The following is a 57,671-nucleotide window of genomic DNA, read 5'->3' on the forward strand; positions in this document are numbered from 1 at the left end:
GGGCTGCGCGGCGGACACGCCGACGTCACCGCAATGCCACGCCATTTTGCAGAACTTGACGCACACAACTGGCATCTTGTCGGCGTCGAGGGAGCTCCGTGCTCGCCTTACGCAGGCGCATAGCTCTGACATGACGTCCGGGAGACTGATGCCGGGCAGTCCATCAACAATACCCAACAACCATCCTGATCCGAAGCGCATCTAAGCACGTCCATTTCAGGCGTTAGTCGAGGCCGCATTGACCAGGGGTACCTTCTTGGTCCGCTGGAGGAGGGCGGCCGCCCGTCGACAACGGCTTCTTCAAGTGTCGCCCGTGCAGGGACGACCGGAAAAAAGGGCGCACGAGGCGCCCTTATTTCCGATCGGCTATCAGCAGCCGCCTTCACCTTTCGTTGTTAGAAGCGGTAGGTGACACCTGCGCCTATCAACCAGGGATCGAGCTCCGCCTTTCCCGTCAGCTTCGCGCCGTCGACCGTGACGTCGAAGTCTGGCTTGAGGAAAAGCTTCTTCACGTCAAAGTTGACGCCCCAGTGCTGATCCACCATGTAGTCGAATCCGACCTGCAGCGCGGTGCCGAACGTATTCTTAACCTTGAGAGCATCGGCACTGCCGGCACCCTGGTTATAGAAGATTGTGTAGTTCACGCCGGCGCCTAAATAGGGCTTGAACGCGCCTAAATCGGTAAAATGATACTGCAATGTGAGCGTGGGCGGCAGCAGCCAAACCTGGCCGATATTGCCCAGCCCGCCGATCGTACCTTGGCCCCCGATGTTTGCATAGGTGGTGCCGAGTATGAGCTCGGCGGCGATGTTGTCCGTGAAGAAATAGGAGATATCGAGTTCCGGCGTCACGGTGTTCGAATACGAAAGATCGGAGCCGGGCACTGCATTGACGTAGCCCGAATCCTCAGTGACGACCCCCAACGCACGCAGGCGGATCTGCCAAGGGCTTGGCGCTTCCGTGACCGAGACTCCCGCCTGCGGGACGCTCGCCGCTTGCGCAAGGTCTGCCGCGACGGCCTGCTGTCCCATCACAATGAGGACAACGGCCGCTGTTACTCCCCGCGCCGCGCGCATTTGGTTTCTCGCCATGATATTCTCTCCTTGCTCTTCAGAAATGTGGACTGAATTACGAAAAATCTTGCTCGAATTGCTTGATATTGGCGGAGCGCTCATGCCCAGTTTGCTTCGCGGCTGCGACCGCATGTTCGGCGCGCATGATCATGGGATGATTTCTCCTCTTTCCGTGCCGCAGCGCGTTTTGCGGGCTGCGCTGCAGGTGTCGTGCCAAATGAGAAAATCATTTCATCACAATGCGATCACCCTGATGGCGCTGTGTCTCATGTCCGACATCGTCGAAGATCCGACAACGAACGCAGCCGTGACCGCCTTATAGAACCTCCTGTGCCACTCGGTGGGCACTGCGGAATAAGCAGTGAAGCTCACCGCGAAACTGCCCGAGCTTCGGATCGACATCGGCGACGGGGCCATCGACGACCACTACGTCGCCGGTGTCGGGCGCGGCACAGCCTGAAGACTCCGCGGCGGCGATCATCGAATAGCTGCGTTTACGATGGCTCCATCTTGGCCCACCGTGGGCGCGCAAAAGGCTGCTTTGCGGCCTCATCCCTCCGCCTGGATTGAGTCCAGGGACCGACTGGCGCACGTGCTTTTGAAACCGGCAGAGTGGCCATAACGCAATTGTCTTCCGGCTATCTTTACAGAGATTCGACAATCCAGTTGAAGGTCCCATATCGCGCAAAGCATTGATGCACTTAGGTCTGGGCATACGCCCATCCGGAACCATTTCATCAAGAGCATCAATCCGACACCAACGTAGAGAATTGCTTCCCCCTGAGAGAGGCCTCGCGGCGGACATGAGATGCGTCACTCTTCATGATCGCGGCCTCCGAGGATGTCGGGATCGAGCCAGTGCAACGGCACGATAGGGCGAAGGATCTGGCAGCTCTTGCAACTGCCGACCTCGATGGGAGAGGCACATCGCGATCTGTCCGGCAGAGACACAAGGTTCTGCACTGTCCGTTCGTGAAGACCTCGTGCTGGTCTCCATAAGAGAAGTATTCTGGTGCAGAAAGTGCCCGATTAGCTATTCGGAAAAAGGCGACATCGACGTGCAAATCGGGCGTCGCCGTGAGGCGTCCCCCTCAATGTCGGATTTCCGACAGGATCGCAAATCCGCCAACCCATTGTTAAATAAAGTTTCCTTCTCTGGCACGGCCCATGCATTGGACTCTGCGAACGCATCAGCGAGACGTCGTCCATGATCATGCGCACCGAAAATGCCGTCGCCGCAGTGAAAACCGCGCTCTCGCCTGCCATCAAGCCGCCGAAAGGCCGGCGCGCCATGGTTGAGGCGGGCGATTGCGCCGGCTTCAAACACCTGAATGGGCTTGGAAAGCGTCTCGCGTGATGGCGACGCGGGCATCCAGACGGGCGGAAAGGACATACGTCGTTGCCCCACCTAGCCGGTATGACCCGTCGATTGTCACCGCGCTGGAATGCTCGGGTCTACATTCGACAACCCGAACGCGCAGGACAATTCTCGCAAATCCGGTCGGCACCGGGGCTCGAAAACGTCCGCGAGGGGGCCCAATGGCTATGGCCGATATTCGCCGCGAACAAGCCGCCTAGCGGGAAGACTCTATAGGAGGAAAGCAAGTGGAGTTATCTTGCGTTGGGGTGGGTGCTGGGCCGTCTAATTTGAGCCTTGCGTGTCAGATACACGAGCAAGTTGGGCAAGGGGCACTGTTCCTGGATCGGCAGGTCGACTTCCGCTGGCATCCAGGCATCGCATTCGATTCCTCGGAGCTCCAGGTCAGCCACTTCAAGGATCTGGTCACGCTGGTGAATCCGCGATCAGCCTACACTTTCGCAAACTTCCTGCACGAGAACGGGCGTCTGTATCACTTCCTGAACGCACGGTTCGAAGCCGTGCTCAGAGTTGAGTTCGAACAATACCTGAACTGGGCCTTCCACAGGAACCCACTTGTGCGTGGCGGCGAGACGGTGCGCGAAATCCGCTTTGACGGCGAGTTTCGGGTGCGGACGGATAAGGCGGTTCTCGGCGCCAGAAACGTCGTGGTCGGCATTGGCAAGCAGGCGCAAATTCCGCCTCAGTTTCAGGGCTGGACTGGGCGCAACCTGTTCCACTCATCGGTTTTACTGCACATCCATCCTGAGGTGCGGAGAAAGCATGTCTGCGTGGTTGGCGGAGGCCAGTCGGGAGCCGAGGTGATGTTGCACCTCGTCGGCCTGCCGAAAGAACGGCGGCCTGCCTCGATCACTTGGGTCTCGCAGCGTGAGAACTACCTACCTCTCGACGACAGCCCGTTCACAAACGAGTTGTTCATGCCCTGCTTTTCGGATCGTTTCGCGGCGATGAGCGAGTCGCAGCGTAAGCTGCTCCTGCGGCGTTTCGTGCTTGCCTCGGACGGCATTTCGGAAAGCACGTTGCGCGCGATCTATCAGGCGCTGTACCGCCACGCATTTTTCGAGCCAAACCGATCCTACATCACACTGCGGCCGGGCTGCACCGTCTCGCACTGCATCAACGCCGGCGCGGGTCACAGGCTGACCCTGCAGCACGGCATGGTCGAGGTCGAAGAAGTCACGGCCGACATCGTCATCCTGGCTACCGGCTACGAGAACGCGGTGCCAGACTTCTTGGAACCCATCGCGCACCGGCTGGAGCAGATCGACAATGAATTAGCTATTCGAGAGGATTTTTCGGTGAGCTGGGACGGACCGCGTGACAGACGCATCTTCGTACAAAACGCGAGCCTCGGGCAGCGCGGCCTGGCCGATCCGAACCTAAGCCTGCTGGCCTGGCGCGCGCGCCGCATCCTCGATAGCCTTCTTGGGCGCGCGCCATGCGCGAACCCCGAGCATCCTGGCTTCATCAGCCATACCTCGATCGAGAGCTGGCCCGCCCCCGCAGCCGAAGAAATGGGCAGCGGGATATGACTCGTAGACTTTTGATCATCGGCGGTGGCATCCTAGGAATGATGTCCGCCTCCGCTGCGGCGAAGGCCGGGGGCTTCTCCGAAATCATCGTGACCGAACAAGCGCTTGGACCAAGCGGCGCATCGCATTATTCTGGGGGCGTGCATGTCCCCTACGGTTGTCAAGACCGTACCAGGTCGCTCACTCGAAAGAGCGCCGTGGTCTTGGCGGCCGTGCGCTGGGTCGGCGGTCAGCGGATGGTGCCGGCCTTTAGCGATGCGTGTCGTGGCTGGACCGGGTGAAGCGATTGATCCAGCCCAGTTTACGGAACCCCTGGACCCGGCTGAGCCTGACATAGGCAGTCTCGCGCCGAGCTTCTGCGGACAATATCCGCCGGAGCGGAACGCATTTAGCATCGCCGTCCCACATGACGTGAGTCCGTCTCCGTGGACCCGCAACTTGAGCAGCGCCCGACTCCCTAATTGGGATGTCCGACCAACCAGTCTTTCCAACAGGAGGCTTTTCGCATGTTGACTGATGCACAAAGAGAAAAGTGGCAGAAAGACGGATACGTCAGGCTCGAAAGATTCTTCGCTCCAGCGGCTCAGGAAGATATCTCTACTTTTGCCGATGATATGTCACGCTGGGATGTCAGCGATGATAAATGGCTCATGTGGTTCGAGAAGACGACGGACAATCGAAAGATCATCTCCAAGATCGAGAATTTTATCGAGTTCCATGATCCATTGCGTCGTTTGCTCTTAGAAGATCAGCGCATAAAGTCAGCGGTCGAGGATTTGCTTGGCGAAGATTCGCGCAGGCTCAAGGAGTTGCTGATTTTCCACTACCCCGACAGCGGCGGCTATCTCCCGCATCAGGACATTTATCACATTCCACACAAACTCCCCGACCGGATGGTCCATGCGGTGGTTGCCATAGGCATCGACGACTCCGACCCGGAAAACGGCGGGCTTTTCTTCAGCCCCGGCAACCACAAGAAGGGGGTGTTTCCCATGGATGCCGGTGGGGTGATCGATCCTCAAGTCGCCGAAATGTTCTCCTGGGAACCCGTAGTATGGAAGGCTGGCGACATCTTCATCTTCGACGATTACGCACCGCACTACTCACGACCGAACAAAAGCAATCGTTCGCGGCGGACACTCTACTTGGTATTCCAGCGTGCTTCAACCGGTGGACCGACCCGCGCTGAATATAACGTGCTTAAGCGTGCCCTTAACCCGCCCGAGGGCAAAGTGGCCGATCTCGACAAACTCAAGCCCCCAAATGGCATTTTCTATCGCGATTGAGCTCACGCAGCCAGGCGGAGGCATGCACACGAAACTGATCGACCGCTCAAAAATGCGCAGAGAGTATGGCGTTCTGATTTGCGGGCTCGCGGAGCATCGACCGCAGCCCGTTACGACGCTTCGGCACGTGGATTGTGGAGGTGGTCGCAGGGCGGTCTTCTATGACGCCTACAGCCCGACTGGCGCCCCCCTCGTCGCCCGCCTGGCGGCCCAGAGCCGCATTATTCTGGCCGGGGCCGCCAACGGGTTGGGCTGCCGCTTCTCTGCGCAACTTGCACAAGAGGCTGTTGCGTTGGCATCGGGAGATGCCACTCTTTCAACTGCTATAGGTTTGTCATGCGGAAATCTGCGCTTTCTCGAACGACGCTGTCCCGGGCGTTCGGTATCAACATGGCCACGCTTGGAACGGGAAGCGCCGGCACGGGGTTTTCGTTCGGTAGGGTGGCACCGGGCGTTACATCCGAGCCCCATCGGCACGACGAAATCGAGGCCTTTGTGATCCTGTCAGGATCGGGCAAGGTCAGGACCGACCTTGGGGAAATCTCGGTCGAGGCGGGCGATGTCGTTCTGTTCCACCCTTTTGAAGCGCATGTGCTGCGCAACGACGGAAACGAAGACCTAGATTTCGTCGATGTCTACTGGCGAGACGGCGAGGCCGCCCTTGATGCCGCTGCAAAGACCACGGCTCCACGCGGGCCGATCTTCGTCTTCTCCACGCCGCCGACGCCTAATGGCGATCTGCATTTAGGGCATCTTTCTGGCCCCTATTTCGGCGCTGATGTCTATACTCGTTTCCTGCGCATGAAAGGAGTCGAAGCATATCACCTCACTGGAAGCGATGACAACCAGAGCTACGTCGCGACACGCGCCGATGCCGATCAATCGACGCCTGCAAACGTGGCGCACTACTACGCCGACGAGATTCGCGCCACGCTTGCACTTCTCGATTGTGACGTCCACAACTTCCAACCCACAATGGGCGATGACGGTTACGGCGAGTTTCAAGCCGCGTGTTTCCGCAGTCTTCTGAGCAGCACGGCGGTAGATCTGCGCCAGAGCCCTGCGCTTTTCGATGCTGTGACAGGCCACTATCTTTACGAGCCGGATGTTAGCGGCCTTTGCCCCGATTGCGGCGGCTCCGCCGGTGGCAACATCTGCGAGGAATGCGGCGCCCCAAACCTTTGCCACGACTTGGGCGCAGCCCGGTCACGGCAGTCTGCCGAGGCGCCGTTGGTCGGCTCCGTCCGCCGCCCGGAACTTGCCTTGGACCGATGCTACGACAATATCGACCGGCATCTAAGGGCGTCGGGCGTCCCGCTACGGATCTTGGATCTCTTCGCGCGCCTACGCCGACGTGGCAACTTTTCAGTGCCCATTACCCACCCCTCGGACTGGGGCCTGCCGGCCGAAGGGTTCCCGGGGCAAGTGATCTGGGTCTGGCCGGAAATGGCCTTCGGTTTTCTTTACAACATTCAGGCGCTCGGCCGCTTGCTGGGTCGCGACTGGAAGGCGGAGATGCCCGGCAACGACTGGCAGATTGTCCATTTCTTCGGCTTCGACAATTCGTTCTACCACGCGCTACTCTACCCCGCTCTTTACGCCGAGGTCCTCTCCAACTGGACGCCACGCATCCACTATCACGTCAACGAGTTCTACCTGCTCGACGGCAAGAAGTTCTCAACCAGCTGCCGCCATGCGGTCTGGGGCAAGGAGGTTCTGAGCCCAAAGACAGTCGACGTCGTGCGCCTCCATTTGGGCCTGACACGCCCGGAAGGTGAGCGGACGGATTTCACCCTGGACGCGCTGCGCCGCACCGAGAACGAGGTGTTCCAAGGGATCTGGCTGAACTGGCTCGATGCGTTGAACCAGGAAATCAAGCAGGATTTTGCCGGCCGTGTACCCGATGCAGGCGACTGGAGCCCGGTCGACCGCGCCTTCTTTGCTCGCATAGAGATCTATCGCGCCGCGATGGAGCGCGCCTATTCGGACGAAGGCTTCTCGGTCCGGCGCGCGGCCGCTCAGGTCTGCGATTTCGTGCGCGATTGCGTGATCTACCGTCGGGCGCAAGACTATGCGGCGGCGCGACGTTTCTATCCCGCCCGCAATCGGACTTCCCTAGCCCTTCAGACGACGGCCGCTGCGATCCTGGCACCGACACTCGCTCCGCTGATGCCCCGATTCGCCAGAACGCTGGCGCGAGGCATCGATGTCGTCTCAACCGAAACATGGCCCCGGTCCGTCCAGCGCCTTGCGCCCGGGACGCGCTTTGATCTCGGACCCGTGTTGGTGTTCTACGCCAAATCCGGCAATCCTCATCTGGATGAGGAGGAAGCACTATGAGCCCAAAGGTGCACCAGTGAGCTATCCCAATCTCGACCAGATCTGCGCGGTAATCAAAGCCGATGATGCCAAATATCTTTACTCGCTGTCACTGGCGACCGAAGCCGCTATCAGACGGTAGAGCCAGATTGGCGGACCTGAACCGACGCATCGTCGACACCCTGGCCCGCGCCTTCGAGGACCGTTCGGCCGATCGCTTCCCAGCCCTTGCTGTTTCGTGCCGCAAATGCCGTGTGGGCTCGACTTCGATGACCAACCTCTTCGGCATCGCGGGATTTCCGTCCTCCAGCCGGTCAAGACTGTCATGCCGTTCGAGGCGCTTGGTCAACCTGGCGCGCCCTGGATCGTGCGCCGATCACCGGAAATGTCGAATGCGAATGCCTGCCTGATGGTGTCTTCGATTCTGTCCGAGCCTGTACTGGCGCGGCAGTCGGCCGAAGAACAACTGAGCTACTGACAATCGGAAGGTAGCAGGTTCAAAATTCTGCCCCAGAAACCGGATATTGCGCACAACCAGCGTTCACGATCGCGATGGTGCACAAGCTTCCAACCAGACCCGCGCAACGACAGCCCGTCGCCTGAAGATACTCGGCGAGGGCCGCCAAATCCCTCGCAAGCGTATCCTCCGTCACATGCACGCCGTCGTCGCCGACAATGCAGACGCTTGTCTCGTCGAGAGATAAACCCAGCCAGGGTGCTCCTTCAGGATTGCGTGTTTGCTCGGGTACGGAGCCGCCCCTCAGTTCCCAATCGAGGAGCGATCCTACAATTCACAATTTGGAGATCGCTCGCTAGGTTACCCGGTCTGTGAACCCTGCAAGCCGAAAATTCAGATGCCGCCCATGCAGAGATATTTCATTTCGAGGTAGTCCTCGAGGCCATGGCGGGATCCCTCCCGCCCGATGCCGGACTGTTTTATCCCACCGAACGGCGCCGCTTCTGAAGACATCCGGCCGGTATTTACCCCGACCATTCCATATTCCAAGGCCTCGGCCACACGCCAGACACGCTTCAGGTTGGAGGCATAAAAGTAGGCCGCGAGGCCGTAAATCGTGTCGTTGGCCTCACGCACGACCTGATCCGCATCTTTGAAGCGAATAATCGGTGCCAGCGGCCCGAATGTCTCTTCTTGCGCGACGGTCATCTCGCTGGAGACACCGGTCAGGACTGTCGGTTGGAAAAACGTGCCATTCGTGCCGATACGTTTGCCCCCGCATTGAATTGCGCCGCCTTTGGCGACGGCATCGGCAATATGGGATTCGATCTTGGCCAAAGCGTGCTTGTCGATGAGCGGTCCGATGTCCACTCCGGGAGCGAAACCGTCACCAACTTGAAGTTGGCGAGCCCGTTGCACGAATTTCTCGACGAACTCGTCGTGAACGCCCGACTGGACGTAAAGGCGGTTCGCCGAAACGCAGGTCTGGCCGGCATTGCGGAACTTCGCCTGGATCGCACCGTCAACCGCGGCATCGATATCGGCATCATCGAAGACGATGAAAGGTGCATTGCCGCCGAGCTCAAGGCTGACTTTTTTGATCTGGTCCGAGCACTGGCGCATGAGAAGGCGCCCGATCTCAGTCGACCCGGTGAAGCTGATCTTGCGGACCTTGGGATTGGTACAAAGTTCGCGGCCGACCGCGTCACCTTCGGACGCATAGATCAGGTTGACGACGCCTTCGGGAAAGCCAGCCTGATGGGCGAGGGCGAACATTGCTCCCGCCACGAGCGGCGTCTGTTCAGCGGGCTTGAGGACGATCGTGCAGCCCGCCGCCAAGGCTGGCGAGATTTTGCGCGCCACCATCGAGGCCGGGAAATTCCATGGCGTTATCGTGCCAACAACTCCGATGGGCTGCTTGATTACCAGCATTCGGCGGTCCATCGATGGTGCGGAGATCGTCTCGCCATAGACGCGATTGGCCTCCTCGGCGTACCATTGCAGGTACGCCGCAGCATGGGATGTCTCCGACTTGGCTTCTGCAAGCGGCTTGCCCATCTCGGCGGTGAGGATCTCGGCGAGATCGTCGGCGTGGTCGATGATCAACTGATGCCATCGCCATAGAACGTCGCTGCGCTCACGTGCGGTCAACCCTGCCCATCCAGGCTGAGCGACATAGGCCTTGTCGATCGCAGCGCATGTCTCCTCGACACCCATGTCGGGTAGTTCTGCCAGCACTTCGCCAGTCGACGGGTTGAGGACCTCGAATATCCGCTCGCTAGTCCGCGTGCCAAGTGCCGGCAGGCGATCAATGGGTCCAAACAGGTCAGGGCATCTCAGGTGACGGATCATCGGCAGGCACAGGGGCAATACCGGATTCCTCCTCAACGCAGCAGGTATATATAGCAGGTGCGGTGTGTACTCCGCGACGTCCGGGTTCCTTATAGGGCCTCGGCCAGACAGCTGGTAGACCACGGTACCCAACTGGAAAGGGAGAATACCTGAATACGCTAGGAGATGCCTCGCGGTTCTACTAGTCGAACGATTGAACAACGGACATCGGCTTCGCCAGCCGCGCGGAGTGGATGCTGGTGGCCTGCGCCTACAATCTGCGGACCACGAATCGGCGACTCTATCGACTCGAAGAGAGGCTGGCCTGAGGAGGAGCGCACCCCAATAATGACGCCTGAACCGGCAAATGCCTGGCAAGGCCCGCGAAAACCGCTCCTCGCGGCTTTAAACAGATCCCGTTTAGCCGGCGAGCGCCCGCAAGACGAGAAAGAGGATGGAGAGGAACAGGGTGGCGAAGGCGCGCCGAGGGAAGACCGGCCGGCGCATTTGCATGGGGATGGAGCTCATGATCAATTCCCCGCCTGTTGCTGCGGCAAAAGATAGCCTGTGGTCGAATGGTCGAGCGCCAGATAACGCGCGGCGACCGCCTTGACCTCGTCGGTGGTGACCTTGCGGACGCGGTCCGGCCTCTCGAGCACGTCCTTCACATTGCCACCGGTGGTGAGCGTCTTGCCATAAATGTTGGCGATATGGTCCAGCTCGTCGTGCGCAAAAATCACCGAGCGGATATAGCGGTCTTTGGCCTTGTCCAGCTCGTCGCTGGTGACGCCATCCTTGGCGATCCGGGCGACTTCGGCAACGGCCGCCGCTTCGAGATCGACGAGCTTTGCATCGCCGCGCGGCGAGCCGGAGATGGTGAAATTGGTGTCGTCTAGCATGGTGCCCTGAAAGGAGGCGCCGGCCGCCGAGGCTATGCCTTGCTTGACGACAAGCTCCTGATATAGCCGGCTGCGGTTACCGCCGCCGAGGATCTCGGCCAGCAGGTCGAGCGCCTCGGCCTCGCCGGGCTCTGCCGTATGATAGGACGGCACCACCCATTGAGTGGAAAAGCTCGGCACCGAAACGCGCGCATCGGTCAGCGTCACTGTGCGCCTGGTGTTCTGCTCCGGCTCGACCGGACGGTTGCGCGGGGGCAGGTCCGGCCCGCGCACAACCTTGCCATAGGTCTTCTCGGCCAGCGCCTTCACCGTCTCAGGCTCTACGTCGCCGGCCACCACCAGCACGGCGTTGTTCGGTCGGTAGTATTTGTTGTAGATGGTGAATGCGTCGGTGCCGTTCAGCTTCTCCATCTCCTGCATCCAGCCGATGACCGGAATGCGGTAGGGCTGGTTCTGCCGCAACGTCGCGTTGACCTCCTCGTCCAGCAGAGCATGCGGGTTCGTCTCTCTGTGCCAACGGCGCTCCTCCAGGATCACGTCGCGCTCGGTCTTGATATCATCGTCGTTGAGGATGAGGTTGAACATGCGATCGGCCTCGAAGCCCATCATCTCACCCAACGCCGAGGGCGCCACCGTCTCGAGGAAGGTGGTGTAGTCATACGCGGTGAAGGCGTTATTGTAGCCGCCGATGGCTGAGACGGCTCGGTCGAACTCGCCGGCGGCGTGGTTGGTCGTCGCCTTGAACATCAGATGCTTGAGGAAATGGGCAAGGCCGGATTTGCCGGGTGGCTCGTCGGCGCTGCCGATCTTGTACCAGACCATATGAGTGACGATCGGCGCGCGGTGATCGGGGATGACGACCACTTCCATGCCGTTGTCGAGCAGAAAATCCGTCACCTTGCCGCCGGCAGTGGCGGCCAGAGCCGGAGCGGTCGTCACCAGGGCCAGCGCGGTGGCAATGAACGCGTTGCGCAGCCAGGCGGACGATCGATGGCTCCGGTTGTGGTGGCTGGTCGAAAGGCAAGGTTCGAGGCAAAGTGATTTGTCCCTAATTTTGATGAAGGCGCTGCGTCCCCGTCTCCCCGCGTGGGAGGATCGGCGGGTAGCGCCGAGCCAGATGAATAAGCTCTTCATGGAGCCAGGCCTTACCCGAGCCTCATCTTTGGATGGACCCAGGAGACCTGCGGCGGTATTTCTTGGTGAGGTGATCATGGGACGGATTCTCCTTGGTCCGCGACGCCTTGCGGATGACCAAGCATGCACCGTGCCAGATCAGAAAACCGTTCGAGGCAGTGGACAAATCGGGCTCTGCCATGTTGCGCATCCGACATTGTCGGACATCGGACAGGGCCGAACGCGACGCGCGCGGCTGAGAATATCTTCTTCGTTCGGAAGACGATTGGGCGCGCTGCCGGGGAGGGGTATAGGATGCGCTTCGAATGGCCGCTGCACTGACGGTGAGAATGGAGATGTTGGTCGCCGCAGCGGAACCCTGTCCTCGACAGCCAGACCGGGTCGATGCTGAAGGGCAGAGGCGTGAGCAGCCCAGCCAACTCGAGCGCGGAGCCTGCTCGCGCTAGGACGGATCTGATCCAAAAATCGGCAACTTGGGCGACATCGGCGAGGCGCTGGACAACGAAGATCGTAGGACTCGGGCGGGAAAAAACGATGCGGTCGCGCTTCTGGCGTAATGCGCCTGCCGCGAGGCCGTTGAGCCTGATGAGTTGCTGCGCGAAAGGAAAGGGGAGTGTTTGCGCGGGACCTTGGTCAGACGTAAGAAACAACCGTCGAGCTCGCCGTAGAGGGGCATGCAGGCACGTTTGTCGCTGGAGGACAGCAGCACGGAAGCTGTCCGCGCTTGCCGTCGTCGCTGGGTACCAAACAGGAGAATTTGGCGGTCGCGGTCGAATTCATCTGCGTAAATACCGACTGGCTGTGCTCGGTTTGCCGGCGAACAGATTTTGCCTTCTTTGCGGCTGCAAACGCATCCCTGGCGGCGTGGTCCCTTAGGTCAAGAGCATCGGGTGAGTAACAGCCTGATCCTGCTCAATCTGATACGCGCCAACCGCCTCGCCGGATTGTGGAATCCGCTCGCGGGTAGCTTCTACCACAAACAGCAAGGTCATGAAATCAAGTAGGAAGTCGTCGATCGCTTGGGCGATTGTTTCTGACTTGCCCTTGAACTGGTCCAGCAAAACGCGCGCGTTATCGATCGCTTCCACGCTGGTGGCATCGATCAACCCCTCGACCCTCTTGAAACAATCCAATTCGAAACTCCTTCAAGCGCTTGCCAAGCCGTTATGCACGAAGGTAGCTCCGTGAACTACCCGGCCTTTGACCTGGCGGCACGAGCAGCGGTCGGCCTTACGTCCCGTGCCTCCAAGCACCAGCCGTAGACGTGGGGCTGAGGAGCGTTGGAAGGATCCGGGCGCTTCCGGCCACGCTCGAGCGGTAGTGTAGGACAGTGCTTGCTGGCGACTTCGGCCAAAATGGAGTGCGCCAGATGATCGGGGTTTAACAATTTTTCGCTTTTTGCTGCGCCCAAGTCTCGGCTATGAGTCGGGCAGGCCTGATGGCCTGCCCACGTTGCAATTGTTAAGGAGGAACACGTATATGCCGACTGGAACGGTAAAGTGGTTCAACAGCACCAAGGGGTTTGGATTTATCCAGCCCGACAATGGCGGTCCGGATGTTTTCGTCCACATTTCCGCTGTCGAACGCGCGGGCCTCTCGACCCTCGCTGACGGCCAGAAGATCAACTATGAGATCGAGCAGGATCGCCGCACCGGCAAATCCTCCGCTGGCAGCCTCAGCAAAGCTGGTTGAAATTTTCTCCTGCGTCTTGGCAAGAGTGGGCGCGTAGGTCCGGAGGTCCTCACGGCCGCTCGATAGGAGCGAGCAAAAACTGAGGGCAGCAGATTGCTGCAGGCGTCGCGAATTCCTCATGAAACAAAGTTGTTTGAAAGGAAGGCGGGGTTGGCCCCGCCTTTTTATATGACGCGCAGATTAAGCCGATGGCTGCAACGCTCCAGAACGAATCTCAATTGCCGAAATCAAGCCGCGACCTTCTTGCGGGTTCGCTTCGTGGGCGCCGGCTCCGGCGCTTCCGGCGCTTTCGGTTTGCGGCCGAGCCCCATTGTCTTGGCCAATGACGAGCGCGCCGCGGCGTAGTTCGGCGCGACCATGGGATAATCCGCCGGCAGGCCCCATTTGGCCCGATATCCATCCGGCGTCAGCCCATAGTGGGTCGACAGATGGCGCTTTAACGATTTGAATTTCTTCCCGTCTTCAAGGGAGATGATGTAGTCCGGTGTCACCGACTTCCTGATCGGGACTGCAGGCGTAAGGGCAACCGGCTCTTTTGCAGAGACACCTTCCGCCGTCCCTTTCAGAGCCGCGTGCACTTGGCCGATGAGGGCAGGGAGATCCCCCACCGGGATCGGATTGTTGGAGACATAGGCTGAGACGACATCGGCCGTGAGCTCGATGAGGGTGTCGATGTTTTTTTCGGCTTCTTCTGTCATGAAACTCTCCAGGCGGCGTGAAACACAGTCGGCGAAGCGTCGCTTCATAGTGGCGGTCGCCGCTGAAAGCAACCAAGGTCTCGACAGGATTATTGCGATGCTCGTCCAGCAGCGAGATCTATAGCGCGGTATCGCGCCGTCATGACCGTTGATGCGTTCCATTGTTGGCGACCTGCCGCGGTGCTTGCGCATTTTCAGGCGCGTCTCGGCCGTAAGCTTTGCGCCAGACGACCAGTAATCTCGAAACGAAGCGGGCTGTTTCTGTTCGCCATCCTCTCTTTGGCTGTGAAGTCGGTGGCAGAGCAGTGGCCGCTTCCTGGTGGCGCGTGGAGGAACTATCAAGCGTTGATTCGCAATGGTCGAAACGATGTAGATTCATCCGGTGAGCCGCTCTCGCAGCAGGATGTTAGGGATTGGCCCGCTGGTAAACCGAGGACATCACGCCGCTGCTTTGCTATTGAACCGCTATCGCGGTGACAACACATTCCGCAATGGTGGGCGGGTGTAGAGGAGGCGCCTGTTCACGCAAAATAAGCAGGTCGGGAGGAACGAATGAGCTCAGGAACTTTCAGCAGCCCACTTTCGTAAGGCGTGCAGCGCACATCGTGCAAGAGATTGCCCGTCCTGCGGATGCTATCGATTTTCTCAACGAATGGCCACAAGATCGCAGAGACCGGATCCACGAAGCCGCCCTCAGGGCGTGCTTTGATGCATACAACGGAAGAAAACCTGCGAGCGCAGCGCGCAAGAGTTTTTTCCGCTTTGCGAAACAGGTCGTCATATTGGAAGATGCAACCTCCGCGATGCAATGGCTCGCTGCCTGCATGTCGGACAGTGGAAAAGCGCAAGTATAGGCGTCGCAGTCGTGTGAGGCTGGAGCGGGTAGGCCGACGAGGTTATTGTATCCAGATTTCGCCGGCATCTGGAGCGTACTATAGCGAACAAACAATATTTTGCGCCCTATGGCGATATTAATCATCTTGTTGTATTTGTAAATCAGCTTCTCGCGGCAGGACTGCAATGTTTTCGATGTGAAACCACTGCGTGGGACTTGGTTCTCTCAAATTCATGATGGTAAATTACCGTGTAATGATTGCAAAGCAGTTGTCCCATCGAAGCAAGATGATAAACGAAGCCAAAATTGTGCTCCGTCGTCTGCCAATATTCGCTCTATGGAGGCCTACAAGCTAATTAAAACAGCTACTCGGGCGCCTCTGAAATTCGTGTAATTCTGCTCACCCCAAACGGCCCTCTACAGTCGAAATAAGATCGTCCCGCAAAGGTGCTACAAGACACTATCGCGGATCGATTTGGGCCAAGGTCGATCTGGCGAAGGCAGGCGGAAGTCGAGCAGGACCTGCTGCGGAACAGATAACCGGCCCCAAACCGAATCCGACACGGTGGCCCCGATTTCTTCATAGTTGAAGGCGCAGAGAGAACCGGAGCACGGCTCCGGCGCCGCCGCTTGCCGAGCAGCGATCCTCCGCCTCCCAAAATCCAATCGAGAAGAGCGTTCAATTCCGGGACGGTCCAAGCTCTGCCGCAAAAACAGGTGTCAGACCCCCGGTCCTCTCCCGCAACTGATCTAGCGCAGGGCGTTCATGAGCCGCATATCCCAGAGTGGCTGCGTGCACGACGCAGCGAGATCATTTATGAAAATCCTATTCAGTACGATGGCTGTCCCCTTGCTGACGGCCACCGCCTTTGCTGCGGATTCGATCCCCGCAGACCTCAGAGAAACGGCAATGGCCACTTTCAAGGCTTTGCCACCCACCACGCCGGCAGTCGCCAACAACCCGATCACCCCGGAAAAGATCGCTCTCGGCAAGGCACTGTTCTTCGATCCACGCGTCTCTGCGTCAGGCGTCTTGTCGTGCAACTCGTGCCACAACCTGGCCACCGGCGGCGACGACAATCACGAAACCTCGATCGGCCATGGTTGGCAGAAGGGACAGCGCAACGCGCCGACTGTACTGAACGCTGTCTTCAACATCGCCCAGTTCTGGGATGGTCGTGCCGAAGACCTGAAGGCTCAGGCGAAGGGACCGGTCCAAGCCGGGATCGAAATGGCCAATACACCGGGCCAAGTCATCACCACGCTCAAGTCCATGCCGCAATATGTCGAGTGGTTCGATGCAGCTTTTCCGGCTGAAGCCGATCGGGTCACCTTCGACAACCTCGCCAAGGCAATCGAAGCCTTCGAGGCGACACTGGTCACGCCGGCCCCCTTCGACAGTTTCCTGAATGGCGATGACGCCGCCATGACTTCCGAACAGAAACAGGGCCTGGCGCTTTTCATGGACAAAGGCTGCTCGTCCTGCCATGGCGGTATCAACGTTGGTGGGCAAGCCTATTACCCATTCGGCCTCGTGGAACAGCCCAGCGCCGAGGTCCTGCCGGAAAAAGACAAGGGCCGATTTGCGGTCACCAATGCAGCCGACGATTCCTATGTTTTCCGCGTGGCGCCGCTGCGCAACGTTGCACTCACCGCGCCATACTTTCATTCGGGCAAGGTTTGGGATCTGAAACAGGCCGTTGCCATCATGGGAACCACCCAGCTTGGCGTGGTACTGGCGGACGAAGAAGTCGACCTGCTTGTTGCCTTCCTCAACTCGCTGACCGGAAAGGCACCCGAGGTCGCCTATCCCATCTTACCCGCCGAAACGGCGACAACACCCCGGCCTATAACGCAGATCTTAGGAAAATAAACGGCCGGCTGACTGCGGAACATCGCAATTGACAATGATTGCGACTTTTACTGGACGAGACGAGTCGCGACGTCCATGAGAACGCAAATGGCTCGTTTCCAAAGTGCAGACACTGCTTCCGTCACCAGCTCGTTGCGATGGAATCATGTTTGGGATCTGGCGTGCGACATGCCAAGGAAGGCGTCTGACGCATGAGGCTCGCGCGCTGTCGATACCGCGCGGCGGCCGGCCATCGCGCTGGCGGCCGAATTGCCGCGCGCCGAAGTGATCGGCCCCCTTAGGGCGAAGGGGCAGCCACTCCGTCCTCCATGTCCAGCGATTCTTCGACTGCTTCCGGATTCCGGGCGATGGTCCAAAGGAGAGTATTCGCCGCTGCATCCGGTTTCGAGCGACCTTGCTCCCAGTTTCGAAGCGTTGCCAGATCGAGGCCATACCTCACGGAGAATGCCTCCTGAGAGAGCTTCGTGCGATCCCGGACTTCGCGAACACTTATCGGCCGCGGCGCATGAACCTTCGCGATCACGCCTGCGGACGACAGTTCATTCTTCAGTGCCAATAGGTCGTCGACGCAAGGAACCGTCACGAACGCCTTGCCGTGATCGACCATCTCCGTGAGTATCGCGTGGGCCGTCCTGAGCGGCAGCTGTCTCTTAACGAGAATCCGGGCGGCCTCAGGAGTATTCGCGCCGTGAAGAAAACTGAGGCTCAGCCGGACGGGAGAGCCTGACGACACCGGGACGACGTCCCGGGTTCGCACCCGTTGTCCGTACCGCTCCATGAATTTCGATGTAGTCGACATTAAGCTTCTCCGCGATCACTCGACCGAGCTTGCGCAATTTGGACCATCCCCACTGGAGGCATCGCGATAAAAGTACGCCAAACAACGCTAAGGGAGAACAAGCAGTGATCTGATTTCGTTCGACGCTCGTTTTCGAGAGCCGTTCTGGGTCGTTCGCAATCAACTGTGTAGGCCAGCGGAGCGAGCAAGGAGCGCCAGATCCGGACAGGGCTGAGTGGGGTGTTTCTCCGAAAGATGGGGCCATGCCCTAAGGAACACGAGATGTAGTGGACTCGTCGATCCGCGCGGTTTCGATTCGCGCACCCGGGCACAACGCTTGGATAAGTCCCATCAGATGCTCTCCGGTGGCCGTCATCTGTTTAGCTGACATTGGGCCGAGGGCTTCCAGCACGAGCCACATGGCGCGGGTATCGACCGTGACCATGGTGCGCCGCCCCTGCCGCCAGTTCCAGCGGCGGCACGTGACACCGGCATCATCGCACCAGATGACTTCGCCCGGTTCAGGATGCTCGGTTACCATTTCACCTTGCTCGATCGTGTCGAATGGCTCCGCTCCCTTCGCAATTAAAAGTCTCGGGACCCCCTGGTAGAGATCGAGATCCTCCCCGCCAATCGGAACGCCATACAACACGCTGACGGCATTGTAGGCATCAACCAGTGGGGATATCCGCGGGAGAGAGCCATCTTTCCGCACCCGCTTGAGAAGCGCGGCGGCCGAGCACGGCGTTCGATTGGCCTTGTGCCGAAAGCCTCGTAGGCAACGGCCCACGCCGCAAGATGCGCGTCCCTTTGGGCGTCATCGCGAAGCGCCGCCTGTTCCGCCGCCGCAATCGTGTCGTTCAACGCCTGTGCATCCGGCACGTCGATTTCAGCGTTCCGCACCACAATGCTGATCAGATGAAAATCCCGGTAGCGGGCCTTGATCTCGGGGCAATCAATGGCGTGAAAGACATGGGATGCTCTTTTCTCATGGGGAGGCTTTGCGCTGGGCGGGTGGTTCGGGAAATGTTTGAAGAAAGGTGCTTGTCGAGCGTCCAGATCTTCTGGCATCGGCATGGTGCATGCCGCACCATGCGCTGGATAATTCCATCATTCGGCCGTGGACAAGGCCTGGTAGAGATCGTCGATTATCTCTTGCGGGTGCTCGAGCCCGCCTCGGCCGGCAACAAGCTACGCCTCCGCCAGATCCTCCATTTCATAAAAGGCAGCGGGCGCGATATGGATGTGAAGCAGCTTTCCTTGCCGGTTATGCATCGCTCTCGGAAATTCGTCTCGCACGAAAATCTGCCGCCAAACTGGCCTGATCAACAGCACCAGTTGCATAGCGTTTTCCCAGTCCAGTTTGACTTTGCAACGAAATGCGGTTCAGCCCAAGGGTCGGTTTCCTCGCCAGCACGCCACGTCCCCGCCGTTTTAGCCACCGTGTCCCGGCAACGCGTCTTGCACCTGCTTGATAACCGCTCGCAGGATCTCAACGCCCTTCTCGATTTGCCGAATGCTCAAGGCGGCATAGCCCATGACAAGCCCCACGCGATCGATGTGGCCTTCGTCCGATTGCCGCTCGTAGAGGGGCGAGATCAGGTGCAGCCCCAGGCCCGCGCGTCGGGCGGCTTCGACCAGTGCCGGTTCCTGCGATCGTGGCAGGTCTTTGAACCAAACGGCGACGTGCAGACCGGCCTCTGCTCCCTGGACAGCGATGCGATCTCCGAAGCTGCGCCGCAAGGCGCCCAACAACGTCCCCCGACGCTCGCCGTTCAGCCTGCGCACGCGCCGCACATGGCTTTCGTAGCCGCCACTTTCGATCAAACAGGCCAGAGCCTCCTGTTCAGCCACCGGCGAATGCCGGTCCGCGAATTGTTTGGCGGTTGCGAAGACCTCCTGCAATTCCGGCGGGACGACGAGGTAGCCGATACGCAGCATCGGCGAGAGCGTTTTGGAGATCGTGCCGAGGTAGATGACAGCCCCGTGGTCCTCGAGACTGTGCAGCGGAGGGACCGGATTGATGTCGTAGCGATATTCGCTGTCGTAGTCGTCCTCGATCACATAGGCGTTGTTGTGCCGCGCCCATTCCAGAAGCTGATGGCGGCGCGCGATCGGCATGACGCCGCCCAGCGGAAACTGATGCGATGGCGTGACATAGGCCAGTCGTGCCCCGATCCCCGCCAGCAACTCCGTCTTCATCCCGTCCTCGTCGACGGTGACCGGGACGGGCGAGGCACCCGTACTGGCAAAGACCTGACGCGCCATCCTATAGCACGGGTCCTCGATGACGAAGCGGTCGGCGGGATCGAGAAGCAGGCGAGCGCACAGATCTAGGCCCTGCTGCGAACCGTTGATGATGATGATCTGCTCGAGGTCGCAGCTCAGGGTTCGGGCGCGCCAGAGATAGCCCTGGAGCGCCTGGCGCAGCCGGCGCGAGCCGCGAGGATCGTCATAGGCAAGACGCAACGGGCGCTGCCCCATCGCCTTGCTCATCGCACGTTTCCAGACCAATGCGGGGAAGTCTGACGGCGCCAGGTCGCCATAGCGGAAATCGACCTTCAGCCCAGTCGGCAGATAATCCGGCCAGGGCGGCGTGACGCGCAGTCGTTCGCCATAGGCGGACAGATGAATCGGGCCGACTCGTTTCGCGACAGTGCGGCTCGTCTCAGGACCGATCAGCGAAGATGCAACGCGAGGTCGTGCGCCTTGACGGACTTCGATGAAACCTTCCGCAGCCAGTTGCTCATAGGCGACCGTCACCGTCGTTCGCGAAACCCCAAGGTCATTTGCGAGGCCTCGGGAGGACGGCAGCTGACTGCCGGTTTCATAGACGCCGCCGAGGATCTGCTCGCGAAGAGCCTCGTAGATCTGGCGTGCACCCATCGCGTGCGAGCGACCTGCAGAACCGGCACTTGAAGACTGGACCATTTCATTCATCGCTAACTGGATATTTCACATTGGCCAGTTTGCCGTCAATCTTTCGGAAACCCAAGAAAGATCTAGAGGCCGAATGACCCGTTCCTATCAATCCGAAACCGATGCTCTCACGCGGTCGCTCAACGACACCGGTCCCGGATTCGCCACTCGGGCGATCCATCATGGCTACGATCCCGCCGGCTTTTCCAATGCCGTTCAGCCGCCAGTCTTCTTGACCTCGACCTATGGATTCGAAAGCGTGGCAGCGAACGAGGCCGCCGCCGCGCTTGGCGGAAGGCTCTATGCGCGCGAATACAATCCGACGACGGCGATCCTCGAACAACGGCTCGCCAATCTGGAAGGAGCCGAGGCAGGTCTGGTCGTTGCCTCGGGGATGGCGGCTTTCGGGACGCTGATCCTGTCGCTCCTGTCCCAAGGCGATGAACTCATCGTCCACAAGACGCTTTATGTGAACACGCTTGCCATGGTCGAACAGGCGGTCCCCCGCTTCGGCATCAAGGTCGTCGCGGTCGACCTGTCCGATCCTCACAATCTCGATGCCGCGATTACCGAGCGGACCCGGCTTGTTTTCTTCGAGACGCCGGTGAATCCGCTGAGCCGCATCTGCGACATCGCTGCCATTGCCGAGCGCGCCCACGCGCGCGGTGTAAAGGTTGCAGTCGACAGCACCTTCGCCTCCCCCGCGCTCCAGCGGCCGCTCGAACATGGGGCAGACCTCGTGCTCCACTCGCTGACCAAATACATCAATGGGCACGGCGATGCCCTTGGCGGGGCGATTCTCGGCGACGCGCAAACGCTCCGCACGCTGCACGAAACGGGCCTGCGCTACATCACCGGCGCAGCGCTCTCGCCCATGTCAGCCTTCCTGATCCTGCGCGGTCTGAAGACGCTCACGCTGCGCATGGAACGGCACAGCGCCACTGCCCTTGCGGTGGCTCAGGCGCTCGAGGCGCACCCGGCGGTGGCATGGGTGAGTTATCCCTTCCTCGACTCGCACCCTGATCAGGTGACGGCGCGAAAGCAGATGTCCCAAGGGTCGGGCATGTTGGCCTTTGGCCTCCACGCTGGGTTCGAGGGCGCGCGGCGGATGATGGACCGGCTCAACCTGATCACCCGGGCTGTCAGCCTCGGCGATGCCGACAGTCTCATCTATCATCCGGCAAGCCTGACCCGTGCTCGTCAGCCGATCCGCAAGGATGCGCATCTGGCCGATGGAGTCGGCGAGGACCTCATGCGTCTCTCGGTGGGCCTTGAAGACGCCGATGACCTGATCGCCGACCTGCGGCGGGCTCTGGACGCCTTGTGATGACCTGTCGTCCGGCCAGTCCTGCGCTCACGCACAAACCTGGAGCCTTGCCATGGCATTCCTGAGCGGTCTTTCCGCGTTTCCCATCACGCCCGCCGATCGTGACGGCCGCGTCGATACCGTTGCTCTGCGCAGGCTGATTGCTCGGCTTGGCGCCGCTCAGGTCGACTCCATCGGTCTTCTCGGCAGCACCGGCACCTACATGTATCTGTCGCGCGAGGAACGGCGACGGACGCTCGCCGAGACCTTGGACGAAATCGCCGGGCGAACGCCGGTCGTGGTGGGTGTGGGCGCGTTGCGCACCGATGAAGCAGTGAGGTTCGCGCAGGACGCCAAGGCCCTTGGAGCTGCCGCGGGGCTGCTTGCGGCCGCCTCCTACACCCCGCTCACTGAGGACGAGGTGTTCGAACATTTCTCGACGGTGGCGTGCGAGAGCGGCCTGCCGATCGTCGTCTACGACAATCCAGGAACGACGCATTTCCATTTCACCCCAGCACTCATCAGCCGCCTGGCAAAGGTGGGTGGGATTGTCGCTATCAAGAATCCGACAGACAAGGGCGATGCGATCAAGAGCCATCTGGCCGACCAGAGGCGCACTGTGCCGGAAGGGTTCTCGATCGGCTACAGCGGCGACTGGAACGCTGCAGAGGCCATGATCGCCGGCGCCGACACATGGTACAGCGTCCTCGCCGGCTTCCTGCCCGAGGTCTGCGTGAAGATCGTCACGGCGGCGCAACAGGGCGATGCGGCCGAAGCGCGACGGATCGATGCCACGCTTGCGCCGCTCTGGAGCCTCTTCAAGGAGTTCTCGAGCCTTCGCGTCGTCTATGCACTTGCCGAATTGCTCGACATTTGCCGTGCCGACCCCCCGCGTCCCATCCTGCCTCTGCCCTCAGCAGCGAAGCGCCAGATCGCCGCCGCGTTGGAACGCTTGCCATCGGATGCCAGCCGGTGAACAGCGAACCCGGCGGCCAGTGAAGGAACCTGTCATGTATGTACCCGCGCATTTCGATGAACCGAGCCGAGAAGTCCTTTACGAACTGATCGAGAACAGCGCACTTGGCATGCTGATAACCCATGGCCGGAGCGGTCTCGACGCCAATCAAATCCCCTTCGACCTCGACACGTCACAGGGAGAAAACGGTTCCCTTTATTCCTGCGCGATTAGTACACGTGCCGAAGGAAAGGGCACTTTCTCGCTCGAGTGACTTATTTCAAAGAATGTGATCGCGTTTTGGCACATTCACGGCCCACATGCGGCAGCCGCTAACTCACCACATGGTGAGCAACCAGGAAACCTCCGGCCTACACTTTCTCCCGGAGCGCGCGTGCTGCAGCAACCATGTTCATGAGGGCAGGGCGGACCTCCTCCCACTTGCGGGTTTTGAGGCCACAGTCCGGGTTTACCCACAGTTGGGCATCGGACAGTCGCTCGCGGGCAAGCATGACGAGATCCGAAATCTCGCCGACTTCCGGGACCCGTGGTGAGTGAATGTCGTAGACTCCGGGCCCGATTTCATTCGGATATTTGGAGCTCGTGAAGGCGTCCAGCAGTTCCATTTTCGAGCGCGACGTCTCAATCGAAATGACATCCGCATCCATTTCAGCGATCGCGTCGATGATCTCGTTGAACTCCGAATAGCACATGTGGGTATGGATTTGAGTCGCGTCCTTTACACCCGTTGAAGCGATCCGGAAGCAATCGACAGCCCAGTCGAGATAGTCGTTCCAATCAGACTGGCGCAGTGGCAATCCTTCGCGAAACGCGGCCTCATCGATCTGGATCATCCTTGCGCCGGACCATTCGAGATCCGTCACTTCGTCGCGGATGGCGAGCGCGATCTGGCGGCATGCTTCGGAGCGGGGTACGTCGTCGCGAACAAATGACCAGTTGAGAATGGTCACTGGGCCTGTGAGCATTCCCTTCACAGGGTTTTCCGTAAGCGACTGGGCGAACTGCCACCAGCGCAGCGTCATCGGATTGGGCCTCGATACGTCGCCGAAGATGATGGGGGGACGCACGTAACGCGACCCATAGCTCTGCACCCAGGCATGCTGGGTGAAGGCGAAGCCGGACAGCTGCTCGCCGAAATGCTGTACCATGTCGTTTCGTTCGAACTCACCGTGCACCAGCACGTCCAGCCCGATATCTTCCTGCCAGCGAATTGCAGCCTCGATCTCCTTCTTCAGGAAGGTCTCGTAGTCGACATAGCTCAGCTGGCCCTTCGCATGAGCGGCCCGCGCCCTTCGTACCTGCGGCGTCTGCGGGAAGGACCCGATGGTCGTCGTCGGGAACGGCGGCAGCCCGAGCGTGCCGGCCTGGACTCTGGAGCGCTCGGCAAAAGCGCTCTCTCGTCGCTTCATGCTGTCGTCAATGCTGGCGATCCGCCCCTCAACCAGCGGGTCATGGATCTTCGTGGATGTCACGCGAGTGGCGGCAGCCTCGGCAGACGCTTTCAACGCGCCTGCCACCGCATCCCTGCCTTGGGACAGGGCCCGGGCAAGCAACACCAACTCGTCGGTCTTCTGGGCCGCGAAGGCGAGCCACGACCTGATGTCCGCGTCGAGTTCCGTCTCCATGCGGAGGTCGATCGGCACATGCAGCATCGAGCAAGAAGGCGCGATCTCGACGCGGTCCAAGGGCCAGCCGGCGACGATCGGTTTGATGCGGTCGAGAATGGCGGGCAGGTTCGCACGCCAGACGTTGCGGCCATCGATCAAGCCAAGCGAGAGCACCAGATCCTTCGGTGCGAGCCGACCCACCGTTTCCAGCTGCTCGGGAGCGCGCACGAGATCAATATGCAGCCCGGCCAGGGGCAGAGAAACCGCGGTTTCGAGATTGTCTCCCAGCGGCCCGAAATAGGTAGCCAGCATGATCTTCAGCTCGGGCGCGGCTTTCGACAGCTGGCCATAGGCGAATTCGAACGCAGCTCGTTCGTTCGGGTTCAGATCGAGGACAAGCGCTGGCTCATCGATCTGCACCCAGTCGGCTCCAGACAGCTTCAGCCTCTGCAGGAGTTGCTCGTAGACGGGCAGCAGCCGCGGCAGGAGCGCGATGGGATCGAATCCTTCGGCAGGCGATTTCGCCAGCTTGAGGAAGGTGATCGGTCCAAGGATGACTGGGCGTGTGTGAACGCCGAGAGCTTTAGCCTCGATGAAGTAATCGACCGGTTTCGTCGACGAGAGAGCGAACGTTTGATCATCGTTGAGTTCCGGCACAATGTAGTGATAGTTGGTGTCAAACCACTTGGTCATTTCCATCGCGGTTACATCAGACCGATGAGCCGCCTGCTGGTGACCAGCGTGTCGACAATCCTCCGTCTGACCCTGGTTGCCCCGCGCCATTGCGAAGTAGATGTCAAGTGGAACCTCGCCGCTATTCCAGCCGTAACGGGATGGAACGGCGCCGACCATGGCTGCGGTGTCGAGCACATGGTCGTAGAGCGAGAAGTCGTTCGACGGGATTTTCGACACGCCGCGATCGTGCTGCTCCTCCCAGCTAGCGGCACGGAGCGCCTTCGCGGTCGTGAGAAGGTCGGCAGCGGACGATTTTCCGGACCAGTAGCTTTCAAGCGCGAATTTCAGTTCTCGCCGACGACCGAAGCGGGGCACGCCGAGCGTTGCTACAGGAATTTGCTGAGAGATAGTCATGCCAGACCCCGATGGTTGGGGCGTCGGTGACAAGGAAGGCGCTAGCAGGCCGGCACGAACGCCAGGCTGCAGCGGCCACCGAGACACCCCGCCCGTGGACGTAATTCGCCGTGGCAGGTCTCCTGGCTCGCGGGGTCATAGCCTCTACCCGTCTTCCCAAGGCTATTCGCCTCAGTGACATGAGTGGGGTTGGCTCGCCGCTAACAGTTGCGGGGGCAGCGCCGGCATCGCACCGGCTTCCCTCTTAGCTCCGCTGCGGCAGCGCCGTACGGAGAACCACGACGCGGGAGACAATTACAGCAGTTCGCTTCATTGTCAACGCCGCATAAAGAAATGTTTATGTCGTTATGTTAAATTTCCGTTGGCATGTTCCAAAGGTCGCCTCGAAAGCGAAAACTGTGGAAGCCTTGAGCGGCCGGTAAATCAAAGCAATGACGCACGGCGCCCTTGTCCAGGAGGATAGGAGTTCGTCGGCTGCCGGCAGCAAACATACCGGCAAGCGCCGTGGTGCTGCTTAGCGCATCACGCGAACCACCTCGGCGTCGAACTTCGGCTCCGAGGTTCCGACCGCTTCGTTGGTGATCTGCTCGCGATCATATTCGGCTCAATGGCGAGGCTGTTGCCCATGTGGAAGCTGTTGGCCGTGATGCCCTCGGTGATATGACACAACGATTTCGGGGGGAGCACACCGAGGCCAGGCGCAGCGGCGTGTTGCGAAGTGATCGAGGCCAATGTCTCGAACTGCTTGTTCGCAGCCCACCGGCTCAAGGTAACCCGGCTCAAACCACCGGGCTAGCTCAAGTCCTGTCCAAATGAGGCCTGAGCGGCAAATCGTCGTGCACGCGCACGGTTTGGCGTTCGATCTTGTGATGCGTCTTGGGCGGACAATCGCCACGGTGCAGCGCGCAGAAGCGGTCCCCATTGGGAAGCCGAGGGCGGTGAGGGCAAGCCAGCGCCACAGGCGGAAGGGGACTTGGACCTGTTTGCCCTGCTGGACCACAAGTTCGCGACACAGGGCCTCAAGGAGAAGACCAAGAGTGATTATGCGCGGGACCTCGCCAAATTCATCAAAAGCAGCGGGCAGTCAAAGTTCGGCGCCGATTGACATGGAGATAGCCATCGCGGCGGACCGCCCAGGCGGACCGCAAGCCGGAATACAACCGGGTGCAGGCGGCCAAGCTCGTCCACAAGATGGCGTCGGGCACACACCGGCGATGGGAGAGCGGACCGTGGAGTGCAGGAACTTCACGCCTATCCACGCTCCCGTGGACGTGTCCTGCGACACATCGGCAGCGATATTGAGGAGGCAGTTGAGCTTCTGGTCGAGCACTCTTACCTGCCACTACCTACGCTTAACGTCATCTCGTACTGAAAACGCACCACGCAAGGTCGAGATGTAACATGCGCCCTTCGTGGATGGTTCTAAGCTTCCTCGGGCGCGGTCAATCTGTGATAACGGTCGCTTGGAACCTCCATCACCGCGACGCGATCAAGGTTGGCGTATCGCGCTCGGTAGTAACCTTCTTCCTCCACTTCGGCGAAACTACACTGGGGAACGTCAAAGGTCGCAGCTTCCAATCCGAAGAAAGTCGTAGCGGTTTCTTCATCCAAGAAGTTCCACTCATCTTCTCCGTCGTCATATGTGACGCGAACATAGGAGGCCATGCGCACGGCTTCCTGATCACCCATCTCTGCGATGATGGCATCGCATTCTTTCTTCAGCTTTCCTGAAACCTCACCCTTATCCCAGTCATCCAAAGCCCGATAGATTTCTGGATGATAATACCCTGGCATCTCCTCTACATCGTCACCGATGAGCTCAATGGTGCGGACATATTGCGGATTTATCAAGAGTATTTTGTTGTCAAGGCTCCAACAATACAGCCATGGCCTGCTAGTGTTATTTCTACGCAGATTATGAAGTTCCTTCAACTGACGTAAAATCGATTCACGCGCCTTTTCATCGATAGGATATTGGCGGCTGCCAACAGTCGTCTTGATTCTGAGCGTGCCGTATCGCGTTTCGGCATCGGCAATTGCAAACGGGCTCGTGCGCCACTCCTCGACATCAATCTTCCAGCCCAGCAGCTCCTCGACCGTGCATTTCAACGTGAGACAAAGGTCCTTGATCTGCTCGACGTTCAACTGCGTTTTGCCTGTTTCCCAACGGGCCACAGTCTGTTGCGTCGTTGCCATCTGCTCTGCCAAATCTTTTTGAGTCATGCCCAGTCGAACCCTAAGCTCTTTCATGTTCATAACTCACCTCGCGTGTTCAACACACGCATTGTGGATGAATTAATCTAACACGTCAAGCGTGTTGAAAAATCGCAGCATGTGTTTTTAGGGCGTCTTCGAGGCTCCGGCAGCCGTTCGTGACCACTTGCGCAAGACACAGGGCTGGTACACAGCACGAATGGGCGATCAAAAATTACTGCTGCGATGCTCGTCATCAGCCAAGCTGCCGCCGCACCTTCCACTAGGGTGCCAAGGTTCGAAATGAGTGCAGCCGACCATAGCGAACGGAAGGTCTTGTGCTCAAAAGGAACGAGTGAAGATGTTCTCTTCGCCATTGTGGGAAGCCTCGGGATTGACCGCGGGGCTGGATTTGTTTCGCCTCACTCAACCATGGCCTCGCCGTACAAGCCAAGCTGCCACAGTGCGCGCCTGCTAACCCAGAAAACTTGGCGGCCTTACAGGCATGCGCAGGACGCGCGAAGCCGCTCAAATCTCCCCAGATGGGTCAGCCATCGAAGACCGGCATCACTTGCCCGTTGAGCGGCTATACGATAATGCTCCGCGCTAAGCAGCAAGCGCCAAAAATTCGAGCGGCGACTTCATTCTCCTATTCAGGAAGGAACTATGAGGCGGCAGACGCGACCATTCACCGTGGAAGTCAAACAAAAGCGCAATTATCAAAAATCCGCACGTTCCATCTGGGGCAATTTCGACATCGCCGCGGCGATGGCCGAGACAACAAAGGAAGTCGAGCCGTTAAATCGTCAGCTTGTTGACTCTACTGTAGTGGCCCTTGATGCTGAACCTTTGCAAAAACCGCGAGTGGAGCATTTCATGGCCAATCCCCTGGAAACCGAGTCAGCAGTAGTTCCTAGCGCACCGGCAGACAAAGCGGAAACGCCAAAACCGAAGACGAGAGCGCGGCGGTCGAGGAAGCCAGAAGCTGAGGCGAGCGCGCCTGCCCGCAAGGAGGGCGCCAAGCCGATATCCGCGACCACTGAAGCACCGCCGTCAGCGCGAACAGGCCGAAAGAGCTACTCCGCGAAGGATCGTGCCCAGAAGCTGGCGCAGATCGAGACCTCGATCGGCGGCGGCGCTACTCTCAAGAGCGCGGTGAAGCAAGCCGGCATCTCGGAACAGACATATTATCTTTGGAAGAAGGCGGCGGCGCCGGCGGCGGACAGTGACGGGCTGAAGGATCTCGTCGCGCTCGAGGAAGAAAACAAGCGGCTAAAGAGCCTGCTTGCCGATCGTCTCCGCAAGGAGAATGCGGAACTGAAGAAAAGGCTCGGGCTGGATTAAGGAGGCTGGGCAGCTGGTTCTTGGCTCGCCACCTACAGCAATCCGGCCTGCTCGGCCTCTCTGCGCAGATTCTGCCGTGGCCTTGGGCCTATCTGCTGGATGACCAGCCCGGCTGCCAGCGAGCCGAGGTCGCCGCACTGCTTCAGGCTGCGGCCTTGCGTGTAGCCGTAGAGGAAGCCTGCGGCATAGAGGTCGCCGGCGCCGGTGGTGTCGACCAGCTCGCGGATCCTGGTCGCCTCGATGGTCACGGTCTCGTCGCCGCGCACGATCACCGAGCCCTTTTCCGAGCGGGTGACGGCGGCGATCTTGCAGTCCTTGCGGATCCGCGCCAGCGCCTCGTCGAATGACGCGGTCTGGTAGAGCGACTTGATCTCGTGGCTGTTGGCAAAGACGATGTCGACGGTGCCGGAGCGCATCAGATCGAGGAATTCGTCGCGGTAGCGGTCGACGCAGAACGAATCCGACAATGTCATCGACACTTCGCGCCCGGCGGCGTGGGCGAGCTTAGCCGTCTGCCTGATCGCCTCCTTGGCGCGCGGCGGGTCCCACAGATAACCCTCGAAATAGGTGACCGCGGCGCCCGAGGCCTTGTCGGCCTCGACGTCCTCCGGCCCGAGCTCGACGCAGGCGCCGAGATAGGTGTTCATCGAGCGCTCGCCGTCGGGCGTGACGAAGATCATCGAGCGCCCTGTCGGAGGTTCGCCGTTAAGCGGCCTGGTGTCGAAGGCGACGCCCTGGGCATGGATGTCATGCGCGTAGATTTCGCCGAGCGCGTCGTTGGAGACCTTGCCGAAGAAAGCGGCGCGACCGCCGAAGGAGGCCACGCCCGCCGCCGTGTTGCCGGCGCTGCCGCCCGAGGCTTCAATGGCCGGGCCCATGCGGCTGTAGAGCAGTTCGGCGCGCCTCGTGTCGATCAAATTCATCGCGCCCTTGATGATNCGATGGCCGGGCCCATGCGGCTGTAGAGCAGTTCGGCGCGCCTCGTGTCGATCAAATTCATCGCGCCCTTGATGATGCCGTTGGTCTCCAGGAACGCCTCGTCGCACTGGGCGATGATGTCGACGATGGCGTTTCCGATACAAAGCACGTCATAGTCCGGCATCAATGATGTCTCCGCCAAAAGCCCACCGGCTTTCTGCCATGCCGGCCGCGGGCGGGTCTGGCCAGTGGGAATGGGCTTTGCGCTTGCCAATCCGTTCGGCGCCAGCCCTCACGGGGCGGCAAGTCCTGCCTCGCGACGCAATTCGTCGGCCCTGTCTGTCTTCTCCCAGGTGAAATCAGGCTCTTCACGGCCGAAATGGCCATAGGTCGCGGTCTTGCGGTATATAGGGCGTAAGAGATCAAGCATCTTGATAATGCCCTTCGGTCTGAGATCGAACAACTCAAGAATGAGGCGCTCGATCCTTCTTTCCTCGACCCTCGCTGTTCCGAACGTGTTGACCATGACAGAAACCGGACTGGCCACGCCGATTGCGTAAGCAAGCTGCACCTCGCAGACGTCCGCAAGTCCGCTAGCGACGATATTCTTTGCGACATACCGGGCCGCATAGGCAGCTGAGCGGTCAACCTTGGACGGGTCCTTGCCCGAAAAGGCGCCGCCGCCGTGACGACCCATCCCACCATAGGAATCGACGATGATCTTGCGTCCAGTGAGACCGCAGTCGCCGCGCGGCCCGCCGACTACGAACCTCCCCGTCGGGTTGACCAGAATTCTGATGCCTTCCGTCTCCAGGTGGGTCGGCAGGACAGGCTTTATGATTTCCTCAATGACGCCCTCGCGGACCGTCTCTTGCGAGACCTGCTCGTCATGTTGGGTCGATACGACGATGGTATCAAGGGCGACCGGGCGCAACCCCTCATAGCGCACTGAGACTTGGGATTTCATATCAGGACGCAACCAGCCAAGCTGTCGTGCTTTCCGGACATCTGCCTGTCGTTTCGTCAAGCGATGCGCGAGCTGGATCGGCAAAGGCATCAGGGTATCGGTTTCGCGGCATGCGTAGCCGAACATGAGGCCCTGATCTCCCGCTCCCTGCTGGAGGTCCTGCCCTCGTCCCTCGTCAACGCCCTGGCTAATGTCGGGCGATTGCTCGGTGAGTGCATGAACGACGGAGCAACGCCGGCCGTCAAAGCCGACAGCCTCATCGTCGTATCCAATATCGAGAATCGTATCGCGCGCAACTTGGCTATAATCCACCCGCGCATCGCTAGTAATCTCGCCAGCCACAACGACTATCCCTGATTTTACCAACGCTTCACAGGCGACGCGTGCCTTGGGATCGGTGCGGAGGATGGCGTCGAGGATGGCATCCGAGATGTTGTCGGCCAACTTATCCGGGTGTCCCGCGCCAACCGATTCGGAAGAGAACACGAACTGCCTAGCCATGAAATGCCTCGTTTCGGGTGTTGGAGTTGTATGGTGCATTTTGCTTAGCCCACCTTACCTGTTGGTGATGCCCGGGACCTCGAACGCAGCGCACAAATCGGCAACGTCTCTTCGCACGCAGGCATGGAGATCTTCGTCATCAGGCCGCCGGAGGACGCAGTCAATGAAGCCAGCAATTTGCACCATTTCCACATCGCGCATGCCCATTGACGTCACTGCTGGCGACCCCAGGCGAATTCCGCTTGTGACCGCCGGATCCCGCGGGTCGCCAGGCACCATATTAAAGTTTGTGATGATGCCTGCCTTTGCTAGCCGCTCGGCATAGGCCTTGCCCGATAGTGGTCGATCGCGCAGATCAAGGATCAGCATGTGATTGTCCGTCCCCCCGGTAACCAGGTCATACCCTCGCTCGATCAGTGCCTGTGCAAGAGCCTTGGCATTCTTGACGGTCTGTTGGCCGTAGCTTCGGAAGGACGGGTTCGCGGCTTCGTGCAAGGCAACTGCTAGCGCAGCGATGGCATTCATATGAGGCCCGCCTTGCAGGTGAGGAAAGACCGCCCGGTCTATTCGTCTGGCGAGATTGTATTTGCTCTTTGTATGATACAGGGCCTGATAGCGATCTTCGTTCCTGGACAAAATGAAACCACCGCGGGGACCGCGGATCGATTTGTGGGAGGTGCTGCTGACCACGTCGCAATGGCGCACGGGATTCGGGTGCGCTCCCGCGGCAATCAGTCCGCTGATGTGCGCAATGTCGGCTACGAGATAGGAGTTCGCTTCCAGGGCGATTTCTGCCATTGCCGCGTAGTCAAAGACACGCGGGTAAGCAGTTCCGCCGACCCAAATGAGCCGCGGCCGTTCCCGCTTGGCTGTCTCGCGCAAGCGGTCATAGTCAATCTGCTGTGTCTTTTCATCTAGTCCATAGGGGACGCGTTGATAGTCAGTTCCGGAAAAGTTGATGGCCCAACCATGAGTCAGATGGCCCCCTTCCGGGAGGGGCAAGCCCATGACTTTGTCACCGGGGCTCAAAAGCGCACGATAGACAGCCTGGTTGGCCGGCGAGCCGGAATAAGGCTGGACGTTGGCATGCTCGCTGCCAAATAGTGTTTTCAAGCGCTCAATGGCTAGATTCTCAAGCTCATCAACGATCTCATTTCCAGCGTAGTAGCGCGCACCGGGGTACCCCTCGGCGTACTTGTTCGTGAAAATCGAGCCGTTCGCTTCCAGCACGGCCGAGGACGCAAAGTTCTCTGAGGCGATGAGCTTAAGGGTCGTCCGCTCCTGCCGCTCCTGTCTCAGAAGCAGTTCGTGAACGCGGCAATCAACCGCGGCCAATCGAGGCCGTCCGTAAGTGTCGCGCGGCGCGATGGCGCCGTCGGCGGAGTTGTCCATGGTGGTTTCGCGCTCCAATTGGACTGATCTATTTCACGGTCAAGCATGCGATCCCCTTCGACGGCGCGTCTTGTGTGGCTTCGAGCCGTTGAAGGTCTCGTTTGTGATAGCCATCGCCGCGGGCAGGAGATCAACCAACAGTTGAACCAGCCCGCCGTCCTTACCTCCTGCTTTGAGATGGTACGAGCACCACGGACGTTGTTCGTTGCAGTAAAGAAAGTCGGCTCTGGCCAGCAGCCGGACGTGTCGTACAACGTGCTCACGACGCAGACCCAGAATCTCCGCTAGCTGGCAGACAGTTAGGTCCGCATGCGCGCAAAGGCCTAGGATTCGAAGGCGATCTAGATGCGCTGCCGTCCGAAGGCGACTGACCAGTGTCAGCATTGGTCAGGACCAAGCCACTTGGAAAGCCTGGGCACTCGTCCTACTGAATTTGTCATTTCGCGTTCTCCACAGATGTTGCAGCTTTCGAACGAAATAATATGGTTGCTTGTCCACCGACCGGACAATCTCGGTGGCCGTGAAGATACTGTTTTGAGCCAATATGGCTGTGTCGAACAAACAAGATGGGCGCTGTTCTTGCCATTGCCTTTAGCCGAAATTGCACGCAGTTCGGCGGGTCGGAGAATAAGCTACGGTTCGGACTCCACTGACTCAAACGTTGCAATAAGCCTACCATTCACAGCGAACCGGAGTTGCTAAGAGTCTATGAATTTCCTTGAAGGATCTGTTGCAACGTTTGCGCAGCCCGGTCTTGCTCCGGCTTGCAGCGGTCAATCTCGTGCAGACTGACCGTGATGCAAAAATGAAGGAAGGTTCGCTTTCAATCCGATCTTCTTCCTGGCCAAGTGGTTCGTAGTCTCATAACTGTGGCCTAGACAAAAGCTAGGCTAATCAGCGGTATGATGTCGTTAGCGTGGTTGGGCCACCAGCAGGTCGACGCCAAGATCGACACGCGCAATTTCCCGCGCTACGAGAATGTCAGTGACTGCGCGCTCTTCCTCGGGCGGTCTGGCTGCGCCGTCTAGAATCTGAATGCATCTCGCGCCGACCCGTTCAGCAATGAGCTGTTCGGCTTGCCGCATTGACGGCGAAGCAAGCTCAAGTACGTTTTCGCGCATCTCATGCGCCGCCTCGCCGACTTCCGCAAAACGCTTCTCGGCGAACTGCTCCCTGAAGAGCGCAGCGAGATCATCAAATGTTTGAACTTTGGTGGGCTTGGGTTTCGAGCAAAAATATCCAGTTGCCAGTCCAGGTTTATAGGCAAGGCTGTGCGCTTTGTCGTCTGGCAAGGGCCCAATATCCCCTGGTGAGACGAAAATGGACTGCCGTGCTACGGTTGCTCCATTATAAGAGCGGTCGAAATCGCTGATGTTTGCGATACAAGGAGCCGCATAGAAGACGTTTGACGGATAGCGCGCCTCAAACCGAAGAAGCAGTTCATGCTGACGCGACACATCCCTGCGCATCATCGCAATCCGAAAAAATGGTATCGACAAACCGGGACAATGTCCGCTCGCAACCTCAAAGGCAGTTCCTCGCTTCATCAGCTCCGGAAGCTTGTACTGGAAAAACAGCGGAACCCCTGGGAAATTGATGCGGATGTCAAAGCCAGAATGCCCCTCCTGTATGAGGTTTGGAAAGACCGGCGCGCCTACAGGTGCGGCTGACGATGACCGGATAAGGTTTTCGGTGAAGGCATACCCAAATGAGAACTCCATGTAGCCCACCTTCATTCAATTCTGCTTTCGTGCTGAAGTTTATCCGGGCTCTTTGCCTGCAGCCGAGCAGACTCTATAACAAAAAAACTATGTATACTTGCGATAGTCTGAGTTGTCGATTCCTCGGATAGATATTTAAAGAGCTCACCCACTCTTCTGGCTGCTAGAATGGGAATGGGAAGCTTCTGGTTGATCTGGGTCGAGTTCCAGTTGATTTTGGTAAGCGAAAAAACCTCCTGCGCTATCTCAGCGATTCCCGGCCAGATCGCCGATAAGTTTCGGGCTTCGCGAACATCGCCAGAGTGCGTAGCCGATATCTTCAACCGGGGCGGCGGCTTCTCCCTCGCCAGTGCCGAGCGCGATCATATGCGTTGCGCATTCGGCCAGCGCGCCGTCAAGGCGCCCCGCTTCCGTCGCGCTGCCGTAAAGGTCCAGGAACCACGCCAGCGAATAAGACCAGTCGGCAGGCAAGTCCTGCCCATTGTGATCCCTTGCGACGACGGCCACGACGGCGTTGCGGCCTTCGGGCGTGCGGGGCTCTATCCCAAGGATCGGGTATAATTTGGGTGTCGGCTGCTGAAGGATACGCGCCGGCACGAGCGACAGTGCTTTCTCCAGCGAGGGAGGAAAATCCTCCAGTTCTTCGGCCAGTTCGGCAGCTTCTCTCCTTCGTCCCTCGCGGCGCGCTTCTGCATATTCTGCCGCAACCACGGCAACGGTGCGCTGCGCCCGTTCAGCGGTGCTGGTGGCAATCAGCTCGGCCGGAATGTCACCATCCTTGATCGCCCAGTGCGTACGGTGCTGTTCGAACTGTTGAATGCCCAGCCGGTCCGCAATTCTCAACACCGCTGACCGGTCGAGAAAGGCATGTTTCGGATCGGGCTCGAAGGTGAAGGCCAGTTCGTGTCCGCGCCGAACGATATTGCGTATGCGGCTGTGCCGGACCACGCGCGCGTGCGGGCCTCCCGCCCCGACTTCGTACATCAAAAGCGCCGGGATTTCCTCCAGCCGGCGCAATGTTTCAGGGCGCGAGGTCGATAGCCTCGGCCTCGGCGCCGCTAGATTCCTTGAACCGGTCAATGGTTGACGTGAACGGCGGCGTTTCCCACCACTCGCCGTGGCCCGAGACAAGCAAGTTAAACATGGCACACCACCGACCTCACGCCGCCTTCTCCATAGACCACTTCACCCGTTCGCCGAGAAAGGCGGCGAACGTTTTCACATTCATATTGCCGCTCGCCTCCTCCAGCCCTGCGAGGTAGGCCTTCCGGTCATCGACTCTGACGACTGTCCAGGGGTAACCGCCTGAAGCCAGCATCGCGTTCATGAGGAACCGCGCCATTCGTCCGTTGCCGTCCGGATAGGGGTGCACATAGCCCACAAGCCAATGCCCCAGCACGGCACGCACGGAGGCCTCCTTCTCCGCCTCCAGCAGGTCGAACAGCTCATTCATACCATCGGCCACCGCTTCGGTACGCGGCGGCACGTGCTGCGAGCCGCGCAGGTACACAGGGTGATTGCGATATCCCGCAAGCGCGCTGGCTTTGAGGATGCCGGCGGTCACTGACGGCGCGAACAGCTCCCGGTACCACTCCCGGTGAGTGTCCCGCGTCAACGCGCCGGCTGGCTTGCCGTTGATGATCGCGGCAACAGAGTCTTTGACCTTCTGGAATGCGAGGTAGTAGCCACGCGCGGCAAGCGCATCTCGGTTCTTGCGGTCCTCTTCATCAATCTCCGGATTCCAGCTCCCCTCGCGCACCCGGTCGATGAGTTCCGGGGTGACGCTGTACCCTTCTATCGACAGCGAATGGTAGGCGTCGCTTTCGTAGATATCCTCGACGAACTTCATATAGGCGTCTTTGTCGGACGGCAGTCCGGGTGCCTTCGGGAATATCTCGATGATGGCTTCGCGCTGCGATTGCCAGATCGCGCGCAGGCGGGCGACCAACGGCGGTACGCCCGCCGCAATAGTTGTCACTCCAATTTGTCCCGCGAACGGATCGGATTCGCGCACGTCATAGCCGGCGGCTTTGAAGGCGGCCACGATTTCATCGGCAAAGGAGTCGCGTCCTACGCGACGGAAGGCCCCCGCAAGCCGTCCCGCCACGGCGGAATGGCCGCCATCAAGCAGCAGGGCCAGAACGGTTGATACGTCGCGCACCGACGCCATGGCGATCTGCATCTCGATAGGGGCGCGCTGGAAGAACGCTTCCGGCACCCGGGTAAGGGCGGCCTCGACAGTGAACACGCGCTGGCCGTTTTTCTCTGTCAGTTCGGCCGGCATCTCCTTGACCTTGAGGTCATAGAGCGAAGTGCCGAACAGCAGGTCGATTTTGTTATTCGTGCCTTTGGGGGTGTTCACCACCACCTGAGGCGGAATAGTGGGCGCTTCCGCGTGCAGAAGCAGCGACTGCTCCGGTGAGAGGAACCAGTCCTTGCCGAACCGGTCATTGCAGTAAAGGGAGCAGAACTCCCAGAAGCTCGCGTACCAAGGGGTGGTGTCTTGCTGCCGTGCCTGCGGGCCGGTCGACATGAGCCAGCCTTTGATAACATCGCGCAGGAACCCGTTCTGCAGCAGCCGCTCCCGGTGGACGCGGGTCAGCTCATCTGATTTGAATATGCGCCGCCCACCCTCCTGCAGCTCTTTGAGGACGGCCAGTGATACAGCGAGTTTTTCATGGGGCTTGGCCATGGCCGTGCCTTTGCAAGTTTTTAGAGCTGTGCGACTCCAAGTATATAGTGCTGATAGGCGACAAGTCAATGATGCTGTGGAGTTGCAAGTTTTTTTAGTCGGGCGATAACAAGTTTTTTATGCGACAATCGGCAAATGCGATCGTTTCCATAGCCGCGCGAAGGATCGTTACCCGGATGGGCCGAGACCCAGCTCCCCCGCAGGCTACGCAGGGGCTCGGGGCGAGCCTAGAGCCTGGCCCTCCGAAGCGCTTCGAAGGAGGACGCGCCTCTTTGAAAAACTCGCCCGTTGTGCATCGTGGGTACCCGTAAACGCGAATTCTCAAAGGAAAGACGCTCCTTACCTCTCCCTCCCGCCACGATCATCACGGCCGCGCCCGCGCTCACTACGCCGCGACGCCCGCGAGATCGCTGCACGCATCTGATCGGCCACCAGACCGGGTTGCAGATGAAGGATGTCCGTGACGCTGTCGTGTGTTTGCACCGTCACCGCAGTGACGGCAAGGCAGCTGCGCACGCCCATGGAGGAGAGCGTCTCGATATCGCGCGCGATTCCGGCACCCCCACTGGAGTCCGATCCGCCGACGACAAGTACATGCGATGCCTGCCTCAGCGCCCTTTCATCCGTTAGAATGAGCGTTCGAAACGCAGCATTCCGCCGACACTGCTCTTCTTGTTGGCGTTGGTCCAATTCATGTTGGAAGCGCCGTCCACCTTGCCGACGGCGAAGTTACCGTATCGGCCATAGTCGAGTTCCGCCGTAACTGTGAAATCTGGAAGAAACGCATACGCGACGTTTGCAGCGACACCATGGTTCTTGAGCTGATTACCGGAGAGCTGAAGGTTGAACGAAGTTGTCTCGTTGAGTTTGTAAGTGGCGCCAGCCCAGAAAGCCCAGTTCCCGCCCCAACTCTTATAGAAGCCGCGACCATGAGCGTCGATGGCGTTCGTGGAGTCGTCGTTGAGCTTGCCGTTGGAACCGTAGCCGAGCATTCCGAACAGCAACAGTTCGTTGGTGACATTGATGTCGACACGGACCTTGGCGGCCACCGATTCGTAGTTGCTATCATAAGCGGCAACGCCGGTGATCGCGCCCCAGCCATGTGTGTATTTCAAGCCGCCGACTACGTGCGGTGCGTAGCTGTCGATTGTGCCGACCACGCCCGAGCCTTCTTCGAGCGAAACCACGGCCGAAAAGCCGTTCCCGGCGTCGAAGTAGTACTGAACCACATTGGTATCGAAAGAGCCGTACGGAACCGGCGTCTGGTTGAGTACGTCACCCGCGCCGCCAATAAACATGTCGAAGGCCGACCAGTCCTTACCAACTCGGAGGCCACCAAGCTGAATCCAGGCGAAAGTCAAGGTGCTGTCTCCGTTGAAGGCATAGGACCGAGAACTGTCCGAAACCGAAGTGTGGCGGTTGCCGAAGTTCATGCGGGTTTCGGTGTAGGTCTTCAACGTGCCGAGTTCGGTCTCCTGGCCGGTCCAAGTTTTCAATGTGAAGCGCGTGTTGTTTTGCCATGTGCCCTGATGCTCACCAGTCCTCACATCCGAGGTTCTTGCGTGATCAAACAATCCGACGTTGTAACGGACAGAGCCGCCGATTCGCAGGCAGGTCTCGGTGCCTGAAATGTAGACGTAGCCCGAGCCGTAGACGTTGCAGATCTTGACGTACTCAGTCGGGTCAGGCTCGGCGGCGGTGGTGACGGCGCGAGCGTTGGAAACGGCAATCAGTGCCGCAGTTGAGCCGAGGAGGAGGCTCCTAATGGTCATTGTCGATCTCCGCTTTAATAACACGAGTGATTCTGAGAACAACTTTGAAACGCGCGCAGTTGTGCTGGGCCGTCAGCTAAGCCCTGAAGGAAGGACTAGAATGTACTCTGGTCATTGTTGTAAAATATTTGGTTTTAGCTGCCGATAACGTAATTATCGCCGAAATGGAGGTGTGCAAAGTTTTGTACAATCATCACAGTCAACTCAGCTGGTAGAGGTAGGCGTCACAAACGGTCCTGCATTCGACCGCAAATGACGTGCCAGCCTGACGACCAGCTGCGGCTTGAAGCTCAATTGTGCGGGCGGACCTTGGTTCGCACTTCCTTGTTTTTGCCTTGCGGATCCACCCAAGCACGAACGGAAAACGTTTCGGCTACGGTTCGACTGTTCGCTTCGCGACAGTTTCGTTCATGGGGAGAGCATTGTTTGTGGTGAGCCCGACGTTGAGGCATCATGCGGCGGGACCGCTCGGCACGACGCCGTCATTTTGGCGAGCTGATGGTCGACAACTACGCGCTGCAGCCTTGCATCAAAGCCAGTAGGGCGCCTGCCTTGGCATTGCGGCGGACAGGACTGTCGCGCCGAGCAGGTTCTCGTCCTGAAAGCGGCGCGCCACAGCTAATGCATCTTGCCAGCAATTCAAACAACGAGCTCATCGACATGGCAGAGTTCACTAAGGGGGCCGGCACTATCTGGCGAGCAAAATCTGGTCCCAAGCCCGTATGTCTCGCCCATTGCGGCAGCTGCGCTCAGTAGAATCTCCGAGGCGCAGGTGAAGGGAAGGGATGGGATAGTCGAACAAAAGGGGCGCGTGAGGGTCTGACGGATCACCATCATCAGTCGGTGACCAGGTGCTCAGACCATCGCTGTCCAGCCTAAGACTGAACGGCGCCCATTGCTAAAAAGATCTAGATTCGAGCCCAAACGGAACGGACTGACATAGCGCAAGGACCCAGGGGGGCGCGGTGGGTAGGGTTGGTTGTTATCAGTATGGGATTGTGCCTTTGCAGACCACGAAATTTCGAGAGGCCCGGCTGCCTTGGTACACTATCTATCCGGCTGTGTCGGAGTTCTCCGGGGCGGTCGGCGCCGAGGCTTATGAGGCATGGCTCAGGAACCTGCCGGCTGAGGATCCGGTGTCACTCTATCTGCACGTTCCGTTCTGCCGATCAGCCTGCTGGTATTGCGGCTTCCCAACCACCATCACCCGCCATGATGCGCCCATCCTCAACTATCTGGCGGCGCTGCGTGACGAGATCCGTCTGGTTTGCGAGCGAGTACCGAAGACGCTGCCCGTGAGCGACATACATTTCGGCGGCGGAACGCCGTCTCTCATCGGACCAGCCGAGTTCCTCGCTCTGATGGAGTTCCTGCGATGCCGCTTCGCCATCTCGAAAACAGCTACGGTCGCCATCGAGATCGATCCACGCACGCTCACGCCCGAGATGGCGGAAGGCTTGGGAGCGGCCGGCGTGAACCGCGCGAGCCTGGGCGTACAGAGCTTCGATCCCATTGTTCAAAAAGCGATCAACCGAATCCAGAGCGAGGCCCAGACGTCGGCTGCCGTGGAAATGCTGCGCCGGCATGGAGTAAACCGGATCAACTTCGACCTCATCTACGGCCTGCCGCGTCAAACGGTGGAGTCGTGCGTCGAGACGGCGAGGGCAGCGGTCGCCATGCGCCCCGACCGGCTTGCCTTGTTCGGCTACTCGCATATCCCATCCCAAATAAAGAACCAGCGCCTCATCGAGGCGNTGCGAGCCGCAATCATCGAGCGATTAATGTGCGATTTCGAGGCTGACGTGCCGGCAATCTGTGTCGCCCACGGATCTGATCCGATCCGTCTTCGCGGTTCAGATGAGCGTTTGGCGATGCTGGCCAAGGACGGAATAGTGGACTTCGAAAACGGTTTTGTCCGCGTACGGCGGGAGCATCGCTTTGGGGTTCGCGCTGTCGCTGCCGCATTCGATGCTTTTAGGGATGGCCTTACGTATCCCGCAGGTGAGGGCAAGCACACAACACGGAAGCTAACACAGGGAGTATCTTTTGCCGGAGAGAACGAGTTGCCATCGTGCGGTGCCCGGTTAGTGAAGCGCCGTAAAATGTCGACATAGGCGAGGTGAACTGGACCGAACGACGAGAACAGCCTATCCAGTTTCTTGTCGGCAGTTAGTTCGAAAAACAAGGGCTTCTAAGCGGTAAACACATGCTAATCCATTTGATTTACGGGCCGACCTGCAGCGGCAAGACAGACGTTTCAATTTAAATTGCACGAGAGACCGGACGGCCGGTCATTGCGTTGGATCGTGTACAATGCTGTCCTCAAATCGCTACGGGCAGCGAGCGTGCCTCGGATTCCGAACTGCAATCTACCCAGCGGGTTTACTTGGATACGCCCCCTAACCGCGGGCACATCCACGCCGTGACTACCCGTCGTAAGCTGATCATGCACGTGGATGAGCTTAGATCTCAGCCTGGGCTCACTCGCAGCCGGCTCGATCTCCCTTCTCAATTCACATGGCGCGAGTCAGCATCGGGCTGGCGCTTTCAGTGGCATGTAAGGCGGTGGCGGCTCGGCAACTCCGATGCCTTTGTAGAGAGAGCAAAGCGGGTTGTGTGCGTCAAGTTCTGCAAAATGGGGCGGCCATGATGCTGGTCATGCGGCTTGGCGCAGAGCGAGCTTCTTGTGCTCGCGCAGGTCGTCCATGTTGATGTATCGGTTGGCCTCCATCCAGTTTTCATTGGTCTCGACGGCCAAGGCCCTGACCAGGCGCAGGCAGCTTTCGGTATTGGGGAAGATGCGCACGACATAGGTGCGCCGGCGGATTTCCTCGTTGAGCCGCTCCAGCGTGTTGGTAACCGGTATGATCATGACGGTGCCATCCGATCCCCGCTGGAGATGAGCGATTTTCGGCGTATGGTGCGACCATCCGGGACAGGGGCACCGGGAGCACGCCAAGTGCGGGCAGGCCGATGTATTCGATGAGCTGCGAGCTCGCGTTAGTAGCTGGCCGCCCCTGCGACCTGCCCGGTTGCGCCGAGAGCGCGGATCCGTAGGTGTCGCGTCGCCCGCCGGCTCCCGACTGTTTGAGGAGAGGGAGCCGATGAGACGTGTGATTGGAATGGACATCCACCGCACCTTTGCGGAGGTGGTGGTTTGGGAAGACGGCCGGCTGCGCCATCACGGACGGGTCGACATGACCCGTTCGGGACTGGACGGGTTCGGCCGCAGTTTGCGACGGACGGATGAGGTTGTCGTCGAGGCCACGGGCAACGCCATGGCGGTGGTGCGGGTTCTGTCGCCCTATGTCGGCCGGGTGATTGTCGCAAACCCGATGCAGGTGAAGGCGATCGCCCATGCCAGGATTAAGACCGACAAGATCGATGCCGGCGTTCTGGCGCAGCTCCATGCCAGCGGCTTTCTGCCGGAGGTCTGGGTACCTGACGAGCGGACCGAGCGGCTTCGCCGCCTCGTCGCGCGGCGCAACCAGGTAGTTCGGCATCGCACGCGCGTGAAGAACGAGGTGCATGGCATCCTGCAGGCGCACCTAGTGCCGAAGTGCCCGCATGCCGATCTGTTCAACAATCGCGGTCGCGCCTGGCTCGAGCGGCAGGTGCTTCCCGACGACGAGCGGGCCGCTATCGCCCGCCACATCCGCGAGATCGATCGCCTGGCCGAGGATCTGGCTGACCTCGATCGCGACATCGCCCGGGAAGCGGTTGATGATGCGCAAGTCCGGCGGCTTCAGACGATCACCGGCGTCAACGTCATCGTCGCGAGCGGTATCATCGCCGCGGTCGGCGACATCCGGCGGTTCCGCGAGCCGCAGAAGCTGGTGAGCTACTTCGGCCTCAATCCGCGTGTGCGCCAATCCGGTCTTGGCTTGGCGCAATATGGCCGGATCAGCAAACATGGGCGTTCCCATGCCCGCGCCATGCTGGTCGAGGCCGCCTGGGCGGCGGCCAAGGCGCCCGGACCGCTCAGGGCCTTCTTCCTACGCATCCGTAACAAGCGTGGTCATCAGGTCGCAGCTGTGGCGGTCGCCCGCAAGCTCGCCGTGCTGATCTGGCATCTGCTGACAAAGGAGCAGGACTACTTCTGGGCTCGCCCGGCGCTGGTGGCGGCAAAGCAGAGGCAGCTCGCTCTCAAGGCCGGCGCGCCGGGCGAGCGCGGTGTCGGTCGCCGCGGTTCGGCTTACGCCTACAACGTGAAGGAGTTGCGAAACAGCGAGAAAGCCGCGGCCGAGAATGCCGAGCGTGCCTACGAGCTAATGGTTCGGCATTGGCGGTCACGAGGGCCGAAGCGGCGCACGGACGCCACAAACGAGGAACGACTATAACGGCTGCGTGGCGGCACTCTCATCCTCTCGCACCACTCTTTGCCACGTGGTCGTCGTGCCGGACAAATATAGCACAAGGAAATGTGGCGGCACGACCGACGCCCTCGGTCCGCTCCAGAATGGCGCCGTGCTCGACGCCGTCAAGGCGTGGCCTGGAAACCTCGCAGCCGGCCGTGGCGCCATCGCACCGGCCAGCCTTGACTGCGTCTCGACACGCTCGCGTGGGAAATCCTGTGGGCCGGGACGAAGAAACAGGCTCATCTGAGCCGAACAAAGAAACGCAACAGGAATCGAAAAAGTCGAAATCAGGGTTGTCGATGTCATCCGTGGATTTGAGATGCTTGTGGTGCTGTCTCGGCAGCCTGAAGAAGGTCAGGGTTTGTTCGATGGCATCCTCGGCCCAGCCTGTCAGACCGGATAGCGGGCCGACCATTTGGCAAGCCATGCGGCAAGATCAGCCCTGGCCTCTGCGAGATCGCGCCGGTCGTAGAGCCAGCGCAATTCCTGCAGGCAGTCGTCGCCGTGCTTCCTCGGCAGATGATCGAGCGCGTTCCTGAGGAAGTGCACGTAGCAGCGTTGCCAGGCGGCTTCGGGGATCACCTCGCCGATCGCTGCCACCAGGCCGGCATGATCGTCGGACACGTCCAACCCGATGCCCTTGCTTTGACGGCAGCGCTGGCGGTCTTAACTTCAGTCTTGGTCATGGTGGCGTTCCTTCGCGGGAATCAGGTGACGTGAACAATCACCAGCCTGCCATGACCGCCCCCTCTCAGCGAATTTGCAGAACTCTCAGCACACTACCCCGACGTACTCACCCGGATAGTCCCGGCGATCCAGACGACCTGCTGCTGCCGTGCCTGAGCGGATCAGCTCGACGAACTCGTCGCGGTAGGGGTCGACTCAAAACGAATACGACAGCGTCATCGACACTTCGCGCCCAGCGGCATGCGCCAGCCGCGCGGTCTGCCGGATCGCTTGCTTGGCGCGCGGCGGGTCCCCCAGATAGCCCTCGAAATAAGTGACCTTGGTGCCCGAAGCCTTGTCCCGTTCGACATCGTCGGGGCCGAGTTCGAAGCAGGCGCCGAGATAAGCGCTCGCCATCGGGCGTGACGAAGATCATCGAGCATGCCGTCGGTGGTTGTCCCACTAGCGGTTCGGTGTCGAAGGCGACGCCCTGGGCGTGGATGTCGTGGGCGTAGATCTCGCCGAGAGGTCGTTCCACACCTGCCGAAGAAGGCGGCGCGCCCGCCGAAGCTGCCTACGCCGGCGGCGGTGTTGCCGGCGCTGCATTGCCGATGCAAAGAACGTCATAGTCCGGCGTCAATGTCTCCGCTTGGGAATCCGCCGGCCTTCTTACCACGCCGGCCGGCGCGGGTCTGGCAAGTGGGCTTTCCTTTTGCCAATGCGTTCTCCCGGCCCTCACGGGGCGGCGAGTCCCTGCCACCTGAGGCTACATGGCAGCCGTGGAGATGACCTCAGCAGCGGCGCCCGATCGGAAACCTTAGCACCTCCGCGCTTTGGCGTGGCTGCTTGAACTCTTCGACGGCAACCGCCTCAATTAGCAGATCCAAGGCTTCGCGGCCCCTTTGACTCATCGGGTCATCCCCACAAAGGTAGTCATACGCTCGATCTAAATGCCCTCGGGCGGCGGAAAAATCGCTTGTCATATCATAGGACCCTCTCTATCCGCCCGCATTGCCGTTTACGAGGTGAAGGTAGTGCAATCGTCAATATATACAGACAAATTTGAATTAAATCGGTGATGATCATAGAGGTCGAGTCCCCGACCTGATAGCGCCATCGAGCCCGCCGACGACCACTCGCTGGCGCTCACGGGCGCGGCGCTGAGTGGCCTGCCGCACATGCACAAGTCCTTCAACCTGCCGCCGCTTCCCGTCATATTCGCGGCGCGGCCATTTCACTATCTGGATGGTCTGCCGGCCGGCGGACAACGCGCCTGGCCCAGGAACTCGACGCCCTGATCCGCTCGCCGAGCCGATCATGGGCGCCGGCGGCATGCTGGTGCCACAGGAGGATTATTTTCCAAAGGTTCAGGCGGTGCTGCGCAAACACGACATCCTCATGCTGTCGACGAGGTGGTCTGCGGCTTCGGGCGATCCGGCGACAATCTTTCCGGTTCCGAGGAGAAGTGGCTTAAGATCGTGAGCGCCCTATGCTTTTAGGTTTCCGGAAAAAGCTTCGGAAACAGCGCGTCCAGAGCGTCCGCCGGAAAGCGTAGGGACACTGGGCCCTTTGGCGTTTCCGACGCCAATAGTCCGAGCGCGATTACGTCATTGAACAGTCGACGCGCCGTACGTTCGGGTAGTCCGCTAATACGGGATGCCTCGCCGCGGTCAAACTCACCGCGCGTGAGCGCTTCCTCCACGAGGCGGCCGGCTTCGGGCTTCAGACCACTGCGCTCCACATGGCGATACAGCCGCTTGGCCAACGTGTCGAGATCGAACAGTCCGGTCATGAAGCTCACCTGATCGATACACGCCTGCAGGAACCATAAGGTAAAATCGCCGAGCGCGCGTTCGGAGAGGTTGCCACGTCCGTCGAGATCACCCTGGCGGGGCATATCGGCATGATCCATCATGCTCTTGTAATCCATTCGGCTTTTCACGCCACGTGCCAAGCCTCGTGAGATCGACCACAGCCCGTGCGCGGCGATCCCGGCCTGATGGGCCATGGCGTGGCTCATCAATCGGCTGACGCGTCCGTTGCCGTCCGGAAACGGGTGAATGTAGTTGAAGCGGTGATGCGCGGCAGGAATGGTCAGGATGCGTCCGGCCTTGCCCAGCTTATCGAAGCGATAACGCATGGCAAAGTATTGCATGAAATCGTTGACGCGATCGCTCGAAGGCGGTTCATGCCGGCCGATGGCGACGTCATGCTCTGGCTTCGATCGCCACTCACCTGGCGCCATGACGAACTCACGGCCGGCACCCTTGATGGTCAGCATGGGCGCTTCGGCATCGCGATAGAATTCCGCGTGCAGCCATCGAAGAAAACCTACCGATGCTGGTTCCGGCAACTGCCCATCGGCAGCCAGGCGGTCGATCTCGGCTTGCAGGCGAACGTGCGCGGCCGCCTCGAGCTGCAGATTGCGGCGGTTCTCGTCTCGATCGAAGTTTCCGACCAGCGCCCGTTCGATGTCGCGCGGGCGCGTATCGTGGCCTTCGATCAGGTTGCTGTAGTAGGTGTTCATGATGCGCACGAGATCGGCTAGGTTGGCTGCGGTACGCGAGTGCAGGCTTTTGCCCAAAACAGCCGACGTCGCCGACAGCTCTACCAGCGCATCCGAGATAGTTTCGGATACATCGGGTAGGCGTGCCGGTTCGATGCGCTGTACGCTCTCTTCCATATCGGCCGATCTTGGGTTCCGCCAAATGCGTGATTATAAACATAAATTTTCAGTTGACCAGATTGTTTGGCCGATCTTCTGGCCGATCGTCGGCATGCGGACTTGCGGGCCTCGGCACTGCCACCGCTGCCAAGCTTGGACACAAATCGATGCTGCCGATGATGATCATGGCCGATGTTCGGCAGGCCTATCGCACTGACAACTATGCACAAACCGTAATTGGGGGAGCCATCTGGCCGATGCTTTGGCCGATCTATGACGATCGGCCGGACTCAGACAGGTTCGAGGTGGAAAACAGGCAGCTTTAAACATGGTTCTGCCTCGGCCAGCGCAAGATTCGCCTGGAGCTTCGCTTATGCTGTGTGAGCTTGTTCTCTCGCGCCCGGTCCATTTGTCATTTTTAAGTGCGTCGGACTGCCAGTTGATCGCGTTCTGACCCGACTGGGAGTTCAAGTTTGACCTGAAACTGACTGGGTGCTGGATGGCAGGCTTCATCCCCACCGGTCTGATATGACACAACGTCCCGGCCCCGAGGCTAGGCTGCAATCTCGTATGGCTTCTATGCGCCGTTCTCTTGGAGCGTGTTGCGGGCTTGGTCTGCTCAACCTCGGAGCTCAACGCTTCACGGCGTTAGGATGAGCGTTCGAGGCGCAGGATTACTGCCGACACTGCTCTTCTTGTTCGCATTGGGCAGTTCCCGTTGGAAGCTTCCATCTTGCCGACTGCTGAGTTTGGAGTCGCCGTAGCTGTGAAATCGAAAAGAAGCCCATGGGCAACGTTTGCCGCGACGCTACTGAGAGCTGGTCACCGGGAGAGCCGAAGGTAGAACGAAGTTGTCTCGTTGAGCTTGTATGTGGCGCCAGCATAGAAGGCCCAGTTCCCACCCCAAGGCTTATACAAACCGCCACCGTTAGCGCCGATCGCGTTCATGGCCTCGTCCTTTTGGCAGAGATCACCACGGTCGCTAGCTGGCGAGCAAAGTCCGTCCCAGTGCTGCATTATCTCGTCGGATCCGGCAAGCTGGCAGAATTTCCCAGGCGGAGCTGACGGGGAGGGATGGTGGGAATAAAACGGTGCGCGTGAGGTCTCGGCGGGAACAGCCAAGACATCTAAGCGGAACGGACTGGCATAACGCAAAGACACAGGCGAGCTCAGCGGCAAGGTGGTTTGTTATCACCATGGGACGCCTGCCGCGTCAAACGGTGGAGTAGTGGGTCGAGACGGCGAGGGCAGCGGTCGCCATGCGCCCCGACCGGCTTGCCTTGTTCGGCTACTCGCATATCCCATCCCAAATAAAGAACCAGCGCCTCATCGAGGCGNATCCGATCCGTCTTCGCGGTTCAGATGAGCGTTTGGCGATGCTGGCCAAGGACGGAATAGTGGATCGTGTCCCGCGGCGTGGTGTAGCTGGCGGCACGGCGGCAGGTTTGCCGTGGTCGGGGAGCCCTTCCTTGGGCGGAAGCCGACGACAGTGTTCGAGGGGAACTCGCCATGAGCCGGGTGCGCAGAGATCGTCCGACGCTCTTGTATTTGCTGGTTCCCAGCCGGCTCCGCCTCCGATTGCCTCGGTAGCTCGGTAGCCTGAGCGCGTCGGCGGCATCATGCCATTATCATCCTACGAATTGCATGCTCCATCGTCCTGGACGAGACCGGTTTGGCTAGCCAAAGGACGAAGGTCTGATTACCAGATGTGATCGGCATGGGGTCGCTTCCACCAACGACGATGATGGGCACCGTCATCAGGGTGGTACGTACGGCTTCGGGCTGTCCTGGCCCGAGGAAAGTCGCTTGATCGAAAATTAGGAGGTCGGCTGCCTTCCCGCTCTCGATCCAGTCGCAAAGACTTTCGAAGGTCGCGAAGCCGACAGGCTTATAACCAAGCGCGGCGATCTTATCGTTGTAGATCTCCAACGCTGCTGGATCGGGCTCCACGACTGCAATGATTTCTCCATTGCCAAGTGATCCATCGTATGGACCGGAAGCGCTATCAGCTCTGACCTGCTCCTCAGCGCAGGCCGGTAAGTAGAGATCGAAGCGTGTACCTCGGCCAACAGCCGAGGTGACGTCAAGGCATCCTGCGAGCGCGCTCACATGGCGGTCCACTGCAGCAAGACCCAGTCCGGTCCCGCCGACGCGAGAGCGCGTGGTAAAAAAGGGCTCAAAGATGTGCGGAAGCACCGAACTTGCGATTCCTTGGCCATCGTCGCTGATGGAGAGGAGAACGTAATCTCCCGGTTTCAAGGTGCCCTTAGCCACGGGCTTCGTTTGACAGACGTGAGCGCGAGAAACGCTAATCTCGACACGGCCCTCATTCAAGAGAGCCTCCGACGCGTTCTTGCATAGATTCATAAGGATCTGCTGTATCTCGGTCGGGCTGCCCTCGATCACCGTTTGCCACTCGTTGATCTTGAAGTTCAACTGAACATCCGCACGAAGTGTAACCCGCAGCAATGGCGCGAGATCCATTACACTCTCCGAGACGTCGAAAGGCATCGTCACGCGCTTCCGATTTCGGCTTAGTGACAAAATTTGATCAATAATCAGCTTGGCTCGGTTGCTGGCCAAGATAATTTGGCCGATGTGGCCCCGAATTCTCGAGGGGCGGCGCACAAGACCTTTAGCCATCTCTGCGTAGCCGACTATTGCTCCTAGAACATTATTGAATTCATGTGTAACGCCGCTTGCGATTGTGCCGACAGCCGTCAGCCTTTCCGCATGCTCCCATCGACTCTCAAAAAGGTTACGTTCCGTGTGTACACGTTGCATTTCAAGATGGTTGCCTAAACGCACAGTAGCGCTCGCCAGAACCAGGAGGTCGTCTGTGGAGGGTGGTGAGCGATCTCCTTCAAAAACAAGGATACAAACCGCAGCCTGCTGATCGGAGGCCCTGCACCCAACAATTTGACAAACACCGGTAGTGCCTACGGCAGTCCGAACCACTTCCGACGCCGGAACGACGCGAAACACTGGCTGTTCCGGGTGTACAAGTGAGACGACTTCATGGATTAGCGTGGCGTTCCAGACGCGCATGCGCTTGTTCGCGACAAAGTACTCGGTATTCCTGCTGATACTCGGATCCACCAGAGCAAGCGCGCATTGATCCGCATCGAAAACGCATTGAATGAGTCTAAGCGCTGCTTCGGTGGAGAAGCGCCGCGAAGCCTTCGTTGCTTGACTGTCGATGAAGCAAGCTTCGATCTCACTCATTGCCGCTTCAAGCTCTAACCGCCTTTCCAACCGGTTCGTCCGCACATGCAGCGTGGAGGCTCGAATGGTCGCAAACAAGCAGAGGCATATGGACACCAAGCCAAAGAAAAGTCGTGTACGCTGCGCTTGCGCGCTGGCGAAGCTGTAGGCTTTCAGATGTTCTCGCTCCAATTCGGCAGCCTTGGCGAACGTGTCGAAGGATGGGATCCGATTGACAGCGCGGTCCAACCTCAACATTGAGGACAGGATAGCGCGGCCCTCGCGGGCCACATCCTCCGTGACTTGGTCCTGGCTAGGAGGAAGTCGGCCGAGAGACTGATCGATTTGTAATGCGAGGCTGAATCCCGGTCTGGCCGAAAATTGAAGGATCAGATTGGAAAATTCAGGCCTGTTCGACACTCCCCCCCGAAGGCGATTAGCCGAGCGAGCAAAGCGTACGAGAGAGCTTTGCAGAAGCTCATTTTGCGCGGCCGAGGCCGAGATGGCAGCTTCTGTGTTTTCGAGGGACTTTTTGAGCTGTGCAAGCAACCTGGAGTGCACCCCGGAGCTCTCATTGGGCGAAATCTCAACAAGGCGTTGGTAGTTTTGAAGGTTCCTTTTTAATGCTTGCCCGGTAGAAGCAACGGAACGGAAGTCCAATACCATGTCGGCGCGGGCGACGTCTCGCTGGAGCAATGCGTAGTTGATCTGAATCGTCCGCAGTTCGCTTAGGACCGCCTCGTTGATCTGGGGGTCTTGCCACTGTATCGCGACCAAGAGCGCAACCGAGGCCACTAGGGCCATTACAGAAGCTTTGTCGGTACTGAGCCATTTTTCCCAAACGAACGGCGTTTGATCCGCGGTGCGTGCCTTGCGAAGGTCCGATTTGAATTCTAGCTCCCCATCGCGTCGGTGTGCGGCCGGATGCTGCTGGAACAGGAAAGCCAAGTGTACCTCTCCCCTCAAATAGGCGGTGTAGACACCGTTGCACTCTGCCCCCATGGCCCGCTGACCTTCCATTGATTCGCGGGCGTTTCGACCTCGACGGCGAGGCGGCAGCACAAGGCGGGCAACTGATCGCAGTTTTCGGAACTGGTCTTCCGAGAGATCATCGAAGGGGCATACAAGCGCACGCCTGCAGCAGCCGAGGATGATACCGGTCGGTCAAACGCAACTGGCGAGGGCCGGATCTGCTGTTGGCTGGCAGCTAACACTGGCGAGGCGGCGGCCTCAACTCCGGCGTGCCTAGAGCCGGCTGCTGCGAAAGCGTCCGACACGCTTCCCTTGGGGTCATCCCGTCCAGCGGGCATCCTTGGATCGCTGAAAAAAGACGAGGCGGCTTGATGATCCTGCCCTCGCTGAAGCACCTCGCGAAACCCCTGTTCCAGTCGCAGAAGCTCCTCTGGACCGGTAGGCGGCTCGTCAGCTCGACCATCGAACAGCGGCCGGAGCGCCTCGGACACGTGTTGCTCAAAGCCCACTCGCCGGGCCTGGACCGCTTGCCCGTCTTCCAAGCCGGCGTCCTGCACCTGCGACAAAGCTNGCTCAAAGCCCACTCGCCGGGCCTGGACCGCTTGCCCGTCTTCCAAGCCGGCGTCCTGCACCTGCGACAAAGCTGTTACACGGGATGGATTACTATTTCGCGGGTTCATACTAGCCTCACATCAAACTGTATCGTCAAAGTCCTGCGCCAATCCACGCAGCGGCTCATCGAGTTGATTCTGTGGAGAGCCCCCCGTCTGCTTTCGTCAAGGGCGTCGGCTCCGGGAGGGCGCCTGTCTGGCTTTCAAAGATGCGTTTCAGAATGCGATCCGAAAAATATCGCACCTTCCTCAATTTTAATGGTGGCAGACCTTGATGAGAACGATTTCGTACTCGTCATTGAGCAGCCGCACCTGTTCGGGACGCAACAGCGGTGCACCTTGATGTGAATTCTGAACGTTCCAATCGAACGTTCGCGCCTGGCTGTAGGAAATCGATTGGGCTTGAAATGTGAATCCACCGATAGCTTTGGAAATGTAGTTCGGAGTCTCGTCATCTACCTCGATGTTCCTAGAAGCGCGCCGGCAGCCCGGGCGGGGGGCTTGGGGTTAGACTGCCAGCGCACGCCACTCATAAAGAGCGGCCTCTTTTCGCGGTTCGGACACCCATAGTCAACCCGGCAACGTCTGGATGCCCGCTGTGCTTTTTGCAGAGCGGCGATGCCGGGCATATCGGCCGATCCTGTCTAGGATGGTGTGGCCACTCTCGTCGGCCGAGTTGATGCTCCAGCCAGTATCGCCTTGCCGACCAGCATGAGTTCGCCGTTAGCAATCCATCGTTGCGGGCGTTCCAGTCACGGCCTTCCATTCGGCGATGGCTTGCAAGCGATGAACATGTATGGCGAGAGCAGAACGTTTGGGGCGGGGGACGAAGAGGTTGCGGAGGGCTGACAAGGTCGAGACGAAGCGTTGCAGGCCTCCCGGCGATCGGACCCNCTGTTGTTCAACCCCTTGTGCGACCGGTGCTCGACGTCCGGCATCATCTGTCGCTTTGCCGCTCCATACGAGCGAAGCTAGTCGGTGATCATGCGCTTCGGCGCGAGCCCCTGCTTCTTCCACAGCCGCGTCAGCAAGCGCAACCTCTCGCAGGGTGCGCTCTCAGAGTTCGTTCCTGCGCAGCGGCCTTGTTATCTCGATACTGGATAAGCGTCTACGAACCTACGCGCCGCATAACGAGCTTTGTTGCGCTGGTCGGTTGCGAAGGGTGGCTCTATGCATCGCAGTGGCGGACGCGAAATCCTCACCATCCTTCTGCATCGCGCTATTTGGCTTGCCGAAAACCCAATTTCGCCGGCACGCTGCCGCTGAATACGATGATCATCTCGCATTCTTGCTATGGAGACTGTCGTCCTTCCTGGGCACGCGGCTGACGGCGACGAAAGCGGGTTTATTCATGCAACACCCCTTTTTGGCAGGCAAGCTGGTGGACTTCGGGATGTCGGGGGCGAATATAGCGAAGACTCCCGCCGCTCGCTGATGCATTCTGGACGCAACCGCATCGAGCCGATGTGTTCGAGACGCTTCGCGGCTGCAGTCGCCGAACGATGGCGTGGTTATGCGACCTGTTCGGCATGGCTACCCCCGTCCAGTCAGGCGTTCACGAAGGTGTTTGTCGAGAGTTCGTGGAGAAAGTCCGCCACTTATCGTTGGCGAGGGCTTTGCTCCGGAGTGGCGATCGGTGCGCTGATCGACAGGCAGGCTCTGGCCAAAATCGAATCCCATGCCGTCGCGAAAGGCCGCAGAATTCGATGCGGGGGCAAACGCATCGCGCGAATGGCACGTCGAACTATCGGTCCTGTCTCCAGCGAGATGACCATCGCGCAAGAAAGAGACATTCGGGCGGCTGGCGCCTGTGATTGCTTCGACGATGCGGATAGGTCGTGCATGAGGCCAACGACACGATCTACGGCCTTCCCCCACATTTGTGCCTCAAACGGAAGCGTGTTTGGCGTGTCGCCGAGGCCTTGGAATATGGCATAGTGGTATGAACACGGGACGCATGTCGTCGGAAGCCGCGCCTTTCGGCCGAGTGAAGCAGTCCGGCATCGGGCGGGAGGGTTCCCGCCATTGCCTCGAGGACTACCTCGAAATGAAATACCTCTGCACGGGCGGCATCTGAAGCATGGGCTTGCAGGGCTCGCAGACCGGTAAACCAGCGAGCCATCTCCAAATATGTGAATTGTGGATTGCTCCTCGACGGGAGCTGAGGGGCGGCTCCGCAAGCCTTACGACGCTCTTTGCGAGCCGTAGCTGCCGAGCTGGCAAAAGGCTGGGCTACGTCGCGCCAGCGCAATCGGCGCGCAGAAAATTAGGCCTACCCGCTCCGGGACCGCGGACCTCGTCAGCTTCTCGTAAGTATGCCCGAGTAGGTTGCTCAGCTGATCTGTGGACGTGAGGCTAGCGTGAACCGGCACAAATTTGACCTATCCAATGTAACAGGTTGGCGGCAGGTGCAGCCCCCGGCATCTCAAGAGCAAGCGGCACAGGCCGGGCAAGAGGGCTTTGAGCAGCGCTCGGGCGAGGCGCGCCAAGCCGCTGCCCAAATTCCCGCCCCCGCCGTTCCGGCTCTGCCAGACCCGTTCCATCCTCATCCGTCTCAGGGAGACCTGAGCCTCATCGAAGGCGCGGCCCCATGGGAAGCGCAGCCCATGATGCAAGGGAGCGGACAAGAACACGCCGCGGCGCCGTACGCCGGAGGCAGTGGGTCGATGCTGGGTGCCTCGGTGCTGCAGCCGGATCACTCAACGGCGCGCCATCATCATGCGCCGGATTCGTCAGTGGTTGATCTGAATCCCCCCTCACCGTCCGAGTTGCGTGACCCTGCTCGTTCTGTGCCGGCGGCGCCTGCCGGGCCAGCGTTCGCCAGGGCTGAGGAGACGCCCTCCGCGGTTGGCGAGGCCGCGGTGGCCGAAANTGCCATGGGAAGCGCAGCCCATGATGCAAGGGAGCGGACAAGAACACGCCGCGGCGCCGTACGCCGGAGGCAGTGGGTCGATGCTAGGTGCCTCGGTGCTGCAGCCGGGTCACTCAACGGCGCGCCATCATCATGCGCCGGATTCGTCAGTGGGTGATCTGAATCCTTCCGCACCGTTCGAGTTGCGTGACCATGCTCGTTCCCCCGTGCCGGCGGCGGTGCAGCCAGATCCTCCAGTAGTGGTCTCCGACGGTCGCGGCTGCAAGCGTCCTCTTTATTCCAACGATGCGACCGTTGTCGAAGGGCTGAGGTCACTCTACGCGGGTAAGGCCAAGGAGGAAACGGTCAAGCGCCATGTAAATTCTCTTTACGGCTTTGGTCGTTGGCTCTTTAAAAATAACAAGCCGGGATTTGCTGCTCGGCTTCACGAGAAGTCGCTGGATGAAGATCTCAAGGAGTACGAGAGCAGTGGTGGCTCCTCGACTGTGGCTGTGGCACTGCGTCGTCTCAGAGAGTCGGCGGGCGGAGTGCCAATGGTGGGCCGCGCTGTCCTGAATCCCGACCCTGCCGACGCCGCGCTCATCAGAGATTACAAAGCGGCTCTCATCAAAGAGTACAAGGGAGCGCCTGCGACCGGGCCGAATCGCCAAACCATTCACGACTATGGAGCTACTCTTAGACGTTTCAGTGAATACCTGCATAAAAACAAAAAGCCGGGGATTGCGGCTCGGCTTCACGAGGAGTCGCTGGATGAAGATGCCAAGCGCTATAAGGACTCCAGTGGTGACCGGAGGATCATTGCACTAGCTCAACTCCGGAAGTTCCTGCCGTCCGCCGCACTCGGGCGCGAAATTGCCCTTGCTGCTCGTCCGGAAGACGCAGTCGGCATGGAGGCTCGTGCCATTGGGGACGCCGCTGCGCAGCACAGCGGGCCGCAGAAGGCATTGGGTCGGCCAGAGAAGCTCCCTGGGGAAGCTAATGAAGACGCCGCTGTTCTGCCATCGTCTTTCGTACCAACTGGGCACCATCACCAAGCCTCGGATCCCGCAGAGTCCTTTCGTCCCCTGATCTGGCGCGACGGCGACCAGCGCGCGCCGGACGAGCGGATCGCTGCACAGGACNTCCTGGAGCAGGAGTTGCAGGGGAACAATCCAGATCTCGCCGCCCGGACGCGGTTCGTGGATCCCCTCGTAGCCAATTATCATCTGCGCTTGGGCTCCGAGAGCGACAAGCTAAGCGCATTCCAGCGCATCGTCCATAATCAGAACGGTAACGACACAGCCGACTTCCTGTTCGTGCCAGTGAGCGATGGCGGTAAGACTCTTGCGGAGCGCGNATCAGAACGGTAACGACACAGCCGACTTCCTGTTCGTGCCAGTGAGCGATGGCGGTAAGACTCTTGCGGAGCGCGGCAAACATTGGTCGCTGCTGTTCGTTGATCGCAGCGACCGGGAACGGCCGGTTGCCTATCATTATGACTCCGTCAGCGGATGGCATGACAAGCTTGCAAAACACCTCGCAGAAAGGCTGGGCGCCAGCCTGGAGACCCGCGTGGACTTACCCCGCATCGCCCAGCAGAGCAACGAGTGGGATTGCGGAGTCTACGTGGTGGACGGCACGCGGGCGCTGGTTGGGCGATTGCAAAGATGGCAGCCAGACCTGCCAGACCTGCCAGACCTGAACCTCAACAACCTCGTCGTCAATCGGCAGGCACTACAAACCCGACTCATGGGTGACGATACATCTGGAACGGCAAATTATCTCACGAACTTTGAACTCATGGACCGACAGGCGCGAGACGCGGTTAAGGAAAGCCCCGTTGGGACGTTTCACCAGCGGATCAAGCGGCTCGGCCAGTCAGCGCGAGCGTTGCACGACAGAGCCCTGGCTCCAGTCGCGCCGGACCAAGGCAACCCAGACTCGGTGTTCGTACGGGACGTTATTCCCGGGGAAACACGCCATCATCATGCGCCGGATTCGTCAGTGGTTGATCTGAATCCCCCCGCACCGTTCGAGTTGCGTGACCATGCTCGTTCTATGCCGGCGGCGGTGCAGCCAGATCCTCCAGTAGTGGTCTCCGGTCGCGACAAGCGTCCTCTTTATTCCAACGATGCGACCGTTGTCGAAGGGCTGCGGTCAGCACTCTATGCCGGTAAGGTCGGGGAGCGCACGGTCACGGACCATGTAAATTCTCTTCTCGGCTTTGGTCGTTGGCTCTTTGATAATAACAAGCCGGGATTTGCTGCTCGGCTTGACGATCCGTTGCTGGATCAGGATCTCAAGGAGTACCAGCGCGAGAGTGGCTCCTCGAACGTGGCTAGAGCACTGGGTCGTCTCAAAGAGTCGGCGGGCGGAGCGCCAATGGTGGGCCGCGCTGCCCTGAATCCCGACCCTGTCGACGCCGAGCTCATCAGAGATTACAAAGCGGCTCTCATCAAAAAGTACGAGGCAGAGCCTGCGACCGGGCCGAATCCCAAAACCACTCAGGACTATGCGGCTACTCTTAGACGTTTCAGTCAATACCTGCATGAAAACAACAGGCCGGGGATTGCGGCTCGGCTTTACGAGGGGTCGCTGGATGAAGATGCCAGGCGTTATTTGGACTCCAGTGGCAACCGGTGGATCAGTGCACTAGCTCATCTCCGGAAGTTCCCGCCGTACGCCGCACTCGGGCGCGAAATTGCCCTTGCTGCTCGTCCGGAAGACGCAGTCGGCATGGAGGCTCGTGCCATTGGGGACGCCGCTGCGCAGNCCGCACTCGGGCGCGAAATTGCCCTTGCTGCTCGTCCGGAAGACGCAGTCGGCATGGAGGCTCGTGCCATTGGGGACGCCGCTGCGCAGCACAGCGGGCCGCAGAAGGCATTGGGTCGGCCAGAGTATCTCCCTGGGAAAGCTAAGCAGCTGAGCGAGATCGGCAATTCAGGCGCTCGCGTGCTGATGCAGGCCCCCACCCATCATGTGGATACATCGCCATGGGAGGCGCAACTCAGGAGCGGACAAGAACACGCCGCGGCGCCGTACGCCGGAGGCAGTGGGTCGATGCTGGGTGCCTCGGTGCTGNGCAGAGTCCTTTCGTCCCCTGATCTGGCGCGACGGCGACCAGCGCGCGCCGGACGAGCGGATCGCTGCACAGGACAGGAGC

Annotated in this window: 39 protein-coding genes, 10 pseudogenes and 1 riboswitch (1 of these 50 running past the window's edge); of the genes and pseudogenes, 20 read left to right on the top strand and 29 right to left on the bottom strand. The window is 59.6% G+C overall.

Features of this window, described 5'->3' with window-relative positions; translation table 11 throughout:
* Positions 1-395: 395 nt before the first annotated feature.
* Positions 396-1,076 carry an OmpW family protein gene (locus X773_RS68160; protein ID WP_031212658.1) on the bottom strand — a complete coding sequence of 227 codons (681 nt, stop codon included), beginning with the start codon at positions 1,074-1,076 and terminating at the stop codon, positions 396-398.
* A gap of 64 nt (positions 1,077-1,140) precedes the next feature.
* Between X773_RS68160 and X773_RS0139330 the strand changes: the two genes are divergently transcribed.
* The 6 genes from X773_RS0139330 (at position 1,141) to X773_RS76760 (ending at position 8,066) form a co-directional block, all read left to right on the top strand.
* The gene (locus X773_RS0139330) at positions 1,141-1,395 is read left to right on the top strand and encodes a hypothetical protein (protein ID WP_031212661.1); all 255 of its coding nucleotides are present in this window, start codon (positions 1,141-1,143) and stop codon (positions 1,393-1,395) included.
* Positions 1,396-2,280: 885 nt separating this feature from the next.
* Positions 2,281-2,430 carry a hypothetical protein gene (locus X773_RS75305; protein ID WP_245274810.1) on the top strand — a complete coding sequence of 50 codons (150 nt, stop codon included), beginning with the start codon at positions 2,281-2,283 and terminating at the stop codon, positions 2,428-2,430.
* 290 nt (positions 2,431-2,720) lie between these two features.
* Entirely contained in the window at positions 2,721-3,983 is a 1,263-nt protein-coding gene (locus X773_RS68170) for a SidA/IucD/PvdA family monooxygenase (RefSeq protein ID WP_245274811.1), read from the top strand.
* Between the two features lie 506 nt (positions 3,984-4,489).
* Positions 4,490-5,269, top strand: a complete 780-nt coding sequence (locus X773_RS68180) for a phytanoyl-CoA dioxygenase family protein (RefSeq protein WP_023679663.1) — start codon at positions 4,490-4,492, stop codon at positions 5,267-5,269.
* 390 nt (positions 5,270-5,659) lie between these two features.
* Positions 5,660-7,609, top strand: a complete 1,950-nt coding sequence (locus X773_RS68185) for a class I tRNA ligase family protein (RefSeq protein ID WP_245274812.1) — start codon at positions 5,660-5,662, stop codon at positions 7,607-7,609.
* Positions 7,610-7,913: 304 nt separating this feature from the next.
* A complete protein-coding gene (locus X773_RS76760; RefSeq protein WP_023679666.1) occupies positions 7,914-8,066 on the top strand; it encodes a hypothetical protein in 153 nt (50 codons plus the stop codon).
* Positions 8,067-8,438: 372 nt separating this feature from the next.
* On the opposite strand, the gene X773_RS68190 is transcribed toward X773_RS76760, so the two are convergent.
* The 3 genes from X773_RS68190 to X773_RS68200 all read right to left on the bottom strand — a co-directional run bounded on the left by X773_RS68190 (position 8,439) and on the right by X773_RS68200 (position 13,014).
* Positions 8,439-9,914 (bottom strand): NAD-dependent succinate-semialdehyde dehydrogenase, encoded by a 1,476-nt coding sequence (locus tag X773_RS68190; protein ID WP_023679667.1) that lies wholly within the window; start codon positions 9,912-9,914, stop codon positions 8,439-8,441.
* Positions 9,915-10,405: 491 nt separating this feature from the next.
* Positions 10,406-11,908, bottom strand: coding sequence for a pitrilysin family protein (locus X773_RS68195; protein WP_084641661.1), 1,503 nt, complete (start codon positions 11,906-11,908; stop codon positions 10,406-10,408).
* An 872-nt stretch (positions 11,909-12,780) separates the two neighbouring features.
* Positions 12,781-13,014: a hypothetical protein gene (locus X773_RS68200; RefSeq protein ID WP_245274813.1), complete on the bottom strand. Its 234-nt coding sequence runs from the start codon at positions 13,012-13,014 to the stop codon at positions 12,781-12,783.
* A gap of 373 nt (positions 13,015-13,387) precedes the next feature.
* On the opposite strand from X773_RS68200, the gene X773_RS68205 reads away from it, so the two are divergent.
* Positions 13,388-13,600, top strand: coding sequence for a cold-shock protein (locus X773_RS68205; RefSeq protein WP_023679670.1), 213 nt, complete (start codon positions 13,388-13,390; stop codon positions 13,598-13,600).
* Positions 13,601-13,827: 227 nt separating this feature from the next.
* On the opposite strand, the gene X773_RS68210 is transcribed toward X773_RS68205, so the two are convergent.
* Positions 13,828-14,298 (bottom strand): MucR family transcriptional regulator, encoded by a 471-nt coding sequence (locus tag X773_RS68210; RefSeq protein ID WP_023679671.1) that lies wholly within the window; start codon positions 14,296-14,298, stop codon positions 13,828-13,830.
* Between the two features lie 605 nt (positions 14,299-14,903).
* Here X773_RS68210 and X773_RS75310 point away from each other — a divergent pair.
* Both X773_RS75310 and X773_RS68215 read left to right on the top strand, forming a co-directional pair.
* The gene (locus X773_RS75310) at positions 14,904-15,152 is read left to right on the top strand and encodes a DUF982 domain-containing protein (protein WP_245274814.1); all 249 of its coding nucleotides are present in this window, start codon (positions 14,904-14,906) and stop codon (positions 15,150-15,152) included.
* Positions 15,153-15,950: 798 nt separating this feature from the next.
* Positions 15,951-17,006 (top strand): cytochrome-c peroxidase, encoded by a 1,056-nt coding sequence (locus tag X773_RS68215; RefSeq protein ID WP_023679673.1) that lies wholly within the window; start codon positions 15,951-15,953, stop codon positions 17,004-17,006.
* Between the two features lie 277 nt (positions 17,007-17,283).
* On the opposite strand, the gene X773_RS73890 is transcribed toward X773_RS68215, so the two are convergent.
* The 4 genes and pseudogenes from X773_RS73890 to X773_RS68230 all read right to left on the bottom strand — a co-directional run bounded on the left by X773_RS73890 (position 17,284) and on the right by X773_RS68230 (position 20,724).
* On the bottom strand, positions 17,284-17,805 hold the full coding sequence (locus X773_RS73890; RefSeq protein WP_051406236.1) for a transcriptional regulator: 522 nt from the start codon (positions 17,803-17,805) through the stop codon (positions 17,284-17,286).
* A gap of 376 nt (positions 17,806-18,181) precedes the next feature.
* Positions 18,182-18,591: pseudogene (locus X773_RS78465) on the bottom strand (phenylalanine--tRNA ligase beta subunit-related protein); the annotation flags it as partial.
* Between the two features lie 384 nt (positions 18,592-18,975).
* The gene (locus tag X773_RS76765; protein WP_023679675.1) at positions 18,976-19,128 is read right to left on the bottom strand and encodes a hypothetical protein; all 153 of its coding nucleotides are present in this window, start codon (positions 19,126-19,128) and stop codon (positions 18,976-18,978) included.
* Positions 19,129-19,218: 90 nt separating this feature from the next.
* Complete coding sequence (locus X773_RS68230; protein ID WP_036239353.1) at positions 19,219-20,724, bottom strand: PLP-dependent aminotransferase family protein; 1,506 nt, start codon at positions 20,722-20,724, stop codon at positions 19,219-19,221.
* Between the two features lie 73 nt (positions 20,725-20,797).
* Between X773_RS68230 and X773_RS68235 the strand changes: the two genes are divergently transcribed.
* From X773_RS68235 to X773_RS75315, 3 genes are read left to right on the top strand one after another with little or no spacing between them, the layout of a single operon-like run.
* Positions 20,798-22,030: a PLP-dependent aspartate aminotransferase family protein gene (locus tag X773_RS68235; RefSeq protein ID WP_023679677.1), complete on the top strand. Its 1,233-nt coding sequence runs from the start codon at positions 20,798-20,800 to the stop codon at positions 22,028-22,030.
* Between the two features lie 52 nt (positions 22,031-22,082).
* Positions 22,083-22,985: a dihydrodipicolinate synthase family protein gene (locus tag X773_RS68240; RefSeq protein WP_023679678.1), complete on the top strand. Its 903-nt coding sequence runs from the start codon at positions 22,083-22,085 to the stop codon at positions 22,983-22,985.
* Positions 22,986-23,019: 34 nt separating this feature from the next.
* A complete protein-coding gene (locus X773_RS75315) occupies positions 23,020-23,238 on the top strand; it encodes an FMN-binding negative transcriptional regulator (RefSeq protein ID WP_245274816.1) in 219 nt (72 codons plus the stop codon).
* A gap of 97 nt (positions 23,239-23,335) precedes the next feature.
* Here X773_RS75315 and metE read toward each other — a convergent pair whose 3' ends face one another.
* Positions 23,336-25,681, bottom strand: coding sequence for a 5-methyltetrahydropteroyltriglutamate--homocysteine S-methyltransferase (gene metE, locus X773_RS68250; RefSeq protein WP_031212669.1), 2,346 nt, complete (start codon positions 25,679-25,681; stop codon positions 23,336-23,338).
* Positions 25,682-25,775: 94 nt separating this feature from the next.
* Positions 25,776-25,977: riboswitch (cobalamin riboswitch) on the bottom strand.
* Between the two features lie 677 nt (positions 25,978-26,654).
* Here metE and X773_RS79160 point away from each other — a divergent pair.
* Entirely contained in the window at positions 26,655-26,786 is a 132-nt protein-coding gene (locus X773_RS79160) for a hypothetical protein (RefSeq protein WP_023679681.1), read from the top strand.
* A 317-nt stretch (positions 26,787-27,103) separates the two neighbouring features.
* Here the strand turns inward: X773_RS79160 and X773_RS68255 are convergent, their stop codons facing one another.
* Both X773_RS68255 and X773_RS78470 read right to left on the bottom strand, forming a co-directional pair.
* The gene (locus tag X773_RS68255) at positions 27,104-27,937 is read right to left on the bottom strand and encodes a helix-turn-helix transcriptional regulator (RefSeq protein ID WP_036239355.1); all 834 of its coding nucleotides are present in this window, start codon (positions 27,935-27,937) and stop codon (positions 27,104-27,106) included.
* Positions 27,938-27,981: 44 nt separating this feature from the next.
* Positions 27,982-28,251: an MFS transporter gene (locus X773_RS78470; RefSeq protein ID WP_245274817.1), complete on the bottom strand. Its 270-nt coding sequence runs from the start codon at positions 28,249-28,251 to the stop codon at positions 27,982-27,984.
* 289 nt (positions 28,252-28,540) lie between these two features.
* Between X773_RS78470 and X773_RS68260 the strand changes: the two genes are divergently transcribed.
* Positions 28,541-29,218 carry a transposase gene (locus X773_RS68260; protein WP_245274818.1) on the top strand — a complete coding sequence of 226 codons (678 nt, stop codon included), beginning with the start codon at positions 28,541-28,543 and terminating at the stop codon, positions 29,216-29,218.
* A 32-nt stretch (positions 29,219-29,250) separates the two neighbouring features.
* Here X773_RS68260 and X773_RS68265 read toward each other — a convergent pair.
* The 9 genes and pseudogenes from X773_RS68265 to X773_RS68295 form a co-directional block, all read right to left on the bottom strand.
* A pseudogene (locus X773_RS68265) lies at positions 29,251-30,320 on the bottom strand (adenosine kinase).
* A 108-nt stretch (positions 30,321-30,428) separates the two neighbouring features.
* Complete coding sequence (gene metK, locus X773_RS68270) at positions 30,429-31,604, bottom strand: methionine adenosyltransferase (protein WP_023679684.1); 1,176 nt, start codon at positions 31,602-31,604, stop codon at positions 30,429-30,431.
* A gap of 54 nt (positions 31,605-31,658) precedes the next feature.
* On the bottom strand, positions 31,659-32,996 hold the full coding sequence (gene glyA, locus X773_RS68275; RefSeq protein ID WP_023679685.1) for a serine hydroxymethyltransferase: 1,338 nt from the start codon (positions 32,994-32,996) through the stop codon (positions 31,659-31,661).
* 911 nt (positions 32,997-33,907) lie between these two features.
* A complete protein-coding gene (locus X773_RS68280; protein WP_023679687.1) occupies positions 33,908-34,732 on the bottom strand; it encodes a hypothetical protein in 825 nt (274 codons plus the stop codon).
* A gap of 231 nt (positions 34,733-34,963) precedes the next feature.
* The gene (locus X773_RS68285) at positions 34,964-35,701 is read right to left on the bottom strand and encodes a hypothetical protein (protein WP_031212671.1); all 738 of its coding nucleotides are present in this window, start codon (positions 35,699-35,701) and stop codon (positions 34,964-34,966) included.
* 37 nt (positions 35,702-35,738) lie between these two features.
* Positions 35,739-35,861, bottom strand: coding sequence for a hypothetical protein (locus X773_RS79165; RefSeq protein ID WP_023679689.1), 123 nt, complete (start codon positions 35,859-35,861; stop codon positions 35,739-35,741).
* A 15-nt stretch (positions 35,862-35,876) separates the two neighbouring features.
* On the bottom strand, positions 35,877-37,409 hold the full coding sequence (locus tag X773_RS68290) for a Fic family protein (RefSeq protein WP_023679690.1): 1,533 nt from the start codon (positions 37,407-37,409) through the stop codon (positions 35,877-35,879).
* 402 nt (positions 37,410-37,811) lie between these two features.
* Positions 37,812-38,021, bottom strand: a pseudogene (locus X773_RS75340) (bifunctional hydroxymethylpyrimidine kinase/phosphomethylpyrimidine kinase); the annotation flags it as partial.
* Positions 38,022-38,035: 14 nt separating this feature from the next.
* Positions 38,036-39,181 carry a porin gene (locus X773_RS68295; protein WP_023679692.1) on the bottom strand — a complete coding sequence of 382 codons (1,146 nt, stop codon included), beginning with the start codon at positions 39,179-39,181 and terminating at the stop codon, positions 38,036-38,038.
* A gap of 1,004 nt (positions 39,182-40,185) precedes the next feature.
* Between X773_RS68295 and X773_RS68300 the strand changes: the two are divergent.
* Positions 40,186-41,163 (top strand): annotated as a pseudogene (locus X773_RS68300) (radical SAM protein); the annotation flags it as partial.
* 674 nt (positions 41,164-41,837) lie between these two features.
* On the opposite strand, the pseudogene X773_RS68305 reads toward X773_RS68300, so the two are convergent.
* Positions 41,838-42,038, bottom strand: a pseudogene (locus X773_RS68305) (transposase); the annotation flags it as partial.
* A gap of 265 nt (positions 42,039-42,303) precedes the next feature.
* On the opposite strand from X773_RS68305, the gene X773_RS68310 reads away from it, so the two are divergent.
* Positions 42,304-43,521: an IS110 family transposase gene (locus X773_RS68310; RefSeq protein WP_156937449.1), complete on the top strand. Its 1,218-nt coding sequence runs from the start codon at positions 42,304-42,306 to the stop codon at positions 43,519-43,521.
* Between the two features lie 313 nt (positions 43,522-43,834).
* Here the strand turns inward: X773_RS68310 and X773_RS68315 are convergent.
* From X773_RS68315 to X773_RS68335, 4 genes and pseudogenes are all read right to left on the bottom strand, one after another.
* Positions 43,835-44,181, bottom strand: a pseudogene (locus X773_RS68315) (transposase); the annotation flags it as partial.
* 243 nt (positions 44,182-44,424) lie between these two features.
* Positions 44,425-44,807, bottom strand: a pseudogene (locus tag X773_RS68320) (PfkB family carbohydrate kinase); the annotation flags it as partial.
* A gap of 189 nt (positions 44,808-44,996) precedes the next feature.
* Positions 44,997-45,188, bottom strand: coding sequence for a hypothetical protein (locus X773_RS78475; protein WP_023679698.1), 192 nt, complete (start codon positions 45,186-45,188; stop codon positions 44,997-44,999).
* A 512-nt stretch (positions 45,189-45,700) separates the two neighbouring features.
* Positions 45,701-46,888 carry a Fic family protein gene (locus tag X773_RS68335; protein WP_023679700.1) on the bottom strand — a complete coding sequence of 396 codons (1,188 nt, stop codon included), beginning with the start codon at positions 46,886-46,888 and terminating at the stop codon, positions 45,701-45,703.
* 149 nt (positions 46,889-47,037) lie between these two features.
* Between X773_RS68335 and X773_RS76770 the strand changes: the two genes are divergently transcribed.
* Positions 47,038-47,196: a hypothetical protein gene (locus X773_RS76770; RefSeq protein WP_023679701.1), complete on the top strand. Its 159-nt coding sequence runs from the start codon at positions 47,038-47,040 to the stop codon at positions 47,194-47,196.
* An 873-nt stretch (positions 47,197-48,069) separates the two neighbouring features.
* Positions 48,070-48,204, top strand: a pseudogene (locus tag X773_RS78485) (radical SAM protein); the annotation flags it as partial.
* 283 nt (positions 48,205-48,487) lie between these two features.
* On the opposite strand, the gene X773_RS68345 reads toward X773_RS78485, so the two are convergent.
* The 3 genes and pseudogenes from X773_RS68345 to X773_RS78490 all read right to left on the bottom strand — a co-directional run.
* Entirely contained in the window at positions 48,488-51,022 is a 2,535-nt protein-coding gene (locus X773_RS68345; protein WP_031212674.1) for a two-component system VirA-like sensor kinase, read from the bottom strand.
* Positions 51,023-51,781: 759 nt separating this feature from the next.
* A pseudogene (locus X773_RS75355) lies at positions 51,782-52,113 on the bottom strand (type IV secretory system conjugative DNA transfer family protein); the annotation flags it as partial.
* A gap of 267 nt (positions 52,114-52,380) precedes the next feature.
* Positions 52,381-52,721 (bottom strand): annotated as a pseudogene (locus tag X773_RS78490) (hypothetical protein); the annotation flags it as partial.
* Positions 52,722-53,599: 878 nt separating this feature from the next.
* Between X773_RS78490 and X773_RS78495 the strand changes: the two are divergent.
* Both X773_RS78495 and X773_RS78500 read left to right on the top strand, forming a co-directional pair.
* On the top strand, positions 53,600-53,734 hold the full coding sequence (locus X773_RS78495) for an aldehyde dehydrogenase family protein (RefSeq protein WP_023671820.1): 135 nt from the start codon (positions 53,600-53,602) through the stop codon (positions 53,732-53,734).
* Positions 53,735-55,837: 2,103 nt separating this feature from the next.
* Positions 55,838-57,671, top strand: the 5' portion of a protein-coding gene (locus X773_RS78500; RefSeq protein ID WP_023679708.1) for a Ulp1 family isopeptidase. 98 nt of this gene lie beyond the right edge of the window; only the first 1,834 of its 1,932 coding nucleotides appear in the window; it begins with the start codon at positions 55,838-55,840; the stop codon falls past the right edge of the window.

Source organism: Mesorhizobium sp. LSJC280B00 (assembly GCF_000502835.1).
Lineage (GTDB): Bacteria > Pseudomonadota > Alphaproteobacteria > Rhizobiales > Rhizobiaceae > Mesorhizobium.

Coding starts and splice junctions, on each gene's coding strand:
- X773_RS68335 (WP_023679700.1), bottom strand. CDS start 46,888: ATGGAAGAGAGCGTACAGCGCATCGAACCGGCACGCCTACCCGATGTA.
- X773_RS68240 (WP_023679678.1), top strand. CDS start 22,083: ATGGCATTCCTGAGCGGTCTTTCCGCGTTTCCCATCACGCCCGCCGAT.
- metE (WP_031212669.1), bottom strand. CDS start 25,681: ATGACTATCTCTCAGCAAATTCCTGTAGCAACGCTCGGCGTGCCCCGC.
- X773_RS78495 (WP_023671820.1), top strand. CDS start 53,600: ATGAACACGGGACGCATGTCGTCGGAAGCCGCGCCTTTCGGCCGAGTG.
- X773_RS68235 (WP_023679677.1), top strand. CDS start 20,798: ATGACCCGTTCCTATCAATCCGAAACCGATGCTCTCACGCGGTCGCTC.
- X773_RS73890 (WP_051406236.1), bottom strand. CDS start 17,805: ATGTCGACTACATCGAAATTCATGGAGCGGTACGGACAACGGGTGCGA.
- X773_RS68210 (WP_023679671.1), bottom strand. CDS start 14,298: ATGACAGAAGAAGCCGAAAAAAACATCGACACCCTCATCGAGCTCACG.
- glyA (WP_023679685.1), bottom strand. CDS start 32,996: ATGGACAACTCCGCCGACGGCGCCATCGCGCCGCGCGACACTTACGGA.
- X773_RS76765 (WP_023679675.1), bottom strand. CDS start 19,128: ATGCAACTGGTGCTGTTGATCAGGCCAGTTTGGCGGCAGATTTTCGTG.
- X773_RS68185 (WP_245274812.1), top strand. CDS start 5,660: ATGGCCACGCTTGGAACGGGAAGCGCCGGCACGGGGTTTTCGTTCGGT.
- X773_RS68215 (WP_023679673.1), top strand. CDS start 15,951: ATGAAAATCCTATTCAGTACGATGGCTGTCCCCTTGCTGACGGCCACC.
- X773_RS68180 (WP_023679663.1), top strand. CDS start 4,490: ATGTTGACTGATGCACAAAGAGAAAAGTGGCAGAAAGACGGATACGTC.
- X773_RS68290 (WP_023679690.1), bottom strand. CDS start 37,409: ATGGCCAAGCCCCATGAAAAACTCGCTGTATCACTGGCCGTCCTCAAA.
- X773_RS68285 (WP_031212671.1), bottom strand. CDS start 35,701: ATGTACGAAGTCGGGGCGGGAGGCCCGCACGCGCGCGTGGTCCGGCAC.
- X773_RS68310 (WP_156937449.1), top strand. CDS start 42,304: ATGGACATCCACCGCACCTTTGCGGAGGTGGTGGTTTGGGAAGACGGC.
- X773_RS68295 (WP_023679692.1), bottom strand. CDS start 39,181: ATGACCATTAGGAGCCTCCTCCTCGGCTCAACTGCGGCACTGATTGCC.
- X773_RS68195 (WP_084641661.1), bottom strand. CDS start 11,908: ATGAAGAGCTTATTCATCTGGCTCGGCGCTACCCGCCGATCCTCCCAC.
- X773_RS76760 (WP_023679666.1), top strand. CDS start 7,914: ATGCCGTTCGAGGCGCTTGGTCAACCTGGCGCGCCCTGGATCGTGCGC.
- X773_RS79165 (WP_023679689.1), bottom strand. CDS start 35,861: ATGTTTAACTTGCTTGTCTCGGGCCACGGCGAGTGGTGGGAAACGCCG.
- X773_RS78470 (WP_245274817.1), bottom strand. CDS start 28,251: ATGGCGAAGAGAACATCTTCACTCGTTCCTTTTGAGCACAAGACCTTC.
- X773_RS68255 (WP_036239355.1), bottom strand. CDS start 27,937: ATGAACATGAAAGAGCTTAGGGTTCGACTGGGCATGACTCAAAAAGAT.
- X773_RS68160 (WP_031212658.1), bottom strand. CDS start 1,076: ATGCGCGCGGCGCGGGGAGTAACAGCGGCCGTTGTCCTCATTGTGATG.
- X773_RS68205 (WP_023679670.1), top strand. CDS start 13,388: ATGCCGACTGGAACGGTAAAGTGGTTCAACAGCACCAAGGGGTTTGGA.
- X773_RS68280 (WP_023679687.1), bottom strand. CDS start 34,732: ATGAAGGTGGGCTACATGGAGTTCTCATTTGGGTATGCCTTCACCGAA.
- X773_RS76770 (WP_023679701.1), top strand. CDS start 47,038: ATGCTGCCGATGATGATCATGGCCGATGTTCGGCAGGCCTATCGCACT.
- X773_RS68260 (WP_245274818.1), top strand. CDS start 28,541: ATGAGGCGGCAGACGCGACCATTCACCGTGGAAGTCAAACAAAAGCGC.
- X773_RS68230 (WP_036239353.1), bottom strand. CDS start 20,724: ATGAATGAAATGGTCCAGTCTTCAAGTGCCGGTTCTGCAGGTCGCTCG.
- X773_RS78475 (WP_023679698.1), bottom strand. CDS start 45,188: ATGACAAGCGATTTTTCCGCCGCCCGAGGGCATTTAGATCGAGCGTAT.
- X773_RS75315 (WP_245274816.1), top strand. CDS start 23,020: ATGTATGTACCCGCGCATTTCGATGAACCGAGCCGAGAAGTCCTTTAC.
- metK (WP_023679684.1), bottom strand. CDS start 31,604: ATGGCTAGGCAGTTCGTGTTCTCTTCCGAATCGGTTGGCGCGGGACAC.
- X773_RS75305 (WP_245274810.1), top strand. CDS start 2,281: ATGATCATGCGCACCGAAAATGCCGTCGCCGCAGTGAAAACCGCGCTC.